Source organism: Citrobacter sp. Cb028 (assembly GCF_030336705.1).
Taxonomy (GTDB): domain Bacteria; phylum Pseudomonadota; class Gammaproteobacteria; order Enterobacterales; family Enterobacteriaceae; genus Citrobacter; species Citrobacter braakii.
Genome location: NZ_JAOWCZ010000031.1, coordinates 230,687 through 288,357, shown reverse-complemented (window position 1 = coordinate 288,357; position 57,671 = coordinate 230,687). Strand labels below are relative to the sequence as shown.

Here is a 57,671-nt window from a genome sequence, read left to right as displayed (position 1 = left end):
TATCCGTGCTTGTATGTCGCTCACCGATGAAAAACAGGCAGGAAAACGCCTGTCAGTCGGTTTATTACCCACGGTATGATAGCTAATGAATTTTTATTCCCGAACGCCCCGCATCCAGACAGGTATTATCCTGTTGCTTTGTTTTGCTGCGCTAATTGTTACCGCCGTCTACCGGTACAGTAAAAACAATGGTCAGTTACATAATCTGACCTGTCGGTCTGCCATCGAGATTGTACGCAATACAAGCTCATTCCGAGGGATCATTGATATCAAAACCGGCGGCAGCAAAGGTATTGTGAATATTGATGGCATTATCAAAGATGCCGAAAATAATGAGCAGACCGTGCAACGCATGGTACTTTTTACACAATCCAGCTACGGCTCAAGCCCGGTTTGGATTTCGCAGAAAATCCAAATCTCCAATCGCGAAACAGCACCCGCCAGTCTCATTCAGGAACTCCTCCCCGACTTCTTCCTGACCAACACCAGCGTATCCAACGTCGATTTTTTTGCGCTGAATAGAGAGACGTATTTGATTACCAAAGAGGGGATCCCCTATCTGTACTGCCAGAATTATGCGTTGCCGGAAAATGAATAATCAATAAGCGAAGATTAAATAAGAGCAAAAACGATTTGAAAGAGTCACTTGATACTGACTTCGCGAACCACACGCCAGTGATGCCTTGGTGTGTTAATGCTGATTAATAAAGATTATTTTCTCTCATAATATAAAAAACCCATTCTAATCTACACTACCATAACTCACTGATTATGCGAACATTGTTACCCTGCTCGTCCAGCGTTATAACTTTCTGGTTTTCCAATAATCTCTTCCCTCTCTGACCGCCAGTAATAAATGTCACCGACAGTTGTATATTGATGCAACGATGATTTTATAGCTCGGGCGACTTTTCAGGCGCAGAGTTAGCGGTGAAATTTGAAGGTGTGCCAAGCTGATATTCTGCAATGCGGCACAATCATCCGGTCAGACAGGTATTGATCATGTTCATAACCCGATTGATTGCCCTGCCCGGGAGTCAACTTTAGCCCAGAACCGACACGGCAATTGTATCTAACGCGTTTATTTTATTATTTTTTTGATAATAATTTGTTAATCAATTTATTCACTCGCCTATTCAGCTGTTCTGCAAAAACGTCATTTGCAGCTTTTGCCCATCATCTAACCAGTAATTACTTTCTTAACGCTAGCCTCTTCATCCCCTCGCTCATGATATAAATTTATAAAAAACATTAAAAATAGCATTTTAATCTTAAAAAAATAATTTAATCGATATTTACATTTACCAAATATGCAAACAATGGTCTTATATTCCAACCTTACAGCGTGACGCGAAATGTTGTTCTGCAACCGAATGCGCCACTCCAGAGAAGGTGAAATGAATCATCAACATCTGTTCAGATGCCAGGGATGATGTAGCGCGAACCAGGGAGCAGGGAAAAAGTTTCACGCTACTGACAAAAGTAAATTTGATTATGAAAATGGGATATACACAAATGTTTAACAAAACATTCATCGTAGCGGCATTGATGGTTTCCGGCTCTGCATTTGCAGCTGAATCAACCGGCGTAGCGGGTGGCACTATTACCTTTAACGGTTCAGTGTCCGATACCACCTGTAACGTGGTGACCAATAACGGTTCAGACTTCACGGTAAACCTTTCCCCTATTGCTGTGGGTGATATGGGCACCACCGCCGGTGTTGTTAAAACCAACGCCAAAGACTTCACCATGAATCTGAAAAACTGCTCTGCGGCATCGGACGAAGCTAAAACGCTTAAAATCACTTTCAGCAGCAGCAACCTGTCGGATGACGCTAAATACCTGAAAAACTACAGCGACAATGGCGCCGAGGGTGTGGGTATTGCGCTAACCAAAGACGGTAACACTGCCGTACCGTTTGATACCGCTTTCGATACTGGTCTGAGTTCCGCTGACGCTGCCACCGAAGATGGCGTCACACTGACCATGTATGCCAACTACTACAACTACGGTGGCGCGGCCGTAACAACCGGTAAAGTAGTTACTGACGCAACTTATTCCTTCAGCTACGACTAACTCATTCAGCCGGGGTCTCCCCGGCTCTCCTCTACGACATTATGAAAACTCTGATATTTTTTCTTGCGGCTACGTTCATTTCCATGAATGCCAGCGCAAGCGTTGTGATCAACGAAACGCGTGTTATTTATCCGGCCAGCGCCAAATTTGTGTCGGTGCAACTGGTAAACGACAGCGAACAAACCCATCTGGTGCAGTCCTGGATTGACGAGGGCGATGCTTCCGCCGCGCCGGAGAAAGTCAAAGTGCCGTTTTCTCTGCTGCCTCCGGTCGTAAAAATGAGCGGACACGCCGGACAGGCTCTGAAAATCTCGGCGATGAACACCCATTCGCTGCCAAAAGACCGTGAAAGTGTGTTCTGGCTTAACGTTCTGGATGTCCCTCCTGTCCCTGAAGGCAGTGGAGATAGCTATCTACAAGTGGCCATTCGCAATCGTATAAAATTGTTCTATCGTCCGGATCAACTGAGCGATCTCGACAGCAGCGTGGCGGAGAAAATTACCGTTTCGACTTCTGGCGGTCAAACTTGCCTGAAGAATAATTCGCCATATTACATGACCATCCCTCAGGTCGTGACATGGCAGGGGGGCGAGCTAAAGCAAAGCCGAAAAGATAATTTACTGGCTGAGACTGCGTTTATACCGCCGTTTGGCTGCGCGCTGGTATCCAGCAAAATTCAGTCCGGTGGGCAATATCGCCTAACCTGGCTTGATGATTATGGCGCAAAGAGATTCAGCACTATCCACTGATATCCCAGATAAATGACTCCAGGTTCAATTCTGATGAAAAACAGTTCTCTGTTTCGTATAAGTTTGCTAGTTCACTCTGTCAGCCTCGCGATATTTTCATACGGCGCGTTGGCGGAGGATTTTAATAGCAGCCTGCTGGTAGGTAATTCAGCAGATATGGACTGGAGTAATTCTCGGCTGGTTATGACGCCGGGGGCTTATGATTTGGATGTTTATGTGAATAACGTCTGGCGCGGGAAATTTAATATTTCCGTCGCTAATGACGATAAAGGTACTCTGCTTATTAATAAAAACGACGCATCTCTACTGGATATTCAGGGGCTGGATGATATTGTAAATAAAAGCACCGCTGAAAAGCTCGACGTTAATACCCTGCTACACGGAGGGAAAAGCGCCCTGATACCCGGCACACTGCGTCTGGATTTAGAAGTACCTCAGGCTTTCGTAAAAGAATATAGCCGTAACTGGGTGTCACCGCAAAAATGGGATCAGGGAATTAATGGCCTGTATACCAATTACAATTTCAACTATTACAATTTTCACGGCCTGCAGAATGGCTATAGTGACAGCGATAATCTGTATTTATCGCTGAACAGCGGACTAAACATGTATGGCTGGCATTTTCTCGATAGCTCATCGTGGATGCGCTACAGCGCAATGAACAAAGGTAGCTGGATAAATACCACGCGTTTTGTTGAAAAACCAATTGCGGCAATCGATTCGATACTGCGCATTGGTCGAAGCTATACGACGTCTGATTATTTTGACACGGTCCGTTTTCGTGGGGTGACACTGAATAAAAGTCGTCAGATGTTACCGGACAGCGAAAACGTTTATATGCCAGTGATCGAAGGTGTTGCAACCAGTTCAGCGGTGGTCAGTATCTCCCAGGATGGTCATATCATCCACCAGATCAATGTCCCACCAGGTCCCTTTGCCATCCGCGATCTGATGCCTACCGGCTCACGCAGCGATTTATCCGTCGAGGTAAAAAACACCGGCGGCAACATTGAGCGCTTCATTGTGCCATTCTCCTCGATCCCGGATATGCAGCGCCCCGGCAGCAGCGACTATCAGATTAACGTCGGGGCGGTGGACATGCGCAACGTCGACGATAGCAGCCATTTTACCCAGGTGAGCTATTCACGTGGGGTGAATAACTACCTCACCGCGTCAGCGGGCGGGATCTGGAGCCAGAATTATCAGTCTCTGCTTCTGGGAGGAGCGGTTTCCATCCCCTACGCTGGGTCACTCTCGGCTTCCGTGGAGGAGTCGCAGTATCGTCTGCCTGGCGATAGCCGTCGCCACGGAGAAAAATACGCGCTGTCCTGGAGTAAATACTTCCCGACCCGCACCAATATTTCGCTGGCTTCGTATTATTACCGTACTCAGGATTACGCTTCTTTTAGCGATTATATCCTGACCAAATCCAATATTAAGGATTATGGCGGAACGGGCACCTCAACGATCAACAGCAAACAAGCCTTTAGCGCCAATATTAATCAGCCGCTGGGGGAACAATTTGGAAGACTGTCGCTTTCAGCCTACTGGCGCGATTACTGGCGCGGTCAGAAAAGTAGCCGTCAGTACAACCTGACCTGGAGCAATGCCAGTCACGGCGTCAACTACTCGGTTTCGCTGCGCCGCTCGGAGGTTACGCAGTCCTATTACGACTATGAAACCAATTATGAAGGCGACCTGGTGAGCGCGTTGCGTTCACGCGGTAAGACGGAAAACAACCTCTATTTTTCTGTCACGATACCGATGTCGATATTCGGCAGCGGCGGCAGCCTGTCTTCTCATGCCAGCGTGCAGAACGGCAAATATTCCTCTTCTGACGTCAGCATGAGCGGGAATATGCATGATGTTGACTACAGCCTGATGCTGAGCCACGACAGTGACAACGATTCGCGGGCAGCCGATCTCTACACCAGCTGGAAAAATGACTATACCAGCATGAACAGCGGCGCGACGCTGGCCCGTGAATATCGCCAGCTAAGCCTGGGTGCCAGCGGCAATCTGCTGGCATGGAAGGGTGGGCTGCTGGCGTCTCCTCATAACGGACGTAATTTTGTCATTATTGAAGCGCCAGGAGTGGTGAACGCGGTCGTTAACGGCGATACCTCCGCACACACCAACAGCAAAGGTATCGCCCTCATCACCAGCGCGACACCGTACCGACAGAATAATTTCCATCTGGAGCAGGATGGAACCCAAAAAAGCGACGTCGACCTTGAAGGTAATTTACTCAATGTGGCGCCGTACGAAGGCAGTATCAGCTGGCTGAAGTACAAAACTGACACGCGCAGACTCTTCACTTTTGATGTGCAAACCGCTGAAGGGGGTCAGTTACCGTTTGGCGCGGTTGTCAGCGGTGCCGGGAATGAAGAAGTCGGCTATGTCGCACAGGGGAGTCAGATTTTTATTAAGTCAGAGACGCTTCCCGCCAGCCTGAAGGTGAATATCAGCAAAGGTAAGACTAAAAAATTCTGCACTATTTCCCAGCCTGCAGAGCATGCTGAAAATATTTGTCGCTAACTCAGTTTACTCAGCTAACAGAATCAATCATGAAAAAATTATTTTATTTTATGGTTACGGCCATAATACTGACCGCAATCCCAATATTATCTGCACAAGCACAGTCGCAGGCTCAGTCTCGCGGTGTAACAGGCGATACCTGCCGTAATTCCGGTATACTTTTTACCAGCGTCGCAGAATCGGATAAGTCGCTAAATCTTTCATCGGCTTTCGTGAATTCAAACGTCGTTGAATATTCCTATACCACCAGTTGGTCGGGTAGTATGACCTGTACTTACGGGAATATTGGGATCGGTGGTCTGGCGCAAGACCACTTATATTATTTTACCGGTTTCAACGGTTCTCCTGTTTATTTGAATTTCAACAGTGCGGATGGTGAAAGTAGCTACTGGATAAAATTAACGTCCACCATTAGTGGCGATACCAAAGTGACTGTCAGCGGTATCGTGGGCATTCACTCTCTGTCATATCAGACACAATATACGCTACGAGCAGAATTAATGTCGGCTCCGCCTGTGGGCATGGAAAGCTATACCAAAACCACAACCAGCGGCGCACTGTCGGTCATACCTGCGGTGATGAGCGGTACCGGAAGCGGCTCCAGCTCCCCATTCCTTTCCAGCAAAACATATGCTTATCGCGCCTGGTCCAATATGATGTCTGAAACCGCACGCAAAAGCTGGAATACCGATTATTTTATTGCTTATGAGAAGCTGACGATTCAGTTTGAGCCAAAAGAAACAACCTGCAATATGACGCGAGACATGAGCGTGAAATTACCCCCTGCTCCGTTTAGCGTCCTGAAAAAAAATGGAAAGGCAGCTGGTGCCGATTTCACGATCCCGCTGAAGTGCGGCAACCTGGCCGGAATTAAAACGTCTACCCGCAATGTTAAGGCCTGGTTATCCAGCAATGATTTAGTCAGTTCAGATACCAGCTACCAGATAATGGTCAACGATGAAACCACAGCAGGAGGGGTAGGTATTGCCATTCGTAGCCGGATGTTTATGGGTGACTATGATGAGGTGCAAATATCCAGTAGCAATAATATGGAACATGCCTCACAAATATTAGATATCGCTAAAGATGATGATATAAGCAATACGCAATACATTTATCTTCATGCTTATTACAAAGTTTATAACGCATCAGCATTATCAACCGGTAGCGTGGTGGCGACTGCGCAGATAATGTTTGGCTACGATTAACCCCCTATTTTACTGTGGCCCAGACGGGCTACAGTAAGTTTTTAATTTAATTCTCTTAAAGGATTTTATGAAAATATCTGTTCAAACCGTGCTTGATCTTCTGCACAGCATTATGCACCCGCTTTCTCCTGAACTGGTGCATCATTTGCAACGCACGGGTCTCATTTGCTGGTATCTCGGGAATCGAGCCGGTTTTGACAGTGCAGCCATCAATAACGCCTGGCTTGCGGGTATGTTGCACAATATCGGGGCGCTGAGCAAAGTGCATCCCTTCAGTGGCGCCCATGGTAAAGCCTTTATTGAAGAGCATGGACGGCTTGGCGCCTCAATGATGTCCGGCGTACGTTTTTTACAGCCAGTGACCGCAATTCTTGAAACGCGCCACGCGGATGCCTTGGGTTACACGCAGAATACAATGCTAAATACCTGGCATCTGGTGCATCTGGCCGATGAGTTTGAGCTGTGGCTGCGCGGGATTGAAGGTGACTATGTGGCCCAACGGAATAATATTGTTTCCGGTTTTCTGGCCAGTAGCCCACTATGGCCATCGTGCCTGGTCGAGGCGCTACAGGATGCCAGCCATGAGGATGGTTTCTGGTTTCGCCTGAGTTCGCCCTCATTACAACAGGTGCTGCGCGTTATCAGCCCGCTCAATGATGTGGTGCTGGATCACCATGATTTTCTGGAGGTCTGCCTGCTGATTTCGAATATCGTCGATAAATACAGCAGCTTTACGCAGACTCACAGTACCAGCGTGGCTCACGTGGCGGCGAAGCTTGCGGAGCTGTACGGCTGCGATCGCTACACCCAGGATAAAATCCGCATCGCGGGGTACCTGCACGATATTGGCAAGCTGGGTATTCCACTGGAAATCCTCGAGAAGCAGGGAAAGCTGGAGCCGGACGAGTATGCGCAAATGAAGCGCCACAGCTATAAGACGCTGGAGATGCTACACCCTATTGAAGAGCTGGGTGAAATCGTACACTGGGCGGCAAGACATCATGAACGCCTCGACGGCAGCGGCTACCCTTTTCGTCTGGGTGCGGCTGCGCTGGATATCCCTTCGCGTATTATTGCTGTGGCTGATGTTTTCACCGCGATGATCGAGAACCGCCCCTATCGTCAGGGGATGTCCAGCGAAAAAGCATTGATTATTCTGGAGGAAGAGGCGTCAAATTTTCGTCTGGATCGGGACATTGTCGATCTGCTAAGCCATAATATTGCAGTGCTCAGACCTTTGGTTGCGATGTACTAAGCCAGGCATAACCCGAAATCGCAGCCGCGCAGAATGCATATTCTATAAATTTACCGAAAGAAAACGCGAATGAAATATTTGATAGCCAATAGAGTCATTTACGATAGCGAGAGCGGGGAACTTGTGGTCAAGGAACCCGGAAACGAGCAAAGTAAAAGGCTAACAAATACCGCTAACCGTATTCTTTCGTTGCTGATTGCGTCGCCAGGCCGGGTACTTGAACGTGATTATCTTCTGGATAAAGTCTGGGAGGAAGCGGGCCATCCGGGTTCCAGTTCATCGCTGAGCCAGTACATTAGTATCCTCAGAAAAACATTAACGTCCTTAATATTCATTGAGGAAATTATTGTAGCCGTACCCAAGGTGGGCTTTTACTTCTCACCGGAAATCGCCGTCGAACTGCAGAATGATGAGGAAAGGGTGAGTACCACACCTCTTCCGGTATCCCTGCGTAAGGCGGCAACGAAGGATAAAAAAAATCTCTGGCTGATCGCGGCTATCGCGTTTTTGCTGCTGGCCAATCTGTGGATACTCAGCCAGAAACAGGAATCACCGCGTTTTGCAGCGGAATACAGCATTGGTGAAATCGGGAGCTGCAAATTTACTGCCTATGAAGATTTATCGGAGGAAGTTGACCCTCAGGTCATGAATATTATCCGTCAGCTACAGCCTGAACTTGAGCAAAAGTGTGCCCGGAAACCCGCGCAGATTATGGTTTATTTTCAACCCAGCGTTCTTTACGGTAGCCATGGTCGGTTTTTCTACTCTTATTGTCCAACAGATAAGGCAACAGCAAAAATTGTCTATTGTGAGAACCATTACGCTTTTAACTGGAAATTAAAATGAAGCTGATGACAACCTTAGTGCTGGCAGCGGTCGCGTTGATTTGTCTGTTAACATGGCAACTAAACCTGCGATCGGGTGTTTATTTTGACGAACGCTGCTTTGCTAATGCCACCTATGTTGACGCTTCGGATAACGCTCTCTTATTCAAAGGGAATATCACGTTTGAATTTAACAAGAACGAAACGGGCGTATTTAATCTTTCGGGCAATATTGACTATCAGGGGCGTCAATATCGATTGTCGCGTTATATAACATTTACCTATCATAACGTCAGCGGCAACCAGTATCGCATGAATACGACGACCAAAGATATCATGGCTCACGATAATGTGCCGGAAGACATTACCCTGCTGACAACAAAAATATTTGGGATGGAAGGGGAATACGTTATCTCCTTAGACAAAAAAGACAATAACTATATTACGATTGCAAATACCTTATCACCCTTAATGAACTGTGTGATTCAATAACAGGGATAGTGTTATACATTCACTATGAAAAGAAATAATTGTGTCAATTGTAAAGAGTGCGGTTTTGCAGAACTGTGCTCTGCCTATCTTTTCAGGCAGAAAGATCCATTGTTTATCCGCAATCTGGAGACAAAAAAGAAGATTGCCAGAGGTGAATATATTTATCGTCGGGGAGAGAAAATAGACGAGCTGTATGCCCTACGTAGCGGGGCCGCTAAGGTTTACGATACGCGCGGGCAACTGATGGGGATCGTTTTGCCAGGACAGGTGATGGGCGTGGAAGAGTTACACATCGGGTACAGTCAGCAGGATATTCAGGCCGCAACGGAAATAGAAGTTTGCGTACTGAGAAGCGATCATTTCTACGAAATGAGCCAGCTGATGCCAGGATTTACAGATTTTATTGTCAGGATCCTGTCACGTTCGGCGCAGGAAAAACAGCAATTTATTTCAGTATTGACCAAAAGTGATACCTTGCAGAAGGTTCAATATTTCCTGCAACTGTTGTCTCGCACTTATAAAGAGTATGGCTTTGAGCATCACAATCTTGAGTTACCGATCAGTAAGAAAGAACTGGCCCAGGTTCTGGGCATTTCGATATCCACCTTGTCGCGTGCCCTGGATAGCCTGAAGGATCAGGGGATTATTTCCATGCTAAATAAAAAAGAGATAACGCTAATGATGTCAGACAAAAAATAGCGTCTGAATGAGGATGTTCTTGTCATTTCTTAGTTTCATCTCAAAAAAAACAGTAAATCATTTATTGTCCAGTGTATCCCTTTGAGGAAAGCACCGGACTCATTTTTCTTAAAAACAAAGAGTTAAGGTTTTTCCCAATGTCGTTTGTCGTATTCTCTGATGATATTTTTTTTACCCGGTCTGCGGGAGGGCTGATGCCAATAGATAGCCTGCGCGAAGAGAACTTATGTATTATTGATATTGAATCTTTCTTCAGCTTGCATGATATTAAACATCGTGTTTGCAATGAACTGACCGACGGCTATTCTATCATTTTTGTAAAAGGCCGAGGGATGTTATCAAAGGTGCTCTCATCACTGGAGGGTATCTCCAGAACCGCCTCTGTAACGGAGTTTATCCGGTATATTAATGAAGGCCGAAGATATACTTTCTATCATATACTCACCATACTTGATTCTTTGCGGGAGCTACGTAACCTTACCCATACCGAGATTTCCGTAGCCTGTGCGTTACGCCGACAAATAAATATTAATGCCACATCCCAACTTCTGCACTGCTCAACGAAAGCAGTGTATCAGCGGGTATCAGCCTTGGCTCAGAAAATGAACCTCAGATACGGTACCCAAATCCAGTATTTCTTGTACCGCGAATATACCATTGAGGAACTCCAGCAGATAGATTGCATGAAACATCGTCCTGATACCGGTGTATTCCAGAATAATGGATCGACCCCACATCTGTAAGCAGATTCGATCCTCACGACGAGGCCTGTCTAATGGCCTCCTTACTGAGGTATCGCCCCGGTTGTCGTACAGGTTGAATCACCACGGATTTAACAGACACCTCAGAGTCATTTATGGACTTATCTTTGTCGCCAGGCTTCATCATTTCTACCGCTTTAAACAAAAGTAGCTTTCCCTCTTGTTTTCCTGCCATAAAGACTCCGTTATCATGCACCTTATGCAGTCATGAACATCAAGGTAGGTTACTCTGTATATGCCCATATTTTACCCAGGTATAGGTTGGCAAGGCACACTTTAACCCACCTTTAAATGTAGGATTTCATGATATTCGATGAGACAACGTGAAACTTAATGATAACCACAAAAATCACTAACTCATTAAAAATTAAGAAAATGGACATCATAAACCGATGAGTACAATAGAAAACTTAGACTCCCACACCCCCATGATGCAGCAGTATCTATGATTCAAATGTAATCAATTGATTGATAATCATAAATATAAAAAATAGATTGCCTAGTTTACCTATGGGCTACATAAAAAATAAGTGCATCTTACATTATTGAAATTGAAATAATTTATACCTGGAAATAAAGAGGATAAACGTTAACATATAAATGCTTGTTAGATCATTGATTAGTAATGTGAAGCTTGCAGTAACATCCTGTTTTTGTTAGAAGTTAGATAATTATTACCATCAACAAACCTTCGAGCAAAACAATGAAAATAAAGCGATTAAAAGTAATAAACTTTAAAAAGTTCAAATATCAAGATTTCGAATTTAATGATGATGTAAATATTATAGTAGGTGATAATAACTCAGGAAAAAGCTCCATATTAGAGGCTATTGACATAGTTCTTAACTGTTGCTATCGAGGCAAACCTCTAACAAATGCTTCTTTAGCAGACATAATGAATTTAGAATCAATAAATGACTACTTGAAAAGTGATAAGAGTCATAACAACCTACCACTGATTAAAATTGAAGCATTCATTGATGGAGTTCCTGAATACAGAGGGAATATAAATTCAGAAAATTCAGATACCCAAGGTGTGAGCATTACTTTTACATTCGATATGGAGCTGCTCAACATATACAATAAATTCCTTAATGAAAACAAAGATAATATTTCAAGCATCCCAATTGAGTTTTATAAAATTGATTGGTTGAGTTTTTCCAATGAGAGAATCAGGCAAATCAGTAAACCATTTAAATCTCTTTTTATAGATCCAACAAGATTACATCCTACTTATGGTAAAAACCAATATATATCTAACATATTAAACTCAGTACTTAGTAGAGAAGAACAAGCTGTACTGGGTATAAAATATCGACAACTGAAAGAAAGTTTCAATGATGATGATAATGTAAAACATATTAACAGCGACCTTGATATAACAAATGACATTTCAGATAAGAACATGAAAATTGTTGCTGATATATCAGGAAACACTAATTTGGAAGCAAACCTTCAATTATCACTTGATGGTATAACTTTACCCTTTATTGGAAAGGGTGAACAACATAAAGTACAAATTAAGCTTGCAATGCAAAATAAAGCTAATGATGTTAATATTATTTTGATTGAGGAACCAGAAAACCACCTCTCTCATATGAATCTATCATCATTAGTTAACTTTATTGAAAAAAAACATGAAGGTAAACAACTATTTATTAGTACGCACAGTTCATTTGTTATGAACAAATTAAGCCTCAACAAAATTTGTCTACTCGGTAATGGTTATAAAAAACTTGATAAAATAGACTCTGGTACAGTTAAAAACCTTAAAAGACTACCTGGATACGATACGCTCAGAGCAGTATTATCAGCCAAAATAATTCTTGTTGAAGGTCCATCTGATGAGTTGATTCTCAAAAAATATTATTTAGAACAATATGGTAAATTACCCGAAGAAAACGGGATTGACATAATTGTAGTGAGGGGAATCGGATTCAAAAACTATTTGGAAATAGTAAAACACATTGAGATAAAAACAAATGTTATGAAAGATAATGACGGTGATTATAAAAAAAATGTCGATTCATACAATAAATGTTATGCCGATTACAATTATATTAAATTTTACTCTCCTACAGATATTCTTCAATACTCTCTTGAACCAATGCTTATAGAAACCAATAGAGAGAAGCTTGATGATTATGCAAAAATTACGTTATCTACTAAAACATTTAATATTTATGATAAATTAACAACACTTGATGAAAAAATTGCTTTTTTGAAAACATGGTATAACGGAGATGATGGTGCAGGTAAGAAAAAAGTAGATTCCGCAATCAGAATATTTGACTCTGAGGATAGCATTCTTTACCCACATTTTTTCAAGGATGTTTTCAATCATGAATAAATTAATTAGCGCATGTGCAGGTGCAGGAAAAACCCACCGCATTGTTAGTGAGGCTATTCAAGCCATTGACAAAGGAGAACGTATTTTAATCATTACATATACAATAAATAACCAAAAAGAAATTTATGAAAAATATAAATCATTGGGTGGTAATGATTACAAGAACTTTAAAGTAAAAGGTTTATTCACTTTCCTCCTTGAAGATATTATCCGTCCATACCAAAATGTAATATTCAAAGAGCGAATAGAGTCCTTAATTTTCAATGAAAGAGATCCTCATAAAATAGGCAATAGAACGATCTTCGGCAGAAAAGAGATTTTAGATAACGGTGAGACAAACCCTTTACATTTTCTAACTCAAAATGGAAATAAGGCTCATTCCACATATTTATCAAAATTAGCAAAGCGGATAATTACAAAAACTAAAAACGCCCCTATAAAGAGACTTGAGTACATTTACAACAAACTTTATTTTGATGAAGTACAAGATTTAGTTGGTTGGGATTATGAAATAATCGATGCAATTTCAAAGTCAAAAAAAATATCTCTTACATGCGTAGGTGATTTTCGCCAAACAATTTACCAAACAGCAATAACGACTAAAAAGCCCTTATCGACGATAGAAAAAAAACAGTTTTACATTGATAAGAATTTTGAAATGGAAGACATTTCATTGTGTAGACGTTCAATATTAGAAATTTGTGAATTATCAGATACGGTGCACTCCAATATGGGTTTTTCCCCCACCACTTCTAATGTTAAAGTCAATGACCCTAACATTATGAATCATATTGGAGCTTTCGCTGTGAAAGACTCAGATGTTAATAATTATATTACCAGGTTTAACCCTGTTTTATTAAGATCAAAAGTAACAAGCGGCAAGAAATATGCGATTGAATCATTACAGAAATTCACATATGGCAAAGCTAAGGGGCTTGGTTTCGACCGAGTGTTAATTCTTCCTACTAAAGAGTACATTAGCTTTCTTTGTGGAGAAAGGGATGTTTTTAACGATCAAAAAACAGAATCGTCCAAAAACAAATTATATGTAGCCTTAACACGAGCACGTTATAGTGTTGCAATAATTTATCCTGATGTTATTCCTAAAAACTGTCCGCTTAAGATATGGACTCCAGAATAATTTATAAAGTTTATTGAGGATTAAAATGACGAATTATATATATTCGAAGAAATTTTGGGACGATAAGGACTTCATACATCAAGTTCAGCAAGAGAACAATGAATTGGAGTTGCTAATAGTTTGTGATGTTGAGTCAAACTTTTCTTTTTCCTCTGCCGAAGCCCATCGATTAATATCCCTTGGTTCTTCAACAGTTAATATGGACAGTCTTTCTGTAGCGCATTTAAAAATTAATTTTGAAAACAAAAAAATACTTAGAAATATACGCTTGAACGAAATAATATTAAAGAGCTATGGCTCTCGGCAAACACCAGGTCCTGAGAAATACCAGCTACAGATAGCATATTCTCTTTTCAATTGTCAGGGAAAAATTACAAGCATAATTAAGAAAAATGAGACAACTGATTCCGAAACCAAAACCCTGATGACCAGTATTAAGATAAAGGAAATTATTGGCCAATTTTCGGAGGATCTGATTGAATTAATAAAAATAGTTTTCTCATCACACTATTTTAACATTACAATAGTCCCTTCGACATATAACCAATATATGAGGAATGGAGCTAATTATTTACGATTAGTCCAGAAAACAGAAGGTGTTCCCACTCCCACACCTCTTCATCCAAATAACGAGGGTTTTATTAAAAGTTTTAAGAAAAGAATAACCCAATTGTCAAAGATTAATAAAAAATATCGTGATTTATTTGTTCTATTTGATTACGGCTTGCATCTCGAAAAAATGGGTTTATTTAACGACGCTTATATAGCCTATTATAAAATTATTGAATCCTGTTTCAAAGAAGCTAATTTCCTGAAACATTGGGATGAATTAAACCAGAGACCGAGGAAATACATAGAAGGTTATACAAAAATAATACCATCAATGAATCAAAAAATGATGATGTTTACATTATATGAAATGTTCTCATCCGCAAGTAATGTTGAGGAAGATAAATTTATACCAATCGAAAATTTTTTGAATGTTGCAGAAATAAGAAACAAACTATCTCATACGGCATCGATTACCATTCCCACTGAATTATATTCTTTATGTAGAGTCGTTTCGTATTCGATGTTAGATCTTACATGTTTCCATGCGAACAAAAATTAAAGAGAATACATAAGCAAGGGCTAACTTATCGAAGCTACGCTTCTAAAGTTGACCTTGCTTTTTCGCCCTTCGGTTGAAAAAGAACATCAAAACCTAAAAACCATAATGCAAAAACACATCTGAAAATGTTGTATTATTTCAGCAAAAGCTTCGTTTTTATTCAACCTAAATTACCTGTATACATTGACATTTTTCTTTTGTGCAATATAAATATTCTATGCATAAGGAATATGCTTCGGATAAAAACACGAATGGAGTTCGTATGGAAAATACTTTTAATAATGCATATAAAAAAGAATTACCTCAAAATTTGTTGAGAACACATTGCGTCAGTGTTCGTTTGAATCAAACTGAGCTACAGCTTCTCAACACAAAACGCGGTGATAAAAGCAAAGGAGAGTGGCTTCGCTTAGCTTCTCTGGATAAGCTTCCCTTGTCCATTCCTGCCATCAACATAAAAGCATGGAAATCATTAGCTGAAATATCTCAGAAACTGAATAAGCTCGTCATGCACCTTGACAATAAAAGCAAAGGAAGCTCACTAACACAGACAGAAATCTTTGCTGTGAAGCGCCAGATTTCTGAGCTTCGCATGAATCTTGTCAGTGCAGATCTATGGGGAGAGAAATATGAATGAAGGGGATGCAGAAGATAAAGCGAGGTAAGAGCTTTGCTGGCGTAGTACTTTATGCATTGCGATCCGCTTCTCATCACAAAGTTGCTCCAGTTGTTATAGGTGGCAATATGATGGGGAGCTTCGCTAAAGAGCTAGTAGCTGAGTTTGATGCTACAAAAAGGCTTCGCTCAGATGTTGCAAAACCAGTGTGGCACAATTCGCTTCGTTTGCCGAGGAACGAGACATTAACTGATGCTCAGTGGTCTGGAATAGCAGATGACTACATGACAAGAATGGGGTTCTCTGAAACGCATCTCAGATGCTACGTCTTACATGACGACGAAGACGGCCAGCACATCCACATAATCGCCAGCAGAGTTTCTCTTGATGCAGGGAGGCTCTACCTCGGCAGGAACGAGAACCTCATCAGCACTCGTGTCATTCAACAGCTAGAAAGAGACTACCATCTAACCAAAACGAAAAGTCCTGATGATCATAACCCCTCTGCTTCACCTAAGAAGCGTAAAAAATTACGTAATGAAGCAATGCTGGAAGACAGAACCGGAGAGAAATGCGCAAAGACGATCATACAAGAAGCTATAGATACACTACTCACAAGCCAGATTTCAGAAGACGAGTTTGTGCAGCAGCTTGCAGCTCAGAAGATAAAAGCTGTTCCTAACAGAGCGTCAACAGGGAAGATGAATGGTTTTTCCTTTGAGTACGCCAACATTTCATTCAAGGCATCCCAATTAGGTAAAAAGTATTCATGGAAGAACTTAGAGCCGTTCATCATCATTGCCCCCCTTGCCGTAGATGATAGAAAAGCTTCCATTGCCTTCAATGCAACCAACCCAGAAGAAATTATCAAGATAGTGAAAGCTGACGCCGTAAGTTTTTTTGGTGGTATAGATGCAGAAAACACCCTGCTTCCTTTATCTGTCTTGCCTGTAGTAGATGATATCTATCAAGAGAAAGTTAAAACCACATGTAAAAGCTATGTGGACGTAGCGATGCGATGGATAGAAACCATTCCTTTTATAGACACGATAGTCATCACCCTCAAAAAACTACGTAATCCATTGTTAAGGGCGTTTAAACAGCCTCCGAAGATTTTTTCTGCTTCACTACTTCATATAGAGCTGCCATCCCTTCCATCTGTTGAAAAATCCGTGAAAACGAACATTTTTAGACTGAAAATTTAGCATAAATCAACTTAAAAACCCCTATGCTGCTGATTTCATGACAAAATAATTGATCGTTATAATCGATCGATAAATCTATCATGATAGCCATAGGCTATCAAAATGCAAAATATCGATCGGTACAAATGATTTGATAACTTTATAGCTTTGTACAAAATGTACTTTGAAGAAACTATCGGCTAATAGATTGATTTTACTAGCCTATTTTCAATATCGTTATATCATACAGGAACAAACGTATGAAATACTTCATGATGAAGCGTGTTCTGGTAGCAATCTTTCTTCCTATTGTCGTTGCTTATTTCGGTGGGGCTAAAGTAATGACTGTATATTGGGTCCCCCTGTTTTTCATCAGTGCGATGCTTATGGCTACAGCATATGGTAAATATGTTGTCAGAAAGAATAACTCTGCAACAGTCAATTACCTTAATGACAATAATAATGGGATCTATCTTCATAAATTCAATGATTGTGAAATCCGGTTAGACACAAATAAAAAAGAGGTTTTCCTTAAAAATAGCGAAGGAGAAAATACATATTCTTTTGAGGAAATTAAAGAGTGGAGCTACAACATTACCTATGGTGGTGAAGTTGCAGGTGCTGGATTAAGCAGTATCAGAGAGAACAGTAAAACATTAAGTCAAAACATCGCTGATACAGGTCTCTTTATCCGCGTAAAAGACGTTCGTAAACCAGAATGGCATATCCGGTTCTATCCTCGTAATGATTCTTTTAACTCTCGTAAGGGCATTAACGATCTCAAAACACAACTTAATCAATGGATGGAAATCTTTGACCAGAATTTGAATGCTGCATGAAATCAAAACACATCTTGCTTAAAACAGAGCCTATATCGAAGTAGATTCTGTTTAAGCATTTTTGTTATAGTTAGCTATATAGTTTACATTCCTATCTCTTAATGATTTTGCTAACACGGAACGATCATATTTTCTTTTTTCGTTAATGAAAAGCCTTTCACTATTTGTTTTGTTATTCAAAATAAAGTGAATAAGAAGACTGCACATTCTTCTTATTTTATCAGAATCGACCACTCTATTTTCTATATTATTTATGAAGCAGTAATAAGAGGTAAGCATAAAAGATAAAACGACATCTCTATTAGCTAACTCTATATTATCTATGTCATTTTTATACTTTATATAAAATCCAACACAAAATAGATAAGATTTATCTATTATATCAGATTCTGACAGCCCAGACTCTTCGAGCTTTTTAATGAAGCGTTCAAAGAGTATTAGAAAACGTTCCATGCTATTCAGTTTTTCCATAATTTGCATCCTTGCAATTGTTAACGTCCGTATTTCTGTTTATAAAATTAGCATAATATTTAATCATGTCAATAGCTAAAAACTATCAGTATTATCTTTTTATAATTGGAAAATTTTCTTCAATTTCGTGTTCTTTAATCCCTTTGAGATAACAAGAGTACTGTAGCTTAGCTATATTCTCTTGCAGTATATTGTTCAAGTTAGACAGTTCTGCAACTTTGATTTCTAATTTATCAATCTTTTCGTAGGCTTTTTTAATGCTGGATGGTTTGTCAACGAGATCAACTTTCTGCCTGATAGCCTTCTTTTTAGCCATGAATAAATTTACGATTTCTTTGTGTGTATATAAGGATTGCCTTGTTGGGGTTTTCCCGATCTTTCTTGATACTTTTTTGCATAAGTTGTCCCAAGTTAGCTTGTCGCCTTTCATGTTCCACTCGGTGATTGAATAAAGAATATAATCGATATCTCTTCTACTTAAATGCTTTGCCATACTCCCTCCTATTTTTTATTGAGTTTTTCTTTATATTTAAGATGTAGTTCTAACCATTGTTCTGCACCATACACTCCATCGTTCTTATCCTGTTCAGTTCTATATACCAGCTTGTCTACAAGCTCGGTCAGCTCGGTGCTGCCGCTACCTGTTGTGTCATCTAAGCCAGAGAACCTGGAGCAAGGTTTAATAGAGTAGTGATGTAGGCAATAGCCCTGTTCTGTAGCAAGCACAGCTCCATGCACATCAGGATCAAGGTTCGAGTCAGAGATCCCACTATCAGTTCCTAAGAAAGGCTCAATGGTACTTTGCTTCTGTTCGCTTATGTCAATGGCATACCCCTTCATGTGTTCTTCGGAAACATGGTTGTAATCTCTATTGCTTGTAATCCTATTACGCCCAGACCATCTTGCGATATCAAAATCATTCATCCCGCCAAGATATGCGAACGTATTAAGTAAATGCCTTGCCTGATGGCTATATACAATCAATGGTTTGCCATCTCTATCAAAAAAACCATGTCTTTCGAATATATTTGGTCCTCCTTTCTTTTTGTGTCCAATTTCCAACATGAGACTATTAGCTGAATATTTATGAATCTGCCACAAATTAGTTTGTGTATTTTCGGTAAGTTGATGACCATTAACAATACATAGGGCATTGGAATATTTAATTCCTTTTTCCCTATCGAAATATGGGAAATCTGGTGGCGGTGAATCATGGATGGTTTGGAATAGAGTTCTCAGTGTATAGGAGTACTTTTTACCCAAGAATGTTTCTTTATCATTTAATAACAAAGATTCTATTTTGGCTTTATAACCATGTTTCCATTTTACATTAACATCATAGCCTAAAGCTTTATATACCTGAGCACTTGTTAGAAGTTGTTCTTCATCTACATCTGGACAAGTAGGCAGTCTAAAAACTGATGATTTGTTTTCATGCCATAACGCGATGGCTCTTGCGTTCGCTGATAGTCTCCTGAGTCTTGCCACTGCTTTTTGAGCTACGGGAACCATTATCGAAGGTATCCATTTAATGTCTGCCCCATACCCTTTTCCAGAATAAAAGCGAAGCCCATAATGCTCGGCACCACCTTTATCCTGTTCTACAATCTCACAATCGGCCGGTAAAGCAAGGATTTCTGAAATTCTACTCGGAGCACACATCAAAAGAGCGAAAACAGAACTTACATACTGATCCTTTTCACTTAGTTCCGAATCTTCTTTTGCAAAAATACTTGCTAATGCTTCAATGGCAGATAAATTTGATAATTTCCCATTTTCTCCAATTACCTCAGAAAGCGGTTTATAACTTTCGACCTGTTTTAATTTTAAAGGAGACACCCATCCTATAAAAAATTCTCTGACTAATTTCTTTTCAACCAAGAATATAGAAAACCTTTCTAATACTTTTGATAGTTTGCATACAGAGTATTCTGAAAAATTTTTTTTCATTATATTTAAAGCCAAATCAAAAACCATAGTATCACAATTAGTTATACATGCACTGCCCTTTAATTTGATTAATGATGCTTCGATGCATTTTAAAACAACCATCTCTCGTTGAAATTTCTTCTTCCTTGTTAGACCTCTTTGATAAATAATGTAAGACTTCGCAAAGTCAACAAACTCCAAATTCATTGCATTTCCATCTTCCCAATGTTTGGTTTTTAGTTTGGTGAATGTGCCCAACTTATACCAAATATTTTCATCCCAGGTATGCATTCTTTTTTGATGGTTAAATTGCTGTTTACAAAATAATATGAATTGTTCTAAATTTTTCTCCTGCTCATCATTAGTTGGTTTAAATATTAAGACTGTCATTCCCCCTCCTATTCCATGCTTTAAAATGTTGGCAACCATCACAGTTTCTATTATTTTTATTTTCTTTTTTTATGTCCATTGTAAGGGCTTTTTGTAATAAATCCCCTTGGTATCCTCTTTTACCAAGAAATACATCGGATATATCTGTTAGATAACGTTCTACTGCTTTGTCTATAACATTGACGTTATCAGATAAGTTTTTAATATAATAACCTGCACTGGTATCAGACGAATGATCCATTGCGAAAGCAATTGTGCTTAAGCTCCCTCCACTTCTGGCTAATAACGTCCCGAATGTATAGCGAAACCTTACTGGATGAATTTTCAATAATTCCCCTGTTCTTGGGGAATACATTTTTAATTTCTTAGCAAAATCTTTTAACCAAAATCGAGCCTGACCTGTATTGATATGTAAAAAATCACATTGTAGGTACTTAGAGAAATCTATTTCATCTGAAACTTTACATAATTGAGGGATTGAAAGAAATATAGGTAAATCGTCGAAAAACTTCTCATTTAAATCTTCAGTAATAATTTCTTTAACTTTGTTTATATTATGAATTATTACTTTCATTAAATGTTGCCAGATATCCTCTGTAATTTCTATTTCTCTGAATGCCCCCCTGAACACATTATTCTTTTGCTTTGCTCTCGGTATTCTTAAAAAGTATCCTCTTTCATTCTTTATAACATCTCGGTGTTTTAATGACATGATTTGAATCGGTCTTCTTCCACTTAGTAGTAAAATCCTTGTGAAAATATAACAATATTCACTTACTATGCCTTGCTTTATACCTGTTTCAAGTCCATCTACAATCATTTTAATTTCCAGATCATTAAATGGACCTAATTTGGGGTCTCTTCTTTTAACTACATCTCCATGAATACTTGTAGGGATAGTTATCACTTTTAAATATTCATAAGCATTGTCATCTATTCCAAAATAACCAAGTTCTTTCCATTTAATTATAAAGCGCTTAAACATTATGAATTTTCCGTAATCTTTTCTCTGCAAATCGCTATATGCAGTAATAAGCTCATGTTCACTGAAAGTTCTAACATTATAACCAAACATAATAGCTTTTATTTTAACAATAAATGAGCTTACTGACTCTGGTTTGTGTATCTGTGCAAAATAAGCAAGAGTATGAATGAAACCTTCATGATAATTTTTTTCTAGAAAACCATCCATAAATGATAAGTTAATTATTACATTCCTTTTTAGATTCCATAATTTTTCCCTGAGATCAAACTCATACCCTGCCATACTATATCTTATATTAAATTCTTCTTTAAGTATTGTCTGATTAATCATATTCAATCACCTCAAATATTTTAAACATCCTGTTTTGCATAGCTTTTTGGATTTGGATACAGATCTCTTTTGTGAATCTTTGATTGTACACTTTCGATATATTTGTGTTGGGAACCCATCCCATAATATAAGATCGAATTAACTCTTCATTTATGTTTCCATTTTCTATAGCCGCATTCCTTACCTCTTTAGAAAATTCATAGTTCCAAGTGTGCCTAAGCTTATGTCCTGAAAAATTCTTTGGTAAGCTGTCAATCTCTTTTATTCGCTCGAATAACTTCTCATACGCCGCCATTGTCAACGGTAAACCTCTATTCAGCGAACTACCCTGATTAACGAACAGAAAATCATGTTTGTGCTTCTTTATGTTATTTTGTCGTTCACTTTGTATATAAAAATAGATCTTACTTTCCAGCCACTCCGACATGTAAATGTTTCTATTCAAAGTTTTAACAAGCGGCTGCTTGATCCTGTTATCTGTTAAATCATCGGGACGGCGAATTATTTTGATTACCCTGTTTTCAAGATCTATATCTCGCAAACGAATATTCAATAGCTCACCTGCTCGCACACCTAACATGTACAGCATGATTACTATTAATTCGTTCCTTGTGCGAACTGTCTTTGAAAACGGATTTTGAGCAGAGGATGATTTTATTGCAGAAAAAAGTCGCCTCTTTTGGTGATCATCAAGAGATTTTGACTCTGAGGTATAATAGTCATCATCATAACAAAGTTTCGGTTTTTTGCTGTCCAGCGTTCTTATGAATACATTTTGTTTTTTTACTTCCACTTTCTTATCATATAAAAGATAGTTAGAAAGCCATGTGAAATACCTGCTAATCCAATTTATCCTGTTATACTTAGTTTTTACACTTATTGGTTGCCTTCTTCCATGTGTAATTTTTACAACTTTTTTTGTGGTATGGTTTAAACCTAAATAGTAGACCAATTCATCTATCTCATGAGTAGTCAGGAATTCTAATCCCATTATCCTTTCTATTATGTCTATATTCTTCAGATTTAAATAATCATTCAATAACAATAAGGTCCTGATTACTGCTTCCATCGTCTTTACTGAGTGAGTTCGGTTTCTCACCTCTACTGTTATATACATGTTTTCGTAATATCTCGGTATGTTAGTCGCCCTATCAAATAACAAACAATACCTCTCACCGTTCTCAAACATGAAATTCTTTACATAAAAATTACTCACAATACCCCCTTTTTTTTTTACTTTTTATTCTCTAACTATGGTTGCAATTTAACTCTCTTTAATTTTGACTATTTTTTCCAATCCTAAATAAATCATAAATATATGGAACATTTGTCTTTTTTTGCAAATTTTTTACAATTTCATTTAATAGTAGAACTAAGCTCTGTTATGTTTACTGCCTTTTCATTTTAATTACGAGCGAGCAGTAGAAAATAATACCTTTAATAGCTAATGTAAAAAATAATGTAAATAATTCGAGATAAGCCCTGGAAATAGTTTACAAAATTGTTGGTTAAAACATTACATGATGAAATGTATGCAGTACAAATTTATTTTCAGAAAAACAAAAAAAATATTAACACTCCTTTATCAGTAGCTATCTCTATGGAAATAAAAGCGTGATACAATGTTCTTCTGGTTTGCAAATACATTTGCTAAGGAAGGTTCACCATGAATAGAGTATTGAAAACATTCGTCATTGGATTGCCACTTATTGGTGTTTTTTACGGAATATATTTCGGATACTTTCCTAATGCACCGGATATGCAAAGGAAGGATGATATCATAGGAACCTGGAGATCATTCGATTCATATTCATATGCTGACCAAGGAATTATAGTAAGTTCGAAGTTAAAGACATCTTATTTCTCAAACGGAAAGTACAATGTGAGCGGCGAAATGTCTTATAGATCCGATAAAATAAATAATGATAATTTGTTCGTATCCTATAGAGTTAATGGTGCAGGCGAATGGCAGATCAATGATAAAGAGTTAGTTATCTCTCTCAACAATTTGAAATCAAATCCTGATAAAATCATTTATAATGGAGAAAAAATAGATCTTGATAATTTATCTCTTCTTGAAAAACTCACAAACAAAAAGTTTCCTGCTGTAGAAGACATGCTTGCGAAAGGGGCAAGCCAATCGTATAGAATCATCATTGATAACCACAATTACAAAAAACTCGATGTGATAAATCCCTTTGGAAATAATTTTAACATGGAAATGTATAGAGAGAAGTAGGCCTATGCATAAAACACGGCCAGTGTTCTATTGGTAGTGTTTTTCCGCCCCCACCTAACCATATAGTTTGTTTCATTGATTATAAAATTCTCATGGGATATAAAGTTAATTACATACGTTGACTTTAGATTTATTTCACTATAGATATTAGTAAATACCATATATTTATAGAGGTGCCATATGAATAAAATAAAAATACTGTTTTTCAATGAAAATGATGATATTGATGAAACAGAGTTTTTCCAATCCAAGAATGATCACGATGATGAGTTATTTCGTGAATATAGAGAATTTTTATTCAGAGATGTAAATAATAATATTTACAGGAGAAAAATAAAGATACCTATAGCATCCTTAATTAAAGAAAATACGATTGTCGATTTTGTTGAAAAAAATAACTGTGTAATGCTTTCTTTTAATAACGAACACTCAAAAGAAAATGATATTATAGATGAAGCAGATAACTATTATAGAAAATCGGGAAATATTCGCCGTCTGTTGTCTCCAGGTGAAAACAATGGGAGGCTATGTGATATAGATCTCCCATTAGAAATTTTAAAAGACCAATGTAAAGGTTATATCCGAGTTTCTTTAACTACTCAGGGCGATAGTGAGGGTTTAGTTTAACTAATTCATCTTCTGCTTTTTGCAGTGTTTCAAATGGTCCAATTTCGTCTGTTGGATCATTTTTATTAACAAGGAAATATTCATATTCATCCTTATCTTTTATATTACTCTTTTTCTTAAGCCTCTTATCGATATAGTATTCTTTTGACTTACTTTTGTATGAGCCTGTTTTCATTTTTTCTACATTCCTTTCAAGTTAAGGGCTGATTCAATAGTTTGCTTTTCCAATGCAGCATTTGAGCTTTTAATTAAGTAATTTAAAACCTCATTAAACAATTCATTCCATTTATTTCTTTCATCGACATTTATCCAATCCAGAAAGAGAGCTTCCTCAATAGAAATCCAGTTTACTTCTGCATCAGATAGAAGTTGTCTGAAATCATCATCAGGGATAGTCAGTGCATGTGATATAATTTTGTTTGCAGAACCACTATTGTTGGTCATTTGCCAGAAGGGTTGAGGTTCAGTGAAATCACTCAATGAGGTAAAAGTTAAACCTCTAATCTGAGCTGCGTGCATAGTGTTTTTGACCTTATGCTCATCGCGCCAAACACGCAGATCCCCAAGAAGGTAGTTTACTTTCTGGTTTCTAGCCTTGCTGTCTCTGATTGGTATTGTATGTATGGCGGCCCATCACCATTTTGCCTATATCTTGCCAGAGTTTTGACACTGACACCAAGATAAAGGGCTGCCAGCTCAGCATTAAGAGTAGCCTCCTCAGGCATATCGCTAAACAGTCGCCAAACTTCACTAAGATCTCGCAACACCTCTATGTAATGCATAGCAACTCCTTCAGAAGCTCCTTTCACTAACCATTTCTACTTTAGAATTTTATATAGCAAAAAGCCAGCTCGAAAGCTGGCTATGCACTAAAAGAGAATGACTCAACATCAGGTGTGTAGCACTAAAGTACCTCAACTAATATTTAAGTGTAGTGTTGCGCACTTCACATAAAAACTAGCGAATTCCACTACGAATAGTGGTTTGCCAATACAGGCTTGGCAAGAGTAATATTGTCAACCCTTAAAGCACAATAATAATAACATCTCAATAAGCAGTTCTCAACTCTTTTCTTTCAAGTAAATTGAGCATGTTGTTCTGCTCCCATTTGACAAACCAATACTTAGTTAAAAGATAAGATAAATCACTTTCAATCTCATCCTGCTGGCGTTGAAGAGAAAACTTACTTAGAAATTTTTTATACCATTTCTCTCTAAAATGTAGGGAAATATACTTACAACTCATGCAGTCCAAAAATAAGTGAACCAGTTCTGAGTCTTTCTCCAGATCAAATGAAGCATCAAACTTCTTATCAATTATACATTCAACTGCTTTCCTATTTTCTTGATATACATTGTGATCTTTATAATAATACAGCAAACTTATAATGAAGAAATAGTTATAATTATTTACATTACTTAGAGCTTCTTTTATTTGCATTTCATCCATGAGATAATTTTCACCAAAGTCGCTTGTGGCAAGTATAACATTCATCTTCTCGATTGATGTAAATCCTTCTCTAAGCTCTACATTATTTTTAGAAAATCTCATATTTCTCAATTCTGTCATTATCATATCTTTAAATTTATCAAGAAATATTTCTGACTCTTTGATAAAGAATTTCTGTACAATAGCTATTGATTTAGCTAATCTGTTTGATGATGAAACGCTTGGTTTAATGTTATGGAAGAAAAACATAATTTTCATCACTATAATGATTGCTTCATAGAATTCGCTTAACGACTCTTTGTCATCTTCTGCTTTATATAGTTCAACCAGTCTTCTTATTCTTTTAGCAAAAGCAGAAATCAAATATGGTGCAACATTTTCATAGCCATCATTGCTTTCGCTGCATCTTGACTTAATCAGGTCAAGTATACTTTTAATTAACTTTTCGGATCTATAAATATAATTAACCTTTGACTGTACTTCATCTTCATTACATTTTCGTAATCTATCAGAAAATATCTTTTCGTCGAAAAATTTCAGTATTTTTTTCGCTTCAATAACCATTTCAGATTTACTTGTTAAAAATGGTCTTTCTATTTTGCTGAGTTTTTTATCGCCTAAGTATAAGTTATATTTAGCAAGCTCATCACTAATGACACCATATACATGCTGAGCTATATCTTGATTTACAGCAAATATAAAATAGTCATCCACATACCTTAAAACTTCATAATGGATTTTGCATGTACACCCGTACACTTCCTTAAGTTTTATTATTATGTTTCTATCAATGCTCTGGAATATCAACTCTGCAAATACTCTGCTAAATTCAGCACCGATAGGTATACCATTTGTTTCATTGTTATTACTCCTTTGAATTATTTTATCTAATTCCTCTGAAAACTGCTTGCCCTTATTCAAATTAGTTTTGACGAATTCTTTATTCTTTATTGCCCAGCTTATTGTATGTGTGTAGATGCTATCAAAACAGTTCGCGATATCTAATGACCACATTGTGTTAAATTTCTTTTCTAACGCAATATAATCCTCACTTTCAAAAAGTTTAAATATTCGATCATATCCTTTATAGGCAAAATAGGAAGAAGCATGTTTACTCCAAAGTTCCTTTTCAAGGGTTTCAATATTTACACTTTTATAATTCACATCTTTATAATTTTCATCTTTTAAATAAAATGAATTAGCAATCTTCACTGGTGCTCTAATTGAAAACTCGCTTTTTTGGCAGAGGGCAGTAATAACACTGCCAAACTGATTGTAAAACTCAATATAATTGTATTGTGAACGAGGATGAATTAAGGATAATGTTCTTAGCTTAGTTTCATCTTTGAATATTTTATATTTCAATGGATAGGTTTGTTCTATTTGCTTCTTTGCTCTTTCCGCATCGTTAGATAATTTTTCGTCATTTTTAGGTGAAACTAGTTTTTTGAAGAATATATCTACAGGATTGAATTGAGATGTATTTTGATCGCTTATATGGGCGTTAATATATAAACCATCATTTGTGAATATTATGGGAGTATCTGAAGGGGATGTATCAGTTAACAGTGCTCTCCGATAATCCTTCTTATCTAATTTAATAGTTTTTATTTTCACTTCCAGATCCTCGTTATAGTTTTCATTCGGTTTAGACTATATTTTTTGTGTATTTTTGCATTAAAACCTCTTTCAAAACTTATTCCTAATAAGATTTTTTTTTGCTCTTTCGTTAATGTCAGAGCCTTTGATAGTCTACCTCCAGAACCAAGCAGAAGTCCTCTTAGGTAATTATCTACGCTTTTTAACGATTCATTATTGTTGACCAGGGCGTAGTTATAAAAAATGCCTGTTGGTATTTTCCTGTTTTTATCTTTGTTTATTAAAGACCTGTTGGTAGATAAAAAGGTTATTCTATCAAACAAAATATCAAAATCGCCATTCTTAATAAAGTTATAGAATGATTTACAAATCCTAGTCTTTATCCTTTTTATTTTTTTATCACTTATATCAATTTTTATTTTCCGGTATATAGAGTTTGCTTTACCAGCCGATGATGATCCATCTGGATTCGGGGGAATGTGCGTATCGATGACCGTAATTTTATACCCCAGATAATCAAACTTGGCTGCAATAGAACCATTTATATCTTGCGGAGAATGAGTCCTTTTGTTTATCTTAATTACTTGAGTCTTAACATCATTAGCAGTCAATCCAGCGGGAAAGCTATCTTTAACTTTATTTAACATACTAACTTCATCTATTTTATGATCGGTAATAATTAATATATCGTCCACAAACCTCTTATATAAAAAAACCTCATTCATTTTTCTTATTATTATGTCGAATTCTTGCATGTAGATATCTGATAAAATTGAACTTAATTCAATGCCTCTTGGCAATCCGCTATTTCCATTTTGAATATGCTCATTTAAAATAAGTCTAATAAGGTTTTTTGAATGACAAGAAAGTGAGTGATCGTGATTTATTCTTTCCAAAAGTACATCTATATCAATTGATTCATAAAAAGATTTAATATCAATTAAAAATATTTTACTTTTAACACCTTCCTGCACATAGGAAATAAGATTTCGCACAATTTCTGTTCGATGACATTTTTCAATCTCAATATTATTACAAACATTTGAATGCAACCGCCTTAACACTAACTTCCAAGGTAAGTCGTTTACATAATAAACTGTCTTACCATTAGAAATTGTTTCACTAATTGCCGGGGATAATAATTTATGGGCAACATCATAAGCATCCGAAACTTCTTTTTCTAAGTACTCATCATTATTGAGCTGATCATATTTATAGAAATCACTTTTTTTTATTGCCCTTGATAATGAATATTTATCAAAACTCTGCCCCTTCATACTTTCCCCTTGAGAATTGGTGGATACTTGGATGACGCTAATAATGAATTATATAACTCAGGTGAAGTCAACAACATATTTAATTCTATACGTTGTAGTGCTTCATAAACACGATCTTGATCTGGGTTTGCGTATCGCTCTGTAGGATCAGTAGTGTTTCGATGGTTAAGCAATTTTTTAACAACCGCGTAAGAGGTGAGTTCTTCAGCTACACGACCAAAAGTTCTTCGAAGATCATGCATACCTAACTTCACTATCCCTGCCTCTTGGCACAGGTTTTCGCGTAAACTTTTACTATCGGAATAGTGTCCAATCTTGCTTCGTGATGAACGAGCCGGAAAAACCCATTTGCGTTTATCTGCTCGCTTTTCGTTATCGTTGACGATATCTCTTCGATCTTCCAGAATACGCTTTGTCGCATCGCAGATTGGCAGTTCATGGTCATTACGGTTTTTGGTGTCGAAGAATCGAATCATTCGGTTTTCAAGATCAACATAACTGGTCGTTCTTGCTTCTTCTTCAGTCAGAACCTCACGCCAGCATAGCGAAGCAGTTTCTTCTTTCCTCGCACCTAACAGAACCGTCAGTAGAAGATAATCACAACCCAAGCGATTGAAGCTTCTTTTGTTATGTAATGCAGTCAGAAACCTACCTAATGTGTCTTTTGGGGAAAGTGGGTTTCGAACACCTTTCGCTTTGTAGCTGTCTTCCAGTTCTGATCGAGTCCTGAATTTCTTCTGCACTTTCAGGATAGAGAATGGATTGTATGACAGTGATGGTTGTCGTTGCTGTGTTTGAGCATTACCAGCTTCGATTTCAATCGCATGTTTGACCGCAACGTTGGCCCACCTGAATGTCTGCTCCGCTGCTGTTCTGGCTCTTGAAGCAATTTCATCAAACTTACGAAGGATGTCATTACCAGTGAGATCCTTCACTCGTAAAGCTTCCCACTCTTTCAGACGATTTTCTGCTTTGTCCAACACTAACAGTGTGTTTGGTTTGGCTGGTTTAGACCTGCCAAGAAGGTGTTGACGATATTGAGCAAACACTTCACTGATAGTGAGTTCAGAAGCCTCTGTTTCTCGTTTAATCCTATTCGGATTCCTTTTGGTGGCGATCATGGTCTGAACCAATTGCCTGGCAGCTTCACGAGCTTGATCGATACTCTGAAAATCAGAAACATTCCCTACTTTCACTTTTAAGACCGAACTCGGTTTCTTACCTTCTTTCACATCACGAGTACCAGAAGACACTCTTCTCTGGATTACATAGGTTTTTTTCGTCAAACTTACCTTTACACCAAAACCTACCGGCGAATCACGGTGATCGTCAAAAACGATGTATGGTTTCTGTTGGGGATTAGGTTCGAAAACAACTTTCCCAGAGCTATTGAGTTCTGGCTTAACATGGACACTTAACTTGTTGATAATAAAAGACTGAGTGAGAGTTGTTTTCAAAGTATCACCACTGTTTGTAGCCCAGAAAAAGAGTAAAGCCACTCTATCATGTTCTGAGCTACAAGTGAGCTACAAATTTATCGATTTATATGGGTTCAAAGCGGTTTCACTTGGGGCCACTTGAGTACTTGAAAGACTTAAAAAACGAGTAAAATCAATATGAATGAGTCTATTGATAAGGATTTATCAGACCATACGCCCATGATGCAGCAGTATCTCAAGCTGAAGGCTCAGCACCCGGAAATACTGCTGTTTTACCGCATGGGCGACTTTTACGAACTGTTTTATGACGATGCGAAACGCGCGTCTCAACTGCTTGATATCTCCCTGACCAAACGCGGCGCATCTGCGGGCGAGCCAATCCCGATGGCAGGCATTCCTCATCATGCGGTAGAAAACTACCTCGCCAAGCTGGTCAATCAGGGTGAGTCCGTTGCTATTTGTGAACAGATTGGCGATCCGGCGACCAGCAAAGGCCCGGTTGAGCGCAAAGTGGTACGTATTGTCACGCCAGGCACCATCAGTGATGAAGCGTTGTTGCAGGAACGCCAGGACAACCTGCTGGCCGCCATCTGGCAAGACAGTAAAGGGTACGGCTACGCTACGCTGGATATCAGCTCCGGGCGTTTTCGTGTCAGTGAACCCGCTGACCGCGAAACCATGGCCGCGGAATTGCAGCGCACCAACCCCGCTGAATTGCTGTATGCCGAGGATTTTGCCGAAACCTCGCTGATAGAGGGACGTCGCGGCCTGCGTCGTCGTCCGCTGTGGGAATTTGAAATTGATACCGCCCGTCAGCAGTTAAATCTGCAGTTCGGCACGCGGGATCTGATTGGCTTTGGCGTGGAAAACGCCCCACGCGGATTATGCGCTGCCGGCTGTCTGCTGCAATACGTAAAAGATACCCAACGCACCTCGCTGCCGCATATTCGTTCCATCACCATGGAGCGTCAGCAGGACAGCATCATTATGGACGCAGCCACACGCCGCAATCTGGAAATCACCCAGAACCTGGCGGGCGGGGTGGAAAACACGCTGGCTTCAGTACTCGACTGCACCGTGACACCGATGGGTAGCCGTATGCTCAAGCGCTGGCTGCATATGCCGGTCCGCGACACCAAAATCCTCACCGAGCGCCAACAGACTATCGGCGCGCTGCAGGATACCACCAGCGAATTACAACCCGTGCTGCGCCAGGTAGGCGATCTGGAACGTATTCTGGCGCGTCTGGCCCTGCGTACTGCGCGCCCGCGCGATCTGGCCCGTATGCGTCATGCCTTCCAGCAATTACCCGAACTGCGCGCGCAACTGGAAAACGTAGACAGTGCCCCCGTGCAGATGCTGCGCGAGAAAATGGGTGAGTTTACTGAGCTGCGTGAACTGTTGGAACGTGCCGTCGTGGAAGCTCCGCCGGTGCTCGTACGTGACGGCGGCGTCATTGCCCCAGGCTACAATGAAGAGCTTGATGAGTGGCGAGCGCTGGCTGATGGCGCCACGGACTACCTCGACAGACTGGAAATCCGCGAACGCGAACGCACCGGTCTGGACACGCTGAAAGTAGGATTTAACGCCGTGCACGGCTACTACATTCAGATCAGCCGTGGGCAAAGTCATCTGGCGCCGATTAACTACGTACGCCGCCAGACATTGAAAAACGCCGAACGCTACATTATTCCGGAACTGAAAGAGTACGAAGACAAAGTTCTGACCTCAAAAGGCAAAGCGCTGGCGCTGGAAAAACAGCTGTATGACGAACTGTTCGACATGCTGCTGCCACACCTGGCTGATTTGCAACAGAGCGCCAGCGCGCTGGCGGAGTTGGACGTGCTGGTCAACCTCGCGGAGCGTGCTTATACCCTGAATTACACCTGTCCGATCTTCACCGATAAACCCGGCATTCGTATTACCGAGGGACGTCATCCGGTGGTTGAACAGGTGCTGACCGAGCCGTTTATCGCCAACCCGCTTAACCTCTCGCCTCAGCGACGGATGCTGATCATCACCGGCCCAAACATGGGGGGTAAAAGTACCTATATGCGCCAGACTGCGTTGATTGCGCTACTGGCCTATATCGGCAGCTACGTTCCGGCACAGAAAGTCGAGATCGGGCCTATCGATCGTATCTTTACCCGCGTGGGCGCGGCGGATGATCTGGCATCGGGTCGTTCCACCTTCATGGTAGAAATGACCGAAACCGCCAACATTCTGCATAACGCCACCGAGAACAGTCTGGTGCTGATGGATGAGATTGGACGCGGCACCTCCACCTACGACGGCCTGTCGCTGGCATGGGCATGCGCAGAAAATCTGGCGAATAAAATCAAAGCATTAACTTTATTTGCGACCCACTACTTCGAACTGACGCAGTTACCGGAGAAAATGGAGGGTGTCGCTAATGTGCATCTGGATGCGTTAGAGCACGGCGATACCATCGCCTTCATGCACAGCGTGCAGGATGGCGCGGCGAGCAAGAGCTATGGTCTGGCAGTCGCTGCCCTGGCTGGCGTACCGAAAGAGGTGATCAAACGCGCGCGGCAAAAACTGCGCGAACTGGAAAGCATTGCGCCAAATGTTGCCGCAACCCAGGTCGACGGTACGCAGATGTCGCTGCTGTCAGTACCGGAAGAAACGTCACCCGCCGTTGATGCGCTGGAAAACCTCGACCCGGATTCGCTAACGCCTCGCCAGGCGCTGGAGTGGATCTACCGGTTGAAAAGTCTGGTGTAGCAAAAAGAGCCCGATAGCGTTAGCCCTAAAGAAAAAGGCCAGTCTCAATGAGACTGGCCTTTCTTGATAGAACTTGTGCTTACTCGCGGAAAAGCGCTTCGATATTCAGTCCCTGAGTCTGCAGAATTTCACGCAGACGACGCAGACCTTCAACCTGAATCTGGCGAACACGTTCACGAGTGAGACCAATTTCACGGCCCACATCTTCCAGTGTCGCAGCTTCGTACCCCAGCAGACCAAAACGACGTGCCAGCACTTCACGCTGTTTGGCGTTCAGTTCGAACAGCCATTTGACGATGCTCTGTTTCATATCATCGTCTTGCGTGGTGTCTTCCGGACCGTTTTCCTTTTCATCGGCCAGAATATCCAGCAACGCTTTTTCGGAATCGCCACCCAGCGGGGTGTCTACCGAGGTAATACGCTCGTTGAGTCGGAGCATACGGCTGACGTCATCAACCGGTTTATCCAGTTGTTCAGCAATCTCTTCTGCACTCGGTTCGTGGTCCAGTTTATGCGACAACTCACGCGCGGTACGCAGATAGACGTTCAGCTCTTTTACAATGTGAATCGGCAGTCGTATCGTACGGGTTTGGTTCATAATCGCCCGTTCGATCGTCTGGCGGATCCACCAGGTTGCGTATGTTGAGAAGCGGAACCCACGTTCCGGGTCAAACTTCTCGACGGCACGGATAAGCCCTAAATTGCCCTCTTCAATCAGGTCCAGCAATGCCAGACCACGATTGCCATAACGACGAGCAATTTTCACCACCAGACGCAGGTTACTTTCAATCATGCGACGGCGAGATGCGACATCTCCACGCAGTGCGCGACGCGCAAAATAAACTTCTTCTTCGGCTGTTAACAGTGGTGAATAACCAATCTCACCAAGGTAAAGCTGAGTCGCGTCCAACACACGCTGTGTGGCCCCCTGCGATAACAGCTCTTCTTCAGCCAGGTCGTTATCACTGGGTTCCTCTTCACTCAAGGCTTTTTCATCAAAAGCCTCTACTCCGTTCTCATCAAATTCCGCATCTTCATTTAAATCATGAACTTTCAGCGTATTCTGACTCATAAAGGTGGCTCCTACCCGTGATCCCTAACGGAACTAGCACGTGAAAGCCTGGTTCCGCCTAATTATCGCTGCGGTAAATAGCGCAGCGGGTTTACGGATTTCCCCTTGTAACGAATTTCAAAATGCAAGCGTGTTGAACTGGTTCCGGTGCTACCCATGGTAGCTATTTTCTGCCCCGCCTTGATTTCTTGTTGTTCCCGGACCAGCATTGTATCGTTATGGGCGTAGGCGCTCAGGTAATCATCGTTATGTTTGATGATAATAAGATTACCGTAACCACGCAGCGCATTACCGGCATAGACGACGCGTCCATCTGCGGTCGCGACAATAGCCTGTCCTTTGCTGCCTGCAATGTCGATCCCTTTATTGCCACCTTCGGTAGCTGCAAAGTTTTCGATCACTTTGCCGTCAGTCGGCCAGCGCCATGTAGAGATTGGCGAGCTAGTCGACGTTGAGCTTGCAGTTGATTCGGTTGTGCTAACTGCTGGAGCCGTTACAGGCGCTGTGACCACAGTCCCAGCAGGCTTGTTGTTCGGCAACATTTTGTTAGCACTTTGTTCACCTGAATCCTCAGAATACGTAATTGTTGGTTTCGAAGCAACAGCAACGGTGGAATTTTGTGCAGGGTTGGTCACAACTCCTTGCTGTGCTGCATCCGCCTGGGTGATGGCATTGCCACCGGTAATCGGTGCGCCAGACGCGTTGCCCACTTGCAGAGTTTGACCGACATTCAGGCCATACGGGGCCGGAACGTTATTGCGTTGTGCGAGGTCACGGAAATCGTTCCCGGTGATCCAGGCAATATAGAAAAGGGTATCGCCTTTCTTAACAGTATAGGTACTGCCGCCCGTGTAGCTACCTTTCGGAATATTCCCATACTTACGATTGTATACAATACGACCGTTTTCCATCTGCACAGGCTGTTGAGCAACAGGCTGGATTTGCGTTGGCTGTGTGGTTGGTTGCTGCACCGACTGGATCTGTGGCGTCTGCTGTACTGTCGACGTCGAGCCCATTTTGGGTGGAGGCGTAATCAGCATGCCAGAACTGGTGTTCGTTGATGCACTACCGTTAACCGAGCTGACCGGCGCTGGTGGATTCGAGGTGTTTGAACAACCTGCCAACCATAGTGAAACCAGTGACAATGCCGCAATGCGGCGAACGGTAAATTTGTGGCTTCCCGCGCTCATTTATCCCCCAGGAAAATTGGTTAAAACCAGTGACGTAATCACCGTGCAAGGCACCGTCACAATACGCTTACTCTTTCGAGAATAACCAGGAAAACTCCAGGTATTCAGCAGCGCTATCTACGCAAGCTCCCCTTTCACTAAGGGAACGAAACGTACGGCCTCCACGGTATCGATAATAAATTCGCCTCCCCGACGACGCACCCGCTTCAGAAACTGGTGCTCATCGCCCACGGGTAAGACGAGAATGCCGCCCTCATCCAGTTGCATCATCAATGCGGTTGGGATCTCGGGCGGCGCTGCCGTTACAATGATAGCGTCAAACGGAGCTCGCGCCTGCCAGCCTTGCCATCCATCACCATGACGGGTCGAAACATTATGTAAATCAAGCTGCTTCAGGCGGCGACGCGCCTGCCATTGCAAACCTTTAATGCGCTCAACGGAGCACACATGATGCACCAGGTGCGCCAGAATCGCCGTCTGGTAGCCAGAGCCAGTACCAATTTCCAGCACCCGAGACTGCGGCGTTAGCTCAAGCAGTTCGGTCATTCGCGCAACCATATAAGGCTGCGAAATTGTCTGCCCCTGACCAATCGGCAGGGCAATATTGTCCCAGGCCTTATGTTCAAACGCCTCATCAATGAATTTTTCACGCGGCACGGCGGCGAGCGCATCGAGGACAAGCTCATCTCTGATGCCCTGCGCACGTAATTGTTCAAGAAGAGTGTGTACGCGTCTGCTTACCATTGCGTGTCGACTCCCACGCTGTCTAACCAGTCAGAAACCACCTCATGCGCGCCGTATGCGGTTAAATCGACGTGCAGCGGCGTGATAGAAACATAGCCTTCATCGACGGCGGCAAAATCCGTATCCGGCCCGGCGTCGCACTTTTCACCCGGTGGCCCGATCCAGTACAGCGTATTACCGCGTGGGTCCTGCTGTGGAATAACCTGATCCGCCGGATGGCGACTGCCGCAGCGCGTGACGCGAATACCTTTAATCTGATCCAGCGGTAAATCCGGCACGTTGATATTCAAAATGCGACCGGTGCGCAGCGGTTCACGACTCAGCGCCCGTAAGATACGACAGGTTACTGCGGCAGCAGTATCGTAGTGTTTATGGCCATCGAGTGAAACAGCCAGCGCCGGGAACCCCAGATGACGACCTTCCATTGCCGCCGCAACGGTACCGGAATAGATAACATCATCACCCAGATTAGGACCCGCGTTGATACCAGAAACGACAATGTCCGGACGCGGACGCATTAATGCGTTCACGCCCAGATAGACGCAGTCGGTGGGCGTACCCATTTGTACGGCGATATCGCCGTTATCATAGGTAAAGGTGCGAAGTGAGGATTCCAGCGTCAGCGAGTTAGACGCGCCACTGCGGTTACGATCCGGGGCAACCACCTGTACGTCAGCAAACTCACGCAGCGCTTTCGCCAGCGTTTGTATACCGGGTGCGTGGACCCCATCATCGTTACTCAGCAATATACGCATAATCACCCATTGTGTTAATAAGTTCCCTTACAACACTGGTGGCGAAGCTACCTGCCGGTAGCCAGAAGCGTAACTCGACGGTTACGTCATCCCACCAGTTCCAGCTTAATTGTTGTGGATACAGCAACATAGCGCGACGCGACGCGTCGACTTTCTCGCGCAATAACAGAGACTGCAGCGCGGTTTCATCAGCAACAGCGGCTTTTTCAAACGCCAGTGCGTCGCGCTGAGTTCCCCACTCACCGCTGCCCGGTAATGCCGCTGTGATCATCAATTCTTTCTCATCGACGCGACGCTGTAATTCAGTGTGTTCTTCCTGTGTGGCGACAAACCAGCTTCCGCGTCCGGATAATTGTAGCGCATCGCCGTCAACAACTTGATTAAAGTCTTTTTTTTTCAAGCGTTCACTGACTATCTGATTAAACAACGCGCTACGGGCCGCCGACAACCAAAAACTGCGTTTATTGCGATCGCGCACCGGCGCATCGCTTTGTGCCCAGCGCAGCGCCCCTTGCAGGTTGCTACCGCCGATACCAAAACGCTGAGCGCCAAAATAGTTCGGTACGCCGCGTTCGCTAATCGCCTGCAAACGCGCTTCAACGTCATTTCGCTCGCTCACTTCACGCAACACCAGCGTAAATTCGTTGCCTTTCAGCGCCCCTAAACGCAGCTTACGCTTGTGGCGCGCGTACTCCAGAACTTTACAGCCTTCGAGCTCAAATTTGCTTAGATCAGGCATTGCATTGCCCGGTACGCGCGCGCACAGCCACTGTTCCGTGACCGCATGCTTATCTTTCTGCCCGGCAAAGCTCACTTCACGGGCGTGAATTTTCAGGAATTTCGCCAGCGCGTCAGCCACAAAACGGGTGTTACAACCGTTTTTCAGGATGCGCACCAAAACATGCTCGCCTTCGCCATCCGGTTCGAAGCCTAAATCTTCGACGACAACAAAGTCTTCCGGATTCGCTTTCAGGACGCCATGGCCCAGTGGTTTGCCATGGAGATACGTCAGATCGTCAAACACAGTCATTTCGGTGCCTTAATGAGTAACGCCACCGCTTCACAGGCAATCCCTTCCCCACGTCCGGTAAAACCGAGTTTTTCCGTGGTGGTCGCTTTCACGTTAACATCATCCATATGGCAGCCGAGATCTTCGGCAATAAACACGCGCATTTGCGGAATGTGCGGCAGCATCTTCGGCGCCTGAGCAATAATCGTCACATCCACATTACCAAGCGTATAGCCTTTGGCCTGAATACGCCGCCAGGCTTCTCGCAATAATTCACGACTATCGGCACCTTTAAAGGTCGGGTCGGTGTCAGGGAAGAGTTTACCGATATCCCCCAGCGCAGCCGCGCCCAGCAGAGCATCGGTTAGCGCGTGTAACGCCACATCGCCATCAGAATGCGCCAGCAATCCTTTTTCATACGGGATGCGCACACCACCAATGATAATTGGGCCTTCTCCGCCAAAAGCGTGTACGTCGAAACCGTGTCCAATTCGCATTATGTCTTCTCCTGGTGGGTAGTCCGGGTCAGATAAAATTCGGCCAACGCCAAATCCTCTGGACGCGTTACTTTAATATTATCAGCCCGTCCTTCAACGAGCTGAGGATGTAAGCCGCAATATTCCAGCGCCGAGGCCTCATCCGTAATGGTTGCGCCTTCGAGGAGCGCACGGGTCAGGCAGTCGTGCAACAGCTCGCGAGGGAAAAACTGCGGCGTCAACGCGTGCCATAAATCGGTGCGATCGACCGTATGGGCAATGTCTGTTCGGCCCGGCTCCGCGCGCTTCATCGTGTCGCGTACTGGTGCCGCCAGGATCCCGCCGGTGCGGCTGGTCTCACTGATTGCCAGCAAACGGGCTAAATCATCCTGGTGCAGACACGGACGCGCGGCGTCATGCACCAGTACCCAACTGGCCTCACCTGCGGCTTGCAAACCGGCAAGGACAGAATCGGCACGCTCGTTGCCGCCATCCACTACGGTAATTTGCGGATGCGCGGCGAGTGGAAGTTGGGCAAAGCGGCTGTCGCCTGGGCTGATAGCGATAACGACTCGCGTCACCCGGGGATGAGCCAGCAGCGCATCAACCGAGTGTTCAAGAATGGTTTTATTGCCAATAGAGAGGTACTGCTTAGGACACTCTGTTTGCATTCGGCGGCCAAACCCGGCAGCCGGCACCACGGCGCAAACGTCCAATAAAGTGGCTGCCATGTTAAATCCCTGGACGGTTTATCGATTGTTTTGCCCTGCAGTCTGAGCGCGTTTAGACGCGTCAGGCACCAGACGATAAAAGGTTTCGCCCGGCTTAGTCATGCTGAGTTCGTTGCGCGCGCGCTCCTCAATAGCCTCTTGTCCGCCATTGAGATCGTCAATTTCGGCAAAAAGCTGATCGTTACGCGCTTTAAGTTTCGCGTTCGTAGCTTGCTGCGCAGCAACATCATCGTTGACGCGACTATAGTCATGTATGCCGTTCTTACCGAACCACAGCGAATACTGCAGCCAGACCAATAAAGCCAGCAACAGCAGCGTTAGTTTACCCATCCTGCCCCCTGAAAAACGGCATTAACATCCCATAACTTCCGCAGACAACTTTACATCAACGGTCGGGAATGCCGCGACAACGCGGGCAAATGTAACACATTTGCCCGTTGTTACGTATACCCCGTGTAAGGAGAACATAATCTCATTGTTGGTTACGGTTTGAATTATGACCAGAGAGTGAACAACATCAGCGATTGTTAAAAAAAGGCGTTTGCCTAACCCAACAACCACAGAAATAGCGCGCCAAACATCGCCCCAACCACCAGTAGGGTGCAGGTAATGCTCAGCAGCAACAGCCCCTTCAATAGGGAGTGCAGCGCAATACCCGCGACAATCGCCACGGGCAGCAATGCGAGGAAAAAGGGCCAGGTATAAATGAAGAAAAAGAGTGTGTTAGGGCCATAAATCAGAAACGGAATCCCCAGCGCCAACAACCACGCGATAAAACCGACCACGGCACCCGGTAGTGACCAGGTGGTTTCATCGTCGGCGGCGAAGGTATCTGACTCTGTAATAGTAATGTTATGGCTGTTACGCATATCTAATCCTGTGACCGTGACTGACCGGGCATACAAGCTCGGGTGTCTCAGGATCTGATAATATCTTCCTGCCTCAGCAGGTCTAATAATTGGGGTACCAAATTTGTTACCAATTGTTCACCATCAAGATGAATCTCTGGCGATTCAGGCGCTTCGTATACCGAATCAATTCCGGTGAAATTGCGCAACTCACCCGCCCGCGCTTTTTTATACAGCCCTTTTGGATCGCGTAATTCGCACGTTGCCAGCGGCGTGTCGACAAAAACCTCAATAAAACGCCCTTCGCCAACGCGTTCACGGACCATTTTGCGTTCGGCGCGATGTGGAGAGATAAAGGCGGTCAACACCACAAGACCCGCATCCACCATCAGGTTAGCCACCTCGCCAACCCGACGAATATTCTCCTTACGATCGGCATCGCTAAACCCAAGATCGCTGCACAGGCCGTGGCGCACGTTATCGCCATCCAACAAATAGGTACTCACTCCCAGCTTGTGCAACGCCTCTTCCAGCGCCCCTGCTACTGTGGATTTACCGGAACCAGACAGCCCGGTAAACCACAGCACAACACCACGATGACCGTGGCGTTGTTCCCGCTGTTGCGGTGTAACAGGATGGGCATGCCAGACGACGTTTTCGTCATGCAGCGCCATTATTTTCCTCCCAGCAGATCGCGCGCGCCCCAGTGCGGGAAATGGCGACGCACTAACGCATTAAGCTCCAGCTCAAACGCGCTGAACTGAGAAGCCGCGGCGTGATCCTGGACGATTGGCTCACGTACCAGCCCCGCGCCAACGGTAACGTTGGTCAGGCGGTCAATGATAATCAGCCCGCCCGTAACCGGGTTCTGCTGATAGGTATCCAGCACCAGCGGCTCATCAAAGGTCAGATTAACCAGACCGATGCCGTTTAGCGGCAACGCTTCAACATCACGTTGGGTCAGGTTATTAATATCAATCTGGTACTGCACGTTATCAACGCGTGCGCGGGTCTTCTTACCGGCGACTTTGATGTCGTAGCTCTGCCCAGGCGACAACGGTTGTTCCGCCATCCACACCACATCAACGGCAGCGCTTTGTACCGCAGGTAACGCTTCACCGGCATCAAGTAGCAGGTCGCCCCGGCTGATATCGATCTCATCTTTCAATACCAGGGTGATCGCTTCACCCGCATGTGCTTCCTGTAAATCGCCATCAAAGGTTACGATCCGTGCCACGCTCGACTCAACGCCGGATGGCAGCACTTTGACGCGTTGCCCTACCTTCACACTACCGGAGGCCAGCGTCCCGGCATAACCACGAAAATCCAGATTCGGTCGGTTCACATATTGCACCGGGAAGCGCATCGGCTGAGTATCAACTATGCGTTGAATCTCAACGGTTTCCAGCACTTCCAGTAGCGTCGGACCGCTGTACCACGACATGCTGGCGCTTTGTGAAGCCACGTTGTCGCCTTCCAGCGCAGAGAGCGGCACAAACCGGATATCCAGGTTGCCCGGCAACTGTTCAGCAAAAGTAAGATAGTCTTCGCGAATGCGGTTAAATGTCTCTTCGCTAAAGTTCACCAAATCCATTTTGTTGATCGCCACCACCAGGTGTTTGATCCCAAGTAGCGTGGAGATAAAGCTGTGACGACGGGTCTGATCCAGCACGCCTTTACGCGCATCGATCAGCAGGATCGCCAGGTCGCAGGTCGACGCACCGGTCGCCATGTTGCGGGTGTACTGCTCATGGCCGGGAGTATCCGCAATAATAAATTTACGCTTCTCGGTAGAGAAATAACGGTAAGCCACGTCGATGGTGATGCCCTGCTCGCGCTCGGCTTGCAAGCCGTCAACCAATAACGCCAGATCGAGCTTTTCGCCCTGAGTACCGTGACGTTTACTGTCGTTGTGCAGCGATGAAAGCTGGTCTTCATAAATCTGACGCGTGTCGTGCAGCAGGCGACCAATCAGGGTGCTTTTCCCGTCATCCACGCTACCGCAGGTTAAAAAACGCAGCAGGCTTTTGTGTTGCTGGGCGACCATCCAGGCTTCAACGCCGCCTTCATTAGCAATTTGTTGTGCAAGTGTCGTGTTCATGGCGGCTCCTTAGAAATACCCCTGACGTTTCTTCAGCTCCATGGAGCCCGCCTGGTCGCGGTCAATCACGCGGCCCTGACGTTCACTGGTGGTTGAGACCAGCATCTCTTCGATGATTTCAGGCAGCGTCTGCGCATTCGACTCCACCGCGCCTGTTAACGGCCAGCAGCCGAGCGTACGGAAACGCACCATGCGTTTTTTAATCACTTCACCCGGTTGCAGATCGATTCTGTCGTCATCAATCATCATCAGCATGCCGTCGCGTTCCAGCACCGGACGCTCCGCCGCCAGGTACAGCGGCACGATGTCGATATTTTCCAGCCAGATGTACTGCCAGATATCCTGTTCAGTCCAGTTGGAGAGCGGGAATACGCGAATGCTTTCGCCTTTGTTAATCTGTCCGTTGTAGTTATGCCACAGTTCCGGACGCTGATTTTTAGGGTCCCAGCGATGAAAACGATCGCGGAAAGAATAAATGCGCTCCTTGGCACGCGATTTCTCTTCGTCACGACGAGCGCCACCGAACGCGGCGTCGAAACCGTATTTGTTCAACGCCTGCTTCAACCCTTCGGTTTTCATAATATCGGTATGCTTGGCGCTACCGTGAACAAACGGGTCGATGCCCATCGCCACCCCTTCCGGGTTTTTATGCACCAGCAGTTCACAACCGTAGGCTTTCGCCGTGCGGTCACGAAACTCGTACATCTCGCTGAATTTCCAGCCGGTATCAACGTGCAGCAGAGGGAACGGCAACGTGCCAGGATAAAACGCTTTGCGCGCCAGATGCAGCATTACGCTGGAATCTTTGCCGATGGAATACATCATCACCGGATTCGAAAACTCGGCGGCCACCTCACGAATAATATGGATGCTTTCCGCTTCCAGTTGCCGCAGGTGGGTAAGTCGTTTTTGATCCATAACCGTTCCTATGTAATGCCGTTATTTTGCTAACGATGCTCAGATAACCTGACTATAGGGAGGGCAAGAGGGCGAATGAAATTACGAATTGGAATGAGTAGTTCCTCAAAGGAATAACGATCCGGAAAAGCAAATATCAAAAAGTGCTTAAGCTACCGAATTTCGGGCATTTAGGAGCAAATGAAATTGTTTTACCTCGATCACGGTTTCATACTAGCGGCTAAAAAATTTCTGCTTGGTATTTAAGGACTCATTATGTTTTCCGCAACGCGCCCACTTCTTGCAATCCTGGCGCTCGGCGCGTGCTTTATCCTTCCCGCACAGGCAACATCTTCCAAACCTGGAGATATCGCAAATACCCAGGCTCGATATATCGCAACGTTTTTCCCAGGCCGCGTAACGGGCTCTCCGGCAGAAATGTTGTCTGCTGATTATATTCGCCAGCAATTTCAGCAGATGGGCTACAGCAGTGATATTCGAACGTTTAATAGCCGTTATGTTTATACCGCCAAAAATAACCGTAAAAACTGGCATAACGTCACGGGAAGTACCGTTATTGCCGCACATGAGGGTAAAGCGCCACAGCAGATTATTATCATGGCGCACCTCGACACCTACGCCGCACAGAGCGACGCCGATTCCGATGCCAATCTGGGTGGATTGACCCTGCAAGGTATTGATGACAACGCCGCAGGACTTGGCGTGATGCTGGAACTGGCGGAAAAACTCAAAGACGTGCCGACGCAGTACGGCATTCGATTTATCGCCACCAGCGGCGAGGAAGAAGGCAAACTGGGCGCGGAGAACATCCTGAAGCGAATGAGCGCCGCCGAGAAGAAAAATACGCTGCTGGTTATCAACCTCGATAACCTGATCGTCGGCGATAAGCTCTATTTCAATAGCGGTAAGAAAACCCCGGAAGCGGTGCGAAAATTGACGCGCGACCGGGCACTGGCCATCGCGCACAGCCGCGGTATCGTAGCCAGCACCAATCCGGGACTGAACAAAAACTATCCGAAAGGTACTGGATGTTGTAACGACGCAGAGGTCTTCGACAACGCAGGCATTGCCGTGCTCTCCGTTGAAGCAACCAACTGGAGTCTGGGCAAGAAAGATGGCTATCAACAGCGCGCCAAAAGCGCCTCGTTCCCGGCAGGCAACAGCTGGCACGATGTGCGACTGGATAACCAGCAGCATATCGATAAAGCCTTACCGGGCAGGATAGAGCACCGTAGCCGCGACGTGGTACGCATTATGCTCCCGTTGGTAAAAGAACTGGCAAAGGCGGGAAAATCCTGAAGAAGAAGTCCGGTAATATGTAAACATTACCGGGCTTTTATCTTTTACCCTTCGTGCAATCCGCACTCGCGCTTCAATCCGAAGAACCGCGTCTCTTCTTCCGCCATACCCGGCTCCCATTTGCGGGTGGTATGGGTATCACCAACTGACAGATAGCCCTGATCCCACAGTGGATGGTATTTCAGGCCGTGCTTTTGCAGGTACTGGTAAACGGTACGGTTGTCCCAGTCGATGATCGGCAGCACTTTAAACACGCCGCGCTGGATAGCCAGCACTGGCAAATGCGCCCGGCTGCCCGACTGCTCGCGGCGCAGACCGGCAAACCAGGTTTGCGCATTGAGTTCTTTAAGCGCGCGGTTCATCGGCTCGACTTTGTTGATCTCATTGTATTTCTCAATGCCTTCAACGCCCTGCTCCCACAGTTTGCCGTAGCGCGCTTCCTGCCAGGCCGCGCTCTCCTTCGCCCGGTAGACTTGCAGATTAAGCTTGAGCTTGTCCGTTAACTCATCAATAAACTGGTAGGTTTCCGGGAACAAATAGCCCGTATCGGTGAGGATCACCGGGATATCCGGGTGAATCTGATTCACCAGGTGCAGGCTTACTGCCGCCTGGATACCAAAGCTTGATGACAGTACATATTCACCAGGCAGGTTTTCCAGCGCCCACGCCACGCGCCCTTCGGCGTCCAGCTTTTCGAGCTGTGCGTTGGTTTCCGCCAGCGCCAGAATGCGGTCGACTTTTGGCAGGTCATTAAGGGCGTTTAGATCGAGTACGGACATAATTACCTCTCGTGGTTACTCCCAGAAATCCCGGGCGGGATCGAGCACCGGACGAATGATGCCCGCACGCACCGTAAAATCACCGAAGCCTTCACCCGCTTCGCGCTCTTTCGCCCAGCGCCCAACCAGTTCGTCAACGGAGTCGAGAATTTCCGATTCCGTAATATTTTCGCGATACATACGCGGAATGCGCGTGCCCATGCGGTTACCGCCAAGGTGTACGTTGTAGCGCCCCGGGGCTTTACCCACCAGGCCCAGTTCCGCCAGCATCGCGCGGCCGCAGCCGTTCGGGCAGCCTGTAACGCGCATCACGATATGCTCGTCAGGAATGCCGTGTTTTTCGAGAATAGCTTCCACTTTATCAGTGAACGATGGCAGGAAACGTTCGGCCTCCGCCATCGCCAGCGGACAGGTCGGGAACGACACGCAGGCCATCGAGTTTTCACGCTGCGGCTTCACCGCATTCATCAATCCGTGATCGCGCGCCAGCTTCTCGATCTTCGCTTTTTGGCTTTCCGGCACACCAGCAATGATCAGGTTCTGGTTGGCGGTGATGCGGAAATCCCCTTTGTGGATCTTCGCGATCTCCAGCAGGCCGGTTTTCAGCGGACGGCCCGGATAATCCAGGATACGACCGTTTTCAATAAACAGCGTCAGGTGCCAGTTATTGTCGATCCCTTTTACCCAACCAATACGATCGCCGCGACCGGTGAACTCGTACGGGCGGATCGGCTCAAATTTAATACCAGCACGACGCTCCACTTCCTCTTTGAACGTGTCGATACCAACGCGTTCAAGCGTGTATTTGGTTTTGGCGTTTTTACGATCGGTACGGTTACCCCAGTCGCGCTGCGTTGTCACCACAGCTTCTGCTACCGCCAGGGTGTGCTCCAGCGGCAGATAGCCGAACTCGCTCGCGGTGCGGGCGTAGGTTTTCTTATTGCCGTGCTCAATCGACAAACCACCGCCGACCAGCAGGTTAAAGCCCACCAGCTTGCCGTTTTCGGCAATCGCCACGAAGTTCATATCGTTGGCGTGCAGATCGATGTCGTTCTGCGGCGGAATTACGACCGTGGTTTTAAACTTACGCGGCAGATAGGTTTGACCGAGGATCGGCTCTTCGTCGGTGGTCGCAACCTTCTCCTGATCCAGCCAAATTTCTGCATAGGCGCGAGTACGCGGCAGCAGATGTTCGGAGATCTTCTTCGCCCATTCATAGGCTTGGGCGTGCAGCTCGGACTCGTACGGGTTAGAGGTACACAGAACGTTACGGTTCATGTCGTTGGCGGTCGCCAGCGCGTCCAGCCCGACCGAATGCAGCATCTGATGTACCGGCTTAACGTTCTTCTTCAGAATGCCGTGAAACTGGAAGGTCTGACGGTTGGTCAGACGAATGCTGCCGTAAATCGTGTTGTCATGGGCGAACGTGTCGATCGCCTGCCACTGTTTGGTGGTGATCACCCCACCCGGCAGACGGCAGCGCAGCAGCATCGCGTGACGCGGCTCCAGCTTTTGCTCGGCTCGTTCGGCGCGGATATCGCGGTCATCCTGCTGGTACATACCGTGAAAACGGATCAGCAGGAAGTTATCGCCTTTGAAGCCGCCGGTCAGGCCGTCGTTTAAATCTTCGGCAATCGTACCGCGCAGATAGTTGCTTTCCAGCTTCATACGCTCAGCGTCGGACAGCTTGCCTTCGACCACCAATGGTCCTGGGTATTTTTCGCTCATTAGTAGACATCTCGCTGATAACGGCGCTCAATGCGCAGCTCACTTAAAAATTCATCCGCCGCTTCGATATCCATAGAACCGAATTCGGCAATCACTTCCAACAAAGCCTGCTCAACGTCTTTCGCCATGCGATTGGCGTCGCCGCAGACATAAATGTGGGCACCGTCGTTTATCCAGCGCCACAGTTCCGCACCCTGTTGGCGCAGTTTGTCTTGTACGTATATTTTTTCTTTCTGGTCACGGGACCAGGCCAGATCGATACGGCTCAGCACGCCCTCTTTGACGTAACGCTGCCATTCCACCTGGTACAGGAAATCTTCGGTAAAGTGTGGGTTGCCAAAAAACAGCCAGTTTTTGCCTTCGGCTCCGTCAGCCGCACGCTGCTGCATGAATGCACGGAACGGCGCAATCCCCGTGCCTGGTCCAATCATAATCACCGGTGTCTGCGGGTTAGCCGGCAGGCGGAAGTTATCGTTGTGTTCGATGAACACGCGCACTTCGCCCTCTTCTTCCACGCGATCGGCGAGGAAACTGGACGCGCCACCAGCACGGGCACGACCTTCAATGTCATAACGCACCACGCCCACGGTGACGTGCACTTCGCTTTCCACTTCCGCCTGGGAAGAGGCAATAGAATACAAACGCGGCGTCAGCGGTCGCAGAAGCTCAACCAACGTTTGGGCGTCCAGTTGCGCCGGAGAGAAGCGCACCATATCGACGATTGGCGTGGTTGCGGCGTAATGCTGCAATTGCGCTTTGTCGCCCACCAGCGGCAGCAGAGAGTCGCTACGGGTTAAAGTGGCATAGTTCTCGACGATATTGCCGGTGTTAACCGTCAGCTCGAAATGCCACTGCAGCGCTTCGGTGAGCGACAGGGTTTTGCCGTCAACCGTGACCGGTTCATCTCCTTTCAGCCACAGCAATTCAACCAGCTCTTTGACCAGCTCAGGATCGTTCTGATACCAGACTCCTAAGGCATCGCCCGGCTGGTAGCGCAGACCGGAGTCGCCGAGATCGATTTCAATATGGCGCACATCTTTTTCCGAGTCGCGACCGGTGATTTTCTGATTCACCGCAAGCGACGCCGTCAGCGGCGCTTCTTTGGTGTACGGGCTGGTGTGTACTTCATTTACCGCACCGCTCGCAGCAACTTGCACAGACGATGCCGCAGGCGCACGCGCTTTCAGGACATCAACCAGACGGGCACGCCATTCGGCTGCCGCGCCCTGGTATTCGACGTCGGCATCCACGCGGTCAAGCAAACGTTCTCCGCCCAGCTCAGCCAGTTTTGCATCGAAGTCTTTTCCTGACTGACAGAAAAACTCGTAAGAAGTGTCACCAAGACCAAACACGGCAAAAGCGGTGTTATCAAGCTTCGGCGCTTTTTTCGAGAACAGGAATTTATGCAACGCTACGGCTTCTTCCGCCGGTTCACCTTCCCCTTGCGTCGACGCCACTACGATCAGCAATTTCTCATTGGCGATTTGTTTGAATTTATAGTCGCCAGCATTGATGAGAGTGACGTTGAGCTTTGCAGCGATCAGATCATCGCGCAGGGCTTCCGCCACACGACGCGCATTACCGGTTTGCGAGGCGGAGATAAGCGTAATGCCAGGCATTTCAGCAGCAGGCGCAGGAGTCGCCGCATTGCTGCCTGGCTGCTGATTCAGCACGCCCCAAAAATAGCCAGAAACCCACGCAAGCTGTGCGGGAGTGAAATCAGTCGTGGCCGCCTGAAGGCGTGCCAGTTGCTCCGGGTTTAGCGGTAGCAGAGCGGAAGGTGGGACCTGTGTCGTCATGCGTTGTCATGTTCCAGTAAGCAAAGCGGATTTCAGCAATAAAACCCAAACTGAAGATAAGGTTAACGGCGGGGATAGTAACAATTAAAGAAGGGATAGAAATAACAAATAACCAAATGAACTAACCTGTTTTAGTTATAGTTATTAACAGCAAAACAGATTGGATAACCATATGATATATCAATAATTATTAAATATTACCATCATGAATAGGTCGTTCTGATACTCAGCGCCCTTTTAACTAATGATAAAATTCGCTCTTTACGGTACCCTACGGCGGTTTTTCGCATTCTTGAGAGTAAAAAATGTCCACCACCTTGTTTAAAGATTTCACCTTCGAAGCCGCTCACCGCCTGCCGCATGTACCGGAAGGGCATAAGTGTGGCCGCCTGCATGGTCACTCATTTATGGTGCGTCTTGAAATTACCGGTGAAGTCGATCCGCATACCGGTTGGATCATGGATTTTTCTGAGTTAAAAGCCGCGTTTAAGCCAACTTACAACAGACTCGATCACTACTATCTGAACGATATTCCTGGCTTAGAAAACCCAACCAGTGAAGTACTGGCCAAATGGATTTGGGATCAGGTTAAACCGGTTGTCCCTCTGCTGAGTGCCGTAATGGTGAAAGAGACCTGCACAGCAGGCTGCGTGTATCGCGGGGAATGATTGTATCGTCTGTGGCAACGGTCAATTTTCCTTAACTAACACTCTGTTAGGGTTATGTGCTCTGGATATCTGGAGCACAACATGTCTGACGATTTCGATATTATTATTATCGGTGCAGGGATAGCGGGCACCGCTTGTGCTTTACGCTGCGTGCCCGCTATGTGGTACTGGCGGAAGGGGCAACAACCTGCTGGCCGAGCGTTATGGATTCCTGCCTCGTCCCTCGACAACCGCAATGGCATTAAAGAGACTTTGGCGCTGAACAAAGGGATTTTCCGCGATTTAACCCAGCACACCGATGTGATCCTGAAAAAGTCGTATGAAGTACTGCACGGCGGCCTGGATAACGTTAATTCGATTCAGAGCTGGTCGAACGCATAAGGTTATCCGGCCTGCATGTAGCACTCAATGCAGGCCGATAAACCCATTATCATCAGGCAATATTCAGATACTTATGGGTCTGCATCGACAGACGCCAGTTCCGCGCGATACAGGTATCAATACACAAACGCGTGGCATCTTCTTTCTGGCTGATTGGCTGTAAGGCGATGATGCGCGGTTTGTCGTCGCTCAACGTAGCCAGCAGTTCATCCAGCGCTTCAATATCGCGAACGCGACCAACCGGATGTTTGATTTCATTCGCACGCTCCAGCGCCTGCGACAGCACATCATAACCGCCGCGCATATTCACCTTCGGCGATACGGTCACCCAGGTATTCGGCGTACAGCGCACTTCGTGGGTACCGCTGGTTTCAATCTGGCAGCTAAAGCCGTTCTTTTCCAGCAGGTCTGTCAGCGGCATCAGGTCATGAATGCAGGGCTCGCCACCGGTTATCACCACGTGACGGGCGGTATAGCCCTGACGCACAATGACCGCCAGCAGATCCTCGCTACTCGCCGCGCCCCATTTATCGCTCTCTTTGGTCTTAGCCAGGATGCTGTACAGGGAAACTTCCCGATCCTCAAGCTTATCCCAGGTGTGTTTGGTATCGCACCAGGCACAGCCAACCGGGCATCCCTGTAAACGAATAAAAATGGCGGGGACGCCGGTAAAGTAACCCTCACCTTGCAGGGTCTGGAACATCTCGTTAATCGGGTACTGCATAGTCATCTCTGTGAGGGGGATAAAGCATAAGTATCGCAGATTTCGGTCATCAGGTCATGTACGGGAGCCGCCGCGCCTCTGTGCCTTAAGGTGCTGTCGCCAGCGGTGATGATTTAATATTTTGAAGGTATGTTGTTTATCGCTCTGAGCAGGCCTTTTTCAGTCTCGATATAATTTCCGGTCTTCAGCTGAGCCAGTATCTTCATGATGCTGCTGCGCGACAGAAAGGTACGGCTTAAAATATAAGAAACAATGCTGACATTATTTCTCACCTCTTCTGTTTCATCCATCAGTTCATAGAGCTGATAGCATATAATCTCATAAGAAGATAATGCCGAGATCTTCGTGCAGTGATCGAACATTCTTGTCGCACTATAAATTAATAGCGCGGCTACGCCTTTCCACAGGTTACTCCTGTCGATAATCCGGTTGGCATCGGCAATAGAAAGAACGCTAATATCAGAAGTCTCATTCGTTCTGATATAGAAATAATCATGCTCCAGCAACTGCGTACTTAAGCCAAATATGTAGGGAGCTGATTCTGAATTTAAGGCAATACCGTCGGCATGGCGATAAAGCGTAATGTTACCGTGATGAAGTAAAAAACATTTATGCTCCCCATCCACTCTAAAGTTAAGTGACTGCTTATTGGCGAGCGTCAACTTATTGGCTGAAGGTGTAAGGATGCTTATCAGTTGATTGATATCAGCCAGAGGCTTTTTGTGTCTGATGCTGTAACTTATTGAGGTGGCTCTTTTTTTATTATTCACAAATAAATCCCTCCATAGGCTTATGAACATCCCCCTAACGCACTCCCCTCACATAAACGATAATTATGATAATTGTTTTAGATTTTTAAAAGTTGTTTATGGGTGTAAAATTACACCCATAAACAACTTGCACAAATATCCATAATACTATTATGGGTACTGAATTCATTCATCTTAAAAATCATCCAATTTGATATTACAACCATTTTAGTAAAAGGAAATAAGTAATAAAACCATAAATTACTTATCAGAATTATTTTGTTATATAAACAAGATTAAATATTACTTTGAAGATATTGATTTAAAAAGAAATAAGATTAAGATCTATCGGATAATTCTGAGTCAAATTTTAAGTGAGCGTCAATCAACATGAGGAGTATGTTATGGATACCGAACATCCGGATCGCAGTCTGATCCTCTCCGCTACCGCCGAACTGCTGGAAAGCCTGGCTCCTCTGGCGACTTTTGCTATGTATCCTCCCAACACCCGGTTATATCTTTATAATAATGGCGTTGCGTACTGCTATCTGGTACGAAGCGGCGTGTGCAACGTCTATCATCAGACGAGTGAAATTCTGCTGGGCACGCTGTATGTGCCAGGGATCATGGGTCTCAGTGGAACACTTTACGCCGAGGCGGGGATGTTTATTCAGACCCACAGTACCTCTGAGATCGCCATTACCCGTACCGATAAGGTCAACCAGTTCGTCACCGAGCACAATCTCTGGAGGCTGCTGGCCTGCCATAGCCTCAGAGTCACCTCACGACTTTATACGATAAATACCAGGCTCATGGCCACCTGTGCCTATGAAATTGTCCGCGTTCAGTTACAGGAGTTGATGAGTGAACCAGCGGAATACAGACATGATGTTTCTGCCGCGCAGTATATCCAGCAGAAAACCAGCCTTTCACGTAGCAGCATTATGAAAATCCTCGCACAGCTTAAAAAGGGGGGCTATATCAGCATTGAAAACGGCATCCTTTTGACAATCGAGCATCTTCCGTTAAAGTACTAACCTATTGTATCAACGAAGAAAAATAACGTACTCTCTTCGATGAAATGTTTACCCTTATAATATGTTCTTGTTTTGTTAACTGACAGTCGCTATTTTCCCAAGACTTACCCCCCCTCTGGCATAACCCTTTTATCGCGGAAAACACACAGGGTGTAAAATTACACCCAAAAAAGTGTTGCCGGATATTTTGAAATGTACAAGAATAATCTCATACAAATTATAACGTTTGACAAACCCGTTTTAAATATAAAAGCAGGGAACTGTCATTCTTATTAATATTATCATTAGAGATCTGTGAGCCTGGAAACGGGACGATATTCTATTGATAAATTTCAAAAAGCTGCCGTTTGCCTGGCAATACATTAATACTAATAAATTGAATATACTCAAGGAATAGATCATGAAAAGCAAATTACTGCCACTGGGAGTGCTGATTTCGTCTCTGGCTGGAGTTTCAGCGATGGCAGCTGATGGGGAGGTGAATTTTAACGGCGAGATTATTGATGCCGCCTGTAAAGTCACCAATAGTCCGGCCAGTCCGCTGACGGTAACACTAGGTCAGGTCAGTAAGAGCGCCTTTACCAACGCAGGCTCTACTGCTGCACCGACCAAATTCACGTTGCAGCTCACGGATTGCCCGGTAAGCGCAACCAAGGCGGCCGTGAAGTTTGACGGCTCCCCGGTGACAGGGAGTCCTGGCGTGCTGGCCCTGACCGCAGAAACTGGCGTGGCAGGCGGCGTGGGGATTCAATTATACGACGATGCCAATACCGCGATTCCGCTGTATAACGCATCCAAACAATACCCTCTGACGTCAGGTACCGGCGTGGTGAATAATCTGGATTTTATTGCGCGCTATATCGCCACATCGACAACGGTGACCGCAGGCAAGGCTAATTCAATGGCAAGTTTCACCATTGTTTATAATTAATAGCCCGTCATACCTGCATAACGAAATTGTTATTCGGACCGATGGATTATTGTCGGTCCGTCCTCACTCTTTTAATGAATGACTAATGATGAAACTTATTCCTCTCACCTTGCTGACTGCACTAATAATAACCTCCGGGTTAGCCCAGGCTGGCCTGATTGTGGGTGGCACCCGCTTAATTTACGATGGGAGTAAGAAAGAGTCTTCAATTAATGTGAGCAACCCGGACCATGCACCTTATCTGGTGCAAAGCTGGGTCGAACCGGAAATTAATCGCGCAGAGAAAACGCCGTTTGTGATCACCCCGCCGTTATTTCGTCTGGACGGCGGGCAGGAAAATGTCTTGCGCGTCGTGCGGGCGGGCGGGAATCTACCGCAGGATAGGGAATCGCTGTACTGGCTGAATATTAAGAGTATCCCCTCGATAGAAAAAGATCAGGGTAAAAACCTGCTGCAGATCGCGGTCAAGACGCGCATCAAACTGATCTATCGCCCTGAAGGTTTAACAGGCTCCGCGGAAGTGTTAACCCATAAGCTTTCCTGGCAACGACGCGGCAACCGGCTGGAGGTGGGTAACCCGACCTCATTTTATATGAATTTCCAGAGCGTTACCGTTACAGGTAAAGAGCTGGAAGATGCCCGGTATATTGCGCCGCAGAGTAGCGCCATTTTTGAATTACCCAGCGGTGCGGGTAATAGCGTGAGCTGGAAAATTATTAATGATTACGGCGGAATCGGCGAGCTTCATCGTGCTTCATTCTGATAAATAACAGCACAGGAATCCGGCGTAAATTATTTACCCTTCAGGGAAGGACTATACAGATGGGGAGCCCAAAAAACCTGCGCAAATATCCACAAACCAATAATATCCGCAGGCTGATTTATCTTTTTTCGACACCCTTTTTACTACTAAATTTAACGACTTTTGCCTCACACGCCAGGGAATATTTTAATCCGCTGATGCTGGAAATTGACAACCCGCATCAGGAAAAGACCGATCTTAGCGTATTTGAAGAGGAAAACGGCCAGGCACCGGGCGTTTACCGGGTCGATATCTCTGTTAACAACCAGTATCAGGAAACCCGGGAAGTGGAGTTCAGCATGCAGCCCGGCCCGGACGGGAAAGCGCTTCTGTCGCCATGCCTGAGCGTGAGCCAGCTTAACTCGATGGGAGTCAAAACCGACCTGTTCCCGGATCTGGGCGATGCCGCCGCGCCGTGTGCCAGGCTGGACGCGATCCCCCAGGCTCGCGCAGAGTTTCGCTTTAGCGCGCAGCAACTGCTGTTGAGCATTCCGCAGGCCGCCATTGTGATGAATCCACGCGATTACGTTCCTGAAACGCAGTGGGATGATGGGATCACCGCCCTGCTGCTTAATTACAGCGTGAACGGTGCCAGTACCCGGGCGCGGGATCGTAGCGGCACGGACAGTACGACCCAGTACGCCAACCTGCGTCCCGGCATGAATATCGGTCCCTGGCGGCTGCGTAATTACACGACTTTTCAGCGGGATAATAACGGTCGCGACAGCTGGGACACCGTCTATACCTATTTGTCCCGTGATATTCGTGTCCTGAAGAGCCAGCTGGTGCTGGGAGACAGCGCCTCCCCGTCCGATATTTTTGACAGCGTTCCTTTTCGCGGCGCGCAGTTGGCGTCCGACGAGGAGATGATCCCCGACAGCATGAAGGGCTATGCGCCGGCGATCAAAGGCATCGCGCGAACCAATGCGCAGGTGATTATCCGGCAGAACGGGTATGTTATTTATCAGAGCTATGTGGCGCCGGGCGCATTTGAAATCAACGACATGTACGCCACCGGTGGCAGCGGGGATCTCTATGTGACGATTAAAGAAGATAACGGCAGCGAGCAGAATCTCGTCGTACCGTTTGCCTCACTGCCGGTGCTCCAGCGTGAACAGCGGCTGAAATATTCATTGACCAGCGGCCAGTATCGTTCGTATGACCGCAGCGTGGAAAAGACGCCGTTTAGCCAGGCGACGCTGATCTACGGCCTGCCCCGGGGTTTTACCCTCTATGGCGGCGGCCAGTTCTCGGATCACTATCAGTCGCTGGCGCTGGGCGTCGGTAAAAATCTGGGGGAAATTGGCGCGCTTTCGCTGGATGTCACCCAGGGCTGGTCGAAGATACAGAACCAGCCGAAGGAGAAAGGCCAGTCATGGCGGATCCGCTACAGCAAAAATATTGTCGAAACCGGGACTAACTTCGCCATTGCCGGTTATCGCTACTCGACCGATGGCTATTACACGCTGGCAGAAGTCATGGATACCTGGCGCGGCGGGAGCAACCCGACGTTTTTCGAGCGCAGGCGTAACCGTACTGAACTGTCGCTGAGCCAGAATTTGTGGGAAAGAGCGGGCTCGCTGTCGCTGAGCCTGATAAACGAAGACTACTGGAACAGCGGCCGGACCCTGCGGTCGATGAGCGCCGGTTACAACAATAGCTGGAACGGCATCAGTTACGGGTTTAATTACAGCTATAACATTAACTCGACGTCGCGCAGCGGGGGCTCCGGTAAAGAAAAGGTCTATGAGCACGACCAGGTGTTCTCACTGAATATCAGCATTCCACTGAATCGCTGGTTGAGTAATACCCACGCGTCGTGGAACGTCAGTAGCAGCCAGAAAGGGAGCACCAATCACACCGTGGGTCTCAATGGTACGACGCTTGAGGGCAATAACCTGAGCTGGAGCATCCAGCAGAGTTACGGCAGCCAGGGAACGGGCAACGGCGGCAATCTGAACGCCGACTATCGCGGAACCTATGCTGAAGTCACTGCGGGATATGCTTACGACAAAAACAGCCAGCGGCTGAACTACGGGCTACAGGGCGGGATAGTCGCGCACGCCAGCGGCGTCACCTTCGGCCAACCGCTGGGTGAAACCATGGCGCTGGTTCAGGCACCGGGAACCTCCGGGGTTGGCGTGAGCAATCAGAGCGGGGTGAAAACCGACTGGCGCGGCTATGCCATCGTGCCTTATACCTCGCCCTATCGTAAAAACCAGGTGCAGCTGAATACGCTGACACTGCCCGATAACGTAGAGCTGATGCAGACCACCCGCAACGTGGTGCCGACGCGGGGAGCCGTGGTGCAGGCCAGCTTTAACGCCAGCGTGGGCCAGCGCGTGATGATGACGCTATTGCTGCAAGGTGGAATGCCAGTGCCATTTGGCGCGACGGTCAGCGATACCGCGCAGAAAAGCGCCCAGGCGTTTATCGTTGGCGATGGCGGACAGGTGTATCTGACCGGTCTGGCCGACAGCGGTGAACTAAGAGTGAAATGGGGGAACGGCGCAGAGCAGCAGTGTCAGGTGAATTATTCCCTGGCTAAAGCGATGCCGGAAAATAGCGATATTCAGATCGTTAGCGAGCGGTGTCATTAAGTAAATAACTTAGCCGTTCAAAAAAATAATTTTTTATCTGATACCTGTTGCGTATTGAGGTATACCAATGAACAAAATGAAATTTCAGAAAATTATCTGGAGCGCTGCTTTTCTAATATGCAGCTCATTTTCTGCGCTTGCCGCCTGCAATATCGAACAACAAAAGGGGGGTATGGCATGGGATAATTTTCAGACGAAAGACAGCGTGACCGCGGGCAGCGCTAACGCCACCGCGACGCTCAATATTACTTATCAGTAGACGGCTCCGCCATCTGAGTTATAAAAAGGAGGGGACTAAATGAATATTCATAAAAGATTCATTCATCTGGCGCTGGCGGGGCTATATCTGGGAGCGGCAGTAAATATTGCCGAAGCAGAACCGGTCAATATTAATATTACCGGCAAAGTCGTCGCCTCACCTTGTACTGTTGACACCACCCAATCACAGCTCAATGTTAATTTGGGTGATGATATTCAGGCCACCGCCCTGGCACAGCCTGGTAACGTCACGGCATTCAAAATCTTTTATTTAATCTTAAAAGATTGTCCTTTTGGCACAACATCGGTAACGGCGGCCTTTTCCGGAACGCCAGCAGCGAACAGCCCCGGGGATTATGCCAATACCGGGACGGCAACCAATGTTAACGTACAGCTTAAAGAGAGTCTGGGTTCCGGTAACGGTAAGTTTTTAGGTCCGGGAACCACATTAAAGCGTAATGTTGCATCCGACCGCACTGTCTCCTTCCCGATAGGCGCACGCGCCATTGCTGCAGCGGCAGACGTTATGCCCGGCACGATAGTGACTGTTTCACAAGTCACCTTCACCTATCAGTAAACCTGACTTCTCTGCTCTACGGGTGTTTATTATGCAGCAACAAATGAAATATGTTCTCCCCGCGCTTTGTCTGGCGTGCCCTGCATATGCTGCGGAGATCAATATCGGTGGTCATGTTGTGGCGTCTCCCTGCGTGGTCGAGATCGCCTCGCAAAACCAGAGCGTTAATTTC

56 protein-coding genes and 3 pseudogenes (2 of these 59 running past the window's edge) are annotated in these 57,671 nt (G+C 44.9%); 32 read left to right on the top strand and 27 right to left on the bottom strand.

What is annotated here, in order from left to right; genetic code table 11:
* The 17 genes from OGV75_RS08850 to OGV75_RS08770 form a co-directional block, all read left to right on the top strand.
* Positions 1–86, top strand: the final stretch of a protein-coding gene (locus OGV75_RS08850) for a winged helix-turn-helix domain-containing protein (RefSeq protein WP_286480566.1). Its footprint begins 700 nt before the window's first position; 86 of the gene's 786 nt are visible here — the last part of the coding sequence; its start codon lies beyond the left edge, outside the window; its stop codon occupies positions 84–86.
* Entirely contained in the window at positions 86–598 is a 513-nt protein-coding gene (locus tag OGV75_RS08845) for a YqeJ family protein (RefSeq protein WP_016154204.1), read from the top strand. Before OGV75_RS08850 ends, OGV75_RS08845 begins: the two co-directional genes overlap by 1 nt.
* 917 nt (positions 599–1,515) lie before the next feature.
* A complete protein-coding gene (locus OGV75_RS08840) occupies positions 1,516–2,076 on the top strand; it encodes a fimbrial protein (RefSeq protein ID WP_047414269.1) in 561 nt (186 codons plus the stop codon).
* An 83-nt stretch (positions 2,077–2,159) separates the two neighbouring features.
* A complete protein-coding gene (locus OGV75_RS08835) occupies positions 2,160–2,825 on the top strand; it encodes a fimbrial biogenesis chaperone (protein ID WP_249742571.1) in 666 nt (221 codons plus the stop codon).
* Between the two features lie 33 nt (positions 2,826–2,858).
* Positions 2,859–5,363 (top strand): fimbria/pilus outer membrane usher protein, encoded by a 2,505-nt coding sequence (locus tag OGV75_RS08830; protein ID WP_286480565.1) that lies wholly within the window; start codon positions 2,859–2,861, stop codon positions 5,361–5,363.
* Positions 5,364–5,392: 29 nt separating this feature from the next.
* Positions 5,393–6,571, top strand: coding sequence for a fimbrial protein (locus tag OGV75_RS08825; RefSeq protein ID WP_049282623.1), 1,179 nt, complete (start codon positions 5,393–5,395; stop codon positions 6,569–6,571).
* Positions 6,572–6,638: 67 nt separating this feature from the next.
* Entirely contained in the window at positions 6,639–7,826 is a 1,188-nt protein-coding gene (locus tag OGV75_RS08820) for an HD-GYP domain-containing protein (RefSeq protein WP_286480563.1), read from the top strand.
* Positions 7,827–7,895: 69 nt separating this feature from the next.
* On the top strand, positions 7,896–8,672 hold the full coding sequence (locus OGV75_RS08815; protein WP_046274815.1) for a winged helix-turn-helix domain-containing protein: 777 nt from the start codon (positions 7,896–7,898) through the stop codon (positions 8,670–8,672).
* A complete protein-coding gene (locus OGV75_RS08810; protein ID WP_080859140.1) occupies positions 8,669–9,142 on the top strand; it encodes a FidL-like protein in 474 nt (157 codons plus the stop codon). Before OGV75_RS08815 ends, OGV75_RS08810 begins: the two co-directional genes overlap by 4 nt.
* A 108-nt stretch (positions 9,143–9,250) precedes the next feature.
* Positions 9,251–9,841 (top strand): Crp/Fnr family transcriptional regulator, encoded by a 591-nt coding sequence (locus tag OGV75_RS08805; RefSeq protein WP_230675870.1) that lies wholly within the window; start codon positions 9,251–9,253, stop codon positions 9,839–9,841.
* Positions 9,842–9,978: 137 nt separating this feature from the next.
* On the top strand, positions 9,979–10,584 hold the full coding sequence (locus OGV75_RS08800; protein ID WP_286480562.1) for a hypothetical protein: 606 nt from the start codon (positions 9,979–9,981) through the stop codon (positions 10,582–10,584).
* A gap of 721 nt (positions 10,585–11,305) precedes the next feature.
* The gene (locus tag OGV75_RS08795) at positions 11,306–12,952 is read left to right on the top strand and encodes an ATP-dependent nuclease (RefSeq protein WP_286480561.1); all 1,647 of its coding nucleotides are present in this window, start codon (positions 11,306–11,308) and stop codon (positions 12,950–12,952) included.
* On the top strand, positions 12,945–14,093 hold the full coding sequence (locus OGV75_RS08790) for a UvrD-helicase domain-containing protein (RefSeq protein ID WP_001037485.1): 1,149 nt from the start codon (positions 12,945–12,947) through the stop codon (positions 14,091–14,093). The genes OGV75_RS08795 and OGV75_RS08790 overlap by 8 nt, the downstream gene beginning before the upstream one ends.
* A 25-nt stretch (positions 14,094–14,118) precedes the next feature.
* Positions 14,119–15,204, top strand: coding sequence for a hypothetical protein (locus tag OGV75_RS08785; protein ID WP_286480560.1), 1,086 nt, complete (start codon positions 14,119–14,121; stop codon positions 15,202–15,204).
* A gap of 262 nt (positions 15,205–15,466) precedes the next feature.
* Positions 15,467–15,841, top strand: coding sequence for a hypothetical protein (locus OGV75_RS08780; protein WP_194379648.1), 375 nt, complete (start codon positions 15,467–15,469; stop codon positions 15,839–15,841).
* On the top strand, positions 15,838–17,025 hold the full coding sequence (locus tag OGV75_RS08775; RefSeq protein ID WP_194379647.1) for a relaxase/mobilization nuclease domain-containing protein: 1,188 nt from the start codon (positions 15,838–15,840) through the stop codon (positions 17,023–17,025). Before OGV75_RS08780 ends, OGV75_RS08775 begins: the two co-directional genes overlap by 4 nt.
* A gap of 239 nt (positions 17,026–17,264) precedes the next feature.
* Complete coding sequence (locus tag OGV75_RS08770; RefSeq protein ID WP_194379646.1) at positions 17,265–17,843, top strand: DUF4755 domain-containing protein; 579 nt, start codon at positions 17,265–17,267, stop codon at positions 17,841–17,843.
* A 51-nt stretch (positions 17,844–17,894) separates the two neighbouring features.
* On the opposite strand, the gene OGV75_RS08765 is transcribed toward OGV75_RS08770, so the two are convergent.
* From OGV75_RS08765 to OGV75_RS08745, 5 genes are all read right to left on the bottom strand, one after another.
* The gene (locus OGV75_RS08765) at positions 17,895–18,314 is read right to left on the bottom strand and encodes a hypothetical protein (RefSeq protein ID WP_286480558.1); all 420 of its coding nucleotides are present in this window, start codon (positions 18,312–18,314) and stop codon (positions 17,895–17,897) included.
* 91 nt (positions 18,315–18,405) lie between these two features.
* The gene (locus tag OGV75_RS08760) at positions 18,406–18,807 is read right to left on the bottom strand and encodes a hypothetical protein (RefSeq protein WP_194379644.1); all 402 of its coding nucleotides are present in this window, start codon (positions 18,805–18,807) and stop codon (positions 18,406–18,408) included.
* An 8-nt stretch (positions 18,808–18,815) separates the two neighbouring features.
* The gene (locus tag OGV75_RS08755; RefSeq protein WP_286480557.1) at positions 18,816–20,672 is read right to left on the bottom strand and encodes a DNA-binding protein; all 1,857 of its coding nucleotides are present in this window, start codon (positions 20,670–20,672) and stop codon (positions 18,816–18,818) included.
* Positions 20,614–21,948: a site-specific integrase gene (locus OGV75_RS08750; RefSeq protein ID WP_194379642.1), complete on the bottom strand. Its 1,335-nt coding sequence runs from the start codon at positions 21,946–21,948 to the stop codon at positions 20,614–20,616. Before OGV75_RS08750 ends, OGV75_RS08755 begins: the two co-directional genes overlap by 59 nt.
* Positions 21,941–23,017: a tyrosine-type recombinase/integrase gene (locus OGV75_RS08745; RefSeq protein ID WP_286480556.1), complete on the bottom strand. Its 1,077-nt coding sequence runs from the start codon at positions 23,015–23,017 to the stop codon at positions 21,941–21,943. Before OGV75_RS08745 ends, OGV75_RS08750 begins: the two co-directional genes overlap by 8 nt.
* A gap of 597 nt (positions 23,018–23,614) precedes the next feature.
* Between OGV75_RS08745 and OGV75_RS08740 the strand changes: the two genes are divergently transcribed.
* Positions 23,615–24,187, top strand: coding sequence for a hypothetical protein (locus tag OGV75_RS08740; protein ID WP_194379640.1), 573 nt, complete (start codon positions 23,615–23,617; stop codon positions 24,185–24,187).
* Between the two features lie 180 nt (positions 24,188–24,367).
* The gene (locus OGV75_RS08735; protein WP_194379639.1) at positions 24,368–24,814 is read left to right on the top strand and encodes a hypothetical protein; all 447 of its coding nucleotides are present in this window, start codon (positions 24,368–24,370) and stop codon (positions 24,812–24,814) included.
* On the opposite strand, the gene OGV75_RS08730 is transcribed toward OGV75_RS08735, so the two are convergent.
* The 5 genes and pseudogenes from OGV75_RS08730 to OGV75_RS08710 form a co-directional block, all read right to left on the bottom strand.
* The gene (locus OGV75_RS08730) at positions 24,783–24,989 is read right to left on the bottom strand and encodes a hypothetical protein (RefSeq protein ID WP_145961730.1); all 207 of its coding nucleotides are present in this window, start codon (positions 24,987–24,989) and stop codon (positions 24,783–24,785) included. The genes OGV75_RS08735 and OGV75_RS08730 overlap by 32 nt on opposite strands.
* A gap of 5 nt (positions 24,990–24,994) precedes the next feature.
* Positions 24,995–25,596, bottom strand: a pseudogene (locus OGV75_RS08725) (hypothetical protein).
* A gap of 265 nt (positions 25,597–25,861) precedes the next feature.
* Complete coding sequence (gene drt3b, locus OGV75_RS08720; protein WP_286480554.1) at positions 25,862–27,880, bottom strand: antiviral reverse transcriptase Drt3b; 2,019 nt, start codon at positions 27,878–27,880, stop codon at positions 25,862–25,864.
* Positions 27,877–29,139 (bottom strand): antiviral reverse transcriptase Drt3a, encoded by a 1,263-nt coding sequence (drt3a, locus tag OGV75_RS08715; RefSeq protein WP_194379636.1) that lies wholly within the window; start codon positions 29,137–29,139, stop codon positions 27,877–27,879. Before drt3a ends, drt3b begins: the two co-directional genes overlap by 4 nt.
* On the bottom strand, positions 29,136–30,596 hold the full coding sequence (locus OGV75_RS08710) for a tyrosine-type recombinase/integrase (protein ID WP_286480575.1): 1,461 nt from the start codon (positions 30,594–30,596) through the stop codon (positions 29,136–29,138). The genes drt3a and OGV75_RS08710 overlap by 4 nt, the downstream gene beginning before the upstream one ends.
* 159 nt (positions 30,597–30,755) lie before the next feature.
* On the opposite strand from OGV75_RS08710, the gene mutS reads away from it, so the two are divergent.
* Positions 30,756–33,323 (top strand): DNA mismatch repair protein MutS, encoded by a 2,568-nt coding sequence (mutS, locus tag OGV75_RS08705; protein WP_286480553.1) that lies wholly within the window; start codon positions 30,756–30,758, stop codon positions 33,321–33,323.
* A 79-nt stretch (positions 33,324–33,402) separates the two neighbouring features.
* Here mutS and rpoS read toward each other — a convergent pair whose 3' ends face one another.
* Together rpoS and nlpD are read right to left on the bottom strand one after the other, a co-directional pair.
* Complete coding sequence (gene rpoS / locus OGV75_RS08700) at positions 33,403–34,395, bottom strand: RNA polymerase sigma factor RpoS (RefSeq protein ID WP_000081498.1); 993 nt, start codon at positions 34,393–34,395, stop codon at positions 33,403–33,405.
* Between the two features lie 62 nt (positions 34,396–34,457).
* The gene (gene nlpD, locus OGV75_RS08695; RefSeq protein ID WP_230330220.1) at positions 34,458–35,540 is read right to left on the bottom strand and encodes a murein hydrolase activator NlpD; all 1,083 of its coding nucleotides are present in this window, start codon (positions 35,538–35,540) and stop codon (positions 34,458–34,460) included.
* Here nlpD and OGV75_RS08690 point away from each other — a divergent pair.
* A complete protein-coding gene (locus OGV75_RS08690) occupies positions 35,443–35,670 on the top strand; it encodes a hypothetical protein (protein WP_225622947.1) in 228 nt (75 codons plus the stop codon). The genes nlpD and OGV75_RS08690 overlap by 98 nt on opposite strands.
* A gap of 32 nt (positions 35,671–35,702) precedes the next feature.
* On the opposite strand, the gene OGV75_RS08685 is transcribed toward OGV75_RS08690, so the two are convergent.
* The 10 genes from OGV75_RS08685 to cysD all read right to left on the bottom strand — a co-directional run bounded on the left by OGV75_RS08685 (position 35,703) and on the right by cysD (position 43,167).
* The gene (locus tag OGV75_RS08685) at positions 35,703–36,329 is read right to left on the bottom strand and encodes a protein-L-isoaspartate(D-aspartate) O-methyltransferase (RefSeq protein ID WP_003034172.1); all 627 of its coding nucleotides are present in this window, start codon (positions 36,327–36,329) and stop codon (positions 35,703–35,705) included.
* Complete coding sequence (gene surE, locus OGV75_RS08680; protein WP_016154207.1) at positions 36,323–37,084, bottom strand: 5'/3'-nucleotidase SurE; 762 nt, start codon at positions 37,082–37,084, stop codon at positions 36,323–36,325. Before surE ends, OGV75_RS08685 begins: the two co-directional genes overlap by 7 nt.
* A complete protein-coding gene (truD, locus tag OGV75_RS08675) occupies positions 37,065–38,114 on the bottom strand; it encodes a tRNA pseudouridine(13) synthase TruD (RefSeq protein ID WP_286480552.1) in 1,050 nt (349 codons plus the stop codon). Before truD ends, surE begins: the two co-directional genes overlap by 20 nt.
* Entirely contained in the window at positions 38,111–38,590 is a 480-nt protein-coding gene (ispF, locus tag OGV75_RS08670) for a 2-C-methyl-D-erythritol 2,4-cyclodiphosphate synthase (protein ID WP_016154209.1), read from the bottom strand. Before ispF ends, truD begins: the two co-directional genes overlap by 4 nt.
* A complete protein-coding gene (gene ispD, locus OGV75_RS08665) occupies positions 38,590–39,300 on the bottom strand; it encodes a 2-C-methyl-D-erythritol 4-phosphate cytidylyltransferase (RefSeq protein ID WP_046274807.1) in 711 nt (236 codons plus the stop codon). The genes ispF and ispD overlap by 1 nt, the downstream gene beginning before the upstream one ends.
* An 18-nt stretch (positions 39,301–39,318) precedes the next feature.
* Complete coding sequence (gene ftsB / locus OGV75_RS08660; protein WP_003034163.1) at positions 39,319–39,630, bottom strand: cell division protein FtsB; 312 nt, start codon at positions 39,628–39,630, stop codon at positions 39,319–39,321.
* 215 nt (positions 39,631–39,845) lie between these two features.
* Entirely contained in the window at positions 39,846–40,169 is a 324-nt protein-coding gene (locus tag OGV75_RS08655) for a DUF3561 family protein (protein WP_016154211.1), read from the bottom strand.
* 47 nt (positions 40,170–40,216) lie between these two features.
* The gene (gene cysC, locus OGV75_RS08650; protein WP_019077557.1) at positions 40,217–40,822 is read right to left on the bottom strand and encodes an adenylyl-sulfate kinase; all 606 of its coding nucleotides are present in this window, start codon (positions 40,820–40,822) and stop codon (positions 40,217–40,219) included.
* Positions 40,822–42,249 carry a sulfate adenylyltransferase subunit CysN gene (cysN, locus tag OGV75_RS08645; protein WP_049040376.1) on the bottom strand — a complete coding sequence of 476 codons (1,428 nt, stop codon included), beginning with the start codon at positions 42,247–42,249 and terminating at the stop codon, positions 40,822–40,824. Before cysN ends, cysC begins: the two co-directional genes overlap by 1 nt.
* A gap of 9 nt (positions 42,250–42,258) precedes the next feature.
* Positions 42,259–43,167, bottom strand: a complete 909-nt coding sequence (gene cysD, locus OGV75_RS08640) for a sulfate adenylyltransferase subunit CysD (RefSeq protein ID WP_286480551.1) — start codon at positions 43,165–43,167, stop codon at positions 42,259–42,261.
* Between the two features lie 255 nt (positions 43,168–43,422).
* Between cysD and OGV75_RS08635 the strand changes: the two genes are divergently transcribed.
* Positions 43,423–44,466, top strand: a complete 1,044-nt coding sequence (locus OGV75_RS08635; protein WP_016157334.1) for an aminopeptidase — start codon at positions 43,423–43,425, stop codon at positions 44,464–44,466.
* A gap of 44 nt (positions 44,467–44,510) precedes the next feature.
* Here the strand turns inward: OGV75_RS08635 and cysH are convergent, their stop codons facing one another.
* From cysH to cysJ, 3 genes are read right to left on the bottom strand one after another with little or no spacing between them, the layout of a single operon-like run.
* Complete coding sequence (gene cysH / locus OGV75_RS08630; RefSeq protein ID WP_019077568.1) at positions 44,511–45,245, bottom strand: phosphoadenosine phosphosulfate reductase; 735 nt, start codon at positions 45,243–45,245, stop codon at positions 44,511–44,513.
* A 15-nt stretch (positions 45,246–45,260) separates the two neighbouring features.
* A complete protein-coding gene (gene cysI / locus OGV75_RS08625; protein ID WP_016154216.1) occupies positions 45,261–46,973 on the bottom strand; it encodes an assimilatory sulfite reductase (NADPH) hemoprotein subunit in 1,713 nt (570 codons plus the stop codon).
* Positions 46,973–48,772, bottom strand: coding sequence for an NADPH-dependent assimilatory sulfite reductase flavoprotein subunit (gene cysJ, locus OGV75_RS08620; protein WP_286480550.1), 1,800 nt, complete (start codon positions 48,770–48,772; stop codon positions 46,973–46,975). The genes cysI and cysJ overlap by 1 nt, the downstream gene beginning before the upstream one ends.
* 305 nt (positions 48,773–49,077) lie before the next feature.
* Between cysJ and queD the strand changes: the two genes are divergently transcribed.
* From queD to OGV75_RS08605, 3 genes and pseudogenes are all read left to right on the top strand, one after another.
* Positions 49,078–49,440, top strand: coding sequence for a 6-carboxytetrahydropterin synthase QueD (queD, locus tag OGV75_RS08615; protein ID WP_016154218.1), 363 nt, complete (start codon positions 49,078–49,080; stop codon positions 49,438–49,440).
* Positions 49,441–49,521: 81 nt separating this feature from the next.
* Positions 49,522–49,599 (top strand): annotated as a pseudogene (locus tag OGV75_RS08610) (hypothetical protein); the annotation flags it as partial.
* A gap of 96 nt (positions 49,600–49,695) precedes the next feature.
* Positions 49,696–49,821, top strand: a pseudogene (locus OGV75_RS08605) (hypothetical protein); the annotation flags it as partial.
* Between the two features lie 52 nt (positions 49,822–49,873).
* Here the strand turns inward: OGV75_RS08605 and queE are convergent.
* Positions 49,874–50,545: a 7-carboxy-7-deazaguanine synthase QueE gene (queE, locus tag OGV75_RS08600; RefSeq protein WP_016154229.1), complete on the bottom strand. Its 672-nt coding sequence runs from the start codon at positions 50,543–50,545 to the stop codon at positions 49,874–49,876.
* Between the two features lie 113 nt (positions 50,546–50,658).
* Complete coding sequence (locus OGV75_RS08595) at positions 50,659–51,315, bottom strand: winged helix-turn-helix transcriptional regulator (protein WP_286480549.1); 657 nt, start codon at positions 51,313–51,315, stop codon at positions 50,659–50,661.
* A gap of 383 nt (positions 51,316–51,698) precedes the next feature.
* Here OGV75_RS08595 and OGV75_RS08590 point away from each other — a divergent pair, with 383 nt between their 5' ends.
* The 7 genes from OGV75_RS08590 to OGV75_RS08560 form a co-directional block, all read left to right on the top strand.
* The gene (locus OGV75_RS08590; RefSeq protein WP_047499398.1) at positions 51,699–52,331 is read left to right on the top strand and encodes a winged helix-turn-helix transcriptional regulator; all 633 of its coding nucleotides are present in this window, start codon (positions 51,699–51,701) and stop codon (positions 52,329–52,331) included.
* 400 nt (positions 52,332–52,731) lie between these two features.
* Positions 52,732–53,262 (top strand): fimbrial protein, encoded by a 531-nt coding sequence (locus OGV75_RS08585; RefSeq protein ID WP_047499397.1) that lies wholly within the window; start codon positions 52,732–52,734, stop codon positions 53,260–53,262.
* Positions 53,263–53,350: 88 nt separating this feature from the next.
* Positions 53,351–54,025, top strand: a complete 675-nt coding sequence (locus OGV75_RS08580) for a fimbrial biogenesis chaperone (protein ID WP_502873971.1) — start codon at positions 53,351–53,353, stop codon at positions 54,023–54,025.
* A gap of 59 nt (positions 54,026–54,084) precedes the next feature.
* Positions 54,085–56,664: a fimbria/pilus outer membrane usher protein gene (locus tag OGV75_RS08575; RefSeq protein WP_286480546.1), complete on the top strand. Its 2,580-nt coding sequence runs from the start codon at positions 54,085–54,087 to the stop codon at positions 56,662–56,664.
* A gap of 67 nt (positions 56,665–56,731) precedes the next feature.
* Complete coding sequence (locus tag OGV75_RS08570) at positions 56,732–56,923, top strand: hypothetical protein (RefSeq protein ID WP_046276151.1); 192 nt, start codon at positions 56,732–56,734, stop codon at positions 56,921–56,923.
* Between the two features lie 39 nt (positions 56,924–56,962).
* Positions 56,963–57,499 carry a fimbrial protein gene (locus OGV75_RS08565; RefSeq protein WP_094168807.1) on the top strand — a complete coding sequence of 179 codons (537 nt, stop codon included), beginning with the start codon at positions 56,963–56,965 and terminating at the stop codon, positions 57,497–57,499.
* A 31-nt stretch (positions 57,500–57,530) separates the two neighbouring features.
* Positions 57,531–57,671 carry the start of a fimbrial protein gene (locus tag OGV75_RS08560; RefSeq protein WP_094168806.1) on the top strand. The gene runs 360 nt beyond the window's last position, so the window shows 141 of its 501 coding nt (coding positions 1–141); it begins with the start codon at positions 57,531–57,533; its stop codon lies beyond the right edge, outside the window.

Excerpts from the sequence above, each read along its gene's own strand:
- OGV75_RS08845 (WP_016154204.1), top strand. The coding sequence starts at position 86 with ATGAATTTTTATTCCCGAACGCCCCGCATCCAGACAGGTATTATCCTG.
- OGV75_RS08840 (WP_047414269.1), top strand. The coding sequence starts at position 1,516 with ATGTTTAACAAAACATTCATCGTAGCGGCATTGATGGTTTCCGGCTCT.
- OGV75_RS08835 (WP_249742571.1), top strand. The coding sequence starts at position 2,160 with ATGAATGCCAGCGCAAGCGTTGTGATCAACGAAACGCGTGTTATTTAT.
- OGV75_RS08830 (WP_286480565.1), top strand. The coding sequence starts at position 2,859 with ATGAAAAACAGTTCTCTGTTTCGTATAAGTTTGCTAGTTCACTCTGTC.
- OGV75_RS08825 (WP_049282623.1), top strand. The coding sequence starts at position 5,393 with ATGAAAAAATTATTTTATTTTATGGTTACGGCCATAATACTGACCGCA.
- OGV75_RS08820 (WP_286480563.1), top strand. The coding sequence starts at position 6,639 with ATGAAAATATCTGTTCAAACCGTGCTTGATCTTCTGCACAGCATTATG.
- OGV75_RS08815 (WP_046274815.1), top strand. The coding sequence starts at position 7,896 with ATGAAATATTTGATAGCCAATAGAGTCATTTACGATAGCGAGAGCGGG.
- OGV75_RS08810 (WP_080859140.1), top strand. The coding sequence starts at position 8,669 with ATGAAGCTGATGACAACCTTAGTGCTGGCAGCGGTCGCGTTGATTTGT.
- OGV75_RS08800 (WP_286480562.1), top strand. The coding sequence starts at position 9,979 with ATGTCGTTTGTCGTATTCTCTGATGATATTTTTTTTACCCGGTCTGCG.
- OGV75_RS08795 (WP_286480561.1), top strand. The coding sequence starts at position 11,306 with ATGAAAATAAAGCGATTAAAAGTAATAAACTTTAAAAAGTTCAAATAT.
- OGV75_RS08790 (WP_001037485.1), top strand. The coding sequence starts at position 12,945 with ATGAATAAATTAATTAGCGCATGTGCAGGTGCAGGAAAAACCCACCGC.
- OGV75_RS08785 (WP_286480560.1), top strand. The coding sequence starts at position 14,119 with ATGACGAATTATATATATTCGAAGAAATTTTGGGACGATAAGGACTTC.
- OGV75_RS08780 (WP_194379648.1), top strand. The coding sequence starts at position 15,467 with ATGGAAAATACTTTTAATAATGCATATAAAAAAGAATTACCTCAAAAT.
- OGV75_RS08775 (WP_194379647.1), top strand. The coding sequence starts at position 15,838 with ATGAAGGGGATGCAGAAGATAAAGCGAGGTAAGAGCTTTGCTGGCGTA.
- OGV75_RS08770 (WP_194379646.1), top strand. The coding sequence starts at position 17,265 with ATGAAATACTTCATGATGAAGCGTGTTCTGGTAGCAATCTTTCTTCCT.
- OGV75_RS08765 (WP_286480558.1), bottom strand. The coding sequence starts at position 18,314 with ATGGAAAAACTGAATAGCATGGAACGTTTTCTAATACTCTTTGAACGC.
- OGV75_RS08760 (WP_194379644.1), bottom strand. The coding sequence starts at position 18,807 with ATGGCAAAGCATTTAAGTAGAAGAGATATCGATTATATTCTTTATTCA.
- OGV75_RS08755 (WP_286480557.1), bottom strand. The coding sequence starts at position 20,672 with ATGGTTGCCAACATTTTAAAGCATGGAATAGGAGGGGGAATGACAGTC.
- OGV75_RS08750 (WP_194379642.1), bottom strand. The coding sequence starts at position 21,948 with ATGATTAATCAGACAATACTTAAAGAAGAATTTAATATAAGATATAGT.
- OGV75_RS08745 (WP_286480556.1), bottom strand. The coding sequence starts at position 23,017 with ATGGAAGCAGTAATCAGGACCTTATTGTTATTGAATGATTATTTAAAT.
- OGV75_RS08740 (WP_194379640.1), top strand. The coding sequence starts at position 23,615 with ATGAATAGAGTATTGAAAACATTCGTCATTGGATTGCCACTTATTGGT.
- OGV75_RS08735 (WP_194379639.1), top strand. The coding sequence starts at position 24,368 with ATGAATAAAATAAAAATACTGTTTTTCAATGAAAATGATGATATTGAT.
- OGV75_RS08730 (WP_145961730.1), bottom strand. The coding sequence starts at position 24,989 with ATGAAAACAGGCTCATACAAAAGTAAGTCAAAAGAATACTATATCGAT.
- drt3a (WP_194379636.1), bottom strand. The coding sequence starts at position 29,139 with ATGAAGGGGCAGAGTTTTGATAAATATTCATTATCAAGGGCAATAAAA.
- mutS (WP_286480553.1), top strand. The coding sequence starts at position 30,756 with ATGAATGAGTCTATTGATAAGGATTTATCAGACCATACGCCCATGATG.
- rpoS (WP_000081498.1), bottom strand. The coding sequence starts at position 34,395 with ATGAGTCAGAATACGCTGAAAGTTCATGATTTAAATGAAGATGCGGAA.
- OGV75_RS08685 (WP_003034172.1), bottom strand. The coding sequence starts at position 36,329 with ATGGTAAGCAGACGCGTACACACTCTTCTTGAACAATTACGTGCGCAG.
- surE (WP_016154207.1), bottom strand. The coding sequence starts at position 37,084 with ATGCGTATATTGCTGAGTAACGATGATGGGGTCCACGCACCCGGTATA.
- truD (WP_286480552.1), bottom strand. The coding sequence starts at position 38,114 with ATGACTGTGTTTGACGATCTGACGTATCTCCATGGCAAACCACTGGGC.
- ispF (WP_016154209.1), bottom strand. The coding sequence starts at position 38,590 with ATGCGAATTGGACACGGTTTCGACGTACACGCTTTTGGCGGAGAAGGC.
- ispD (WP_046274807.1), bottom strand. The coding sequence starts at position 39,300 with ATGGCAGCCACTTTATTGGACGTTTGCGCCGTGGTGCCGGCTGCCGGG.
- ftsB (WP_003034163.1), bottom strand. The coding sequence starts at position 39,630 with ATGGGTAAACTAACGCTGCTGTTGCTGGCTTTATTGGTCTGGCTGCAG.
- OGV75_RS08655 (WP_016154211.1), bottom strand. The coding sequence starts at position 40,169 with ATGCGTAACAGCCATAACATTACTATTACAGAGTCAGATACCTTCGCC.
- cysC (WP_019077557.1), bottom strand. The coding sequence starts at position 40,822 with ATGGCGCTGCATGACGAAAACGTCGTCTGGCATGCCCATCCTGTTACA.
- cysN (WP_049040376.1), bottom strand. The coding sequence starts at position 42,249 with ATGAACACGACACTTGCACAACAAATTGCTAATGAAGGCGGCGTTGAA.
- cysD (WP_286480551.1), bottom strand. The coding sequence starts at position 43,167 with ATGGATCAAAAACGACTTACCCACCTGCGGCAACTGGAAGCGGAAAGC.
- OGV75_RS08635 (WP_016157334.1), top strand. The coding sequence starts at position 43,423 with ATGTTTTCCGCAACGCGCCCACTTCTTGCAATCCTGGCGCTCGGCGCG.
- cysH (WP_019077568.1), bottom strand. The coding sequence starts at position 45,245 with ATGTCCGTACTCGATCTAAACGCCCTTAATGACCTGCCAAAAGTCGAC.
- cysI (WP_016154216.1), bottom strand. The coding sequence starts at position 46,973 with ATGAGCGAAAAATACCCAGGACCATTGGTGGTCGAAGGCAAGCTGTCC.
- cysJ (WP_286480550.1), bottom strand. The coding sequence starts at position 48,772 with ATGACGACACAGGTCCCACCTTCCGCTCTGCTACCGCTAAACCCGGAG.
- queD (WP_016154218.1), top strand. The coding sequence starts at position 49,078 with ATGTCCACCACCTTGTTTAAAGATTTCACCTTCGAAGCCGCTCACCGC.
- queE (WP_016154229.1), bottom strand. The coding sequence starts at position 50,545 with ATGCAGTACCCGATTAACGAGATGTTCCAGACCCTGCAAGGTGAGGGT.
- OGV75_RS08590 (WP_047499398.1), top strand. The coding sequence starts at position 51,699 with ATGGATACCGAACATCCGGATCGCAGTCTGATCCTCTCCGCTACCGCC.
- OGV75_RS08585 (WP_047499397.1), top strand. The coding sequence starts at position 52,732 with ATGAAAAGCAAATTACTGCCACTGGGAGTGCTGATTTCGTCTCTGGCT.
- OGV75_RS08580 (WP_502873971.1), top strand. The coding sequence starts at position 53,351 with ATGAAACTTATTCCTCTCACCTTGCTGACTGCACTAATAATAACCTCC.
- OGV75_RS08575 (WP_286480546.1), top strand. The coding sequence starts at position 54,085 with ATGGGGAGCCCAAAAAACCTGCGCAAATATCCACAAACCAATAATATC.
- OGV75_RS08570 (WP_046276151.1), top strand. The coding sequence starts at position 56,732 with ATGAACAAAATGAAATTTCAGAAAATTATCTGGAGCGCTGCTTTTCTA.
- OGV75_RS08565 (WP_094168807.1), top strand. The coding sequence starts at position 56,963 with ATGAATATTCATAAAAGATTCATTCATCTGGCGCTGGCGGGGCTATAT.